Raw genomic sequence first — 57,671 nt, 5'->3', positions numbered from 1 at the left:
GCCGGAGCTCGTGCTGAGCTTGTCCTTGATGACGCTGTGCTTCTTCGCGGCTCGGTTCGGCATTCGGTCGATCGCGATCGTGTCGGGCATCTTGCTTCCCTTCGTCATCGCGTTCGGGGATTTCGTCATGAGCGCGAATCTCCCGCGTAAGGAGTATATTTTTCTGACCCCGATATTGGAGCACGGATGGATCCCCGTTCTCGACGGCAGCGTGTACGTAGGCGGCGGGTTAGCGGAGCTTGTCGTACTCCTATTGCTGCAGCATCAAGCGAAGGCGCAAATTAAATTTTGGAAGATCGCGTTATTGGGCGTCTTCCTGGTAGGGCTCATTTTGGGACCGGCGACCGGAGCGATCGCCGAGTTCGGTCCCTTCGAAGCGGCGAATATGAGGTATCCCGCCTTCGAAGAGTGGAGGCTCGTAACGCTCGGCAGATACATTCAGCATGTAGACTTTCTGTCGATTTATCAGTGGCTGTCCGGCGCGTTCGTCCGGATTTCCGTTTCGGTGTATTTGATGGTGGAGCTCATTACGGACGGGAAGCCGCATGCGAAGCGAAGCCTCGTCTGGCTGTCGGGGATCTGCGTCGCGCTCGTCGTCCTCGCGGAGCTTCCTTTCAGCGATACGCAATATCTCGATTTCATGAAGATCGTCTATTTGCCGTCTTCGCTTGCATTCGGGGCGGTCGTGGCGGGCGTTCTGTTTATTTTGGTTCTTATCCCTAAGCGGACGAAGGTGAGGATGAATGGCTGAGACGAACCGAGATCTGACGCCGGATTCGATCCGCGAGATGTTTCGAGACACCGACGATTTCATGATGAGGCGGTACGAGTTGGGGGAGAGGGAACGCCCCGCGGTCGTCTACCTGTTGTATTGCGACGGCATGATCAAGACGATGCAAATCAATGAGATCGTGCTTCCGCAGTTGGAGCGGTTGCTGCCGGAAACCGAGGGAGGCATGCGGCTGGAAAACAAATGGGACGTGAAACGGCTGCAGAAGGAAGACCTCCTTCGGCAGGTGTTTTCAGGTCAATTGATCATCTACATCGAACGGTACGGCACCCTCTACGGAATGGATCTCGCCGACATTCCGCAGCGGCCGCCGCAAGAGTCGAGCACGGAAATGGCGATTAAGGGTCCGAGGGACGCCTTCGTGGAAGAGTTGGCTACGAACGTCGCTTTGGTTCGGAAGCGGCTCCGCAGCAATTCCTTATGCTGCGAACGGTTCACGATCGGCAAGCGCAGTCAAACCGGCGTTGCGCTGCTCTATATTCCGGATATCGCGAATCCCGAGACGATCGAGGAAGCCCGCAAGCGGCTGCGAGGGATCGACGTCGATATTCTCATGGGCAGCAGCCCTTTGGAGGAAATGATATCGGATCATTCGTACTCCTTGTTTCCCTTGGTCAGCTACACGACCCGTCCGGATTTCGTCGTGGATGCGCTCGTCCGCGGCCGCTTCGCCGTCGTCGCCGACGGAGCGCCGACGGCCGTCATCGCCCCGGGCAATTTGTTTTTCATGCTTCGTTCCGCCGAAGACGCGTATTTTCCGTATTTGGCGTCCAGCTTCGGGCTCATCTTCCGATACTTCGGCCTGCTGATCTCCTTGCTCCTTCCCGGTTTTTATATTGCGGCTACCTCGTATAACGTGGACCAGCTTCCTTACCCGCTGCTGGCTACGATCGGATTGTCCCGCATCGGTCTCCCGTTTCCCGGTCCGTTGGAGGCGTTCCTGATGGTCGGCATGTTCGAGGTGTTCCGGGAAGCCGGGGAGCGGCTGCCGAAGGCGGTCGGCTCGACCGTCGCCGTCGTCGGGGGGATCGTAGTGGGCGAAGCGGCCATTCGCGCGGGTCTCGCCTCGACGACGTTGATCGTCGTCGCGGCGATTACGGGGGTGGCCAGCTTCACCTTGGTCAACCAGACGCTCGTCTTCGCCGTCAGCATCTCCCGCATCTTCATCATGATTTGCTCCTCGTTCCTTGGCATGTATGGCTACATGCTATCGATCATGGGCGTCCTGCTCTATCTTGCATCGTTAAGTTCCTTCGGCTTGCCGTACCTTGCGCCGCTGTCGCCCGTGACATGGAAAGACGTGATATTGGTGTTCAGTCGAGTACCTTGGGTGAAGAAGAACAAGCGTCCGGACATGCTGGACACGGTGGACGGCACGCGCCAGAAGAAGAGGGGGTCCTGATGCTTGGGTTCGCGAAGACGGCGTTGACGTTATGTCTTCTTCCTTTGCTCCTAACAGGCTGCTGGGATATTAAAGACTTGCAGGAGATCAATTATTTAACCGCGATCGGATACGATCTTCAAGACGGCGAATTCGTCGTGTACGGCCAAATGCTGGATTTCGCCTCCGTCGCGAAGTCCGAGTCGGGGAAATCGGGACAGGCGCAGGCTTGGGTAGGCATCGGCCGGGGCCGTACCCTCATCAACGCGATCGAAGATTTGTACCACACCTCGCAGCTCCGGATCTTCTACGGGCATGTTAACGCCGTCGTGATCGGCGAGAAGGTGCTGAAGGACGGCGACGCGATGAAGCAGGTGTACGAGTTTCAAGGCAGGTACTACGAGCTCCGGTATACGCCATGGCTCTTCGGGACCTCGAAGCCCATCGACAAGATCTTCAGCACTTCGTCGATCTTTACCTTTTCGCCGGCCGTATCCGTTCTGCACCAACCGCTGGAAACGTACAAGCAGATGTCCGTCGTCCGGCCGATGAGCATTCGCAGGTTTACGTTGGAGATGCAAGAGCCGGGTCGCACGGTGCTCCTCCCTTCAATCGCTTTATCGGAAAACCGTTGGAAAAAAGGCGATCGGCCTCAGGAAATGCTTATGGTCGACGGCGCGTTCGCCATGAAAGAGCATAAGCTGCTGGGGCGGTATAATCTAGATGACTTACAGGGGCTGTCTTGGATCGAACCGGAGTCGTATCGGGGGCCGCTGATTTTGTATTCGGGGGGAGAGATCCAGTCCGCCGTCGTTCTGGAAAACCCGAAAACGATCGTTCATCCTCGGGTCCGGAACGGAAGGGCGGAGTTCTCCCTCGACGTGAAACTGTCGGGTGCGCTCATTCTGTCGATGGCCCCCAAGACGGAATCGGAGATGGAGAAGGAAGCGGAGGAGAAGGTTCGGAAGCAGATTCGTCGCTTGTACGACGAGGGGCTGAAACGAGACGCGGACTTGCTTCGGCTGGAGCCCGCTATGTATCGGCAGAAAAACCGGGAGTGGAAGAGCCTTCGGAGCCAAGGGGGACTCGAGCTTACGCCGGAGTCGTTGAAGGATATTCGCGTCGAGGTAAAGATCAACCGAACGGGCAATATTAAAAATCGGGCAATGGCGAATTAAGCTTGCGCACGCCCCGGCGATCGCCGGGGCATGCGGGCGACGCAGCGGCTCTAGCCCTCCAACGCTCGCTTGTAGGCTTCGTATTTCGGCTCCCACGCCGTCTTGCGGTCGCCGAAGTCGCGGTCGTCGAGGAGCGCTTCGACGACGTCGAGGCATACGTCCCAGCCCGCGAGATCTCTCGGTGTGTGGGCGTTGACCTCGCCGATGAATTCCTTCAGCGTCAGAGAAGTGCCGCCGTCCGCCGCGGGCGACAGCTCGAACCTCACCCGATCGTTCCCCCAAGTGTATTCGAGCGCCGAGAAGGGCTTCAATTCGAGGATCTTCATTTCCTCGAACGTCCCGTCGCCTAGGTCGAACGAGATCGTGCCTCCCTCGCGAAGGTCCTCGATTCGCAGCTCGGAAAACCAGGTCGACAGTTTTTCGTTGACGGTCAGCATCGCCCATACCCGTTCCGGCGGGTGCTTCAGCGTTCTCTTGAATTCGGCCAGGTGACCGGATTCGGTTTTCGTAATTTTCGCTAACAATCCCTTCACTCCTTGTCCTTGTCGATGGATGCCGGACCGGCGGCTTCTTCGTCCAAGCTTCGCTCGAGTCGATCCAGCTTGGAGGACCAGAAGCGTCGGTACGGCTGCAGCCAATCGTCCAGTTCGCGCAGCGGCTCGGGCCGCAGGCTGTAAAGCTGCTCCCGGCCTGAACGGCGCACGACGACGAGGCCCGCCTCTCGCATCAAGCGCAGATGCTTGGAGACGCCGGGTTGACTAAGGCCGGACGCCGCGACCAACTCGCCGACCGTATGCTCCTTCCGCCGTAACCGTTCGAGAATGGCGCGGCGGTTCGGTTCGGCCAACATTTCGAATAACGTATTGTTCTTCATGCATTATATATTACCATTCAGTTATATAACTATCAAGGAATATAATGGCGAAAAAACAACCCTGCGAGCAGCGAGGCCGCTGAACGCAGGGCGTGTCTTGTACTTTAGATATTACGCCATCAGCTGACGAAGAACCGTCTGCAGGATGCCGCCGTTGCGGTAGTAGTCGACGTCGACCATGGAGTCGAGGCGCACGATCGCATCGAACGCGAAGGAGGAGCCGTCCGCGCGAGTTACGTCCACCGTCACCGTCTGGCCAGGCGTCACGTCGTTGTTCAGGCCGGCGATCTCGAACGTCTCCGTACCGTCGAGGCCGAGCGTCTTCCAGCTTTGCCCTTCGACGAACTGGAGCGGAAGTACGCCCATGCCGACGAGGTTGGAGCGGTGAATCCGCTCGAAGCTCTCCGCGATGACCGCCTTCGCGCCGAGGAGGAACGTGCCCTTCGCCGCCCAGTCGCGGGAGGAGCCGGTGCCGTATTCCTTACCGGCGATAACGACCGTCGGCGTTCCGTCCGCTTGATATTTCATCGCGGCGTCATAGATCGGCATGACTTCGCCCGTTGGCAAGTACTTCGTTACGCCGCCTTCCGTGCCCGGCGCCACTTGGTTCCGGATACGGATGTTCGCGAACGTGCCGCGCATCATGACTTCGTGGTTGCCGCGGCGCGAGCCGTACGAGTTGAAGTCATCCTTCTTCACGCCGTGCTCGATAAGGTATTTGCCCGCAGGCGAATCGACCTTGATGCTGCCGGCCGGGGAAATATGGTCCGTCGTGACGGAGTCGCCCATCAGCGCCAGCGTCTTCGCGCCGCGAATCCCTTGGATGTCGTCCAGCTGCTCGCTGAGGTTCTCGAAGAACGGCGGGTTCTGGATGTACGTCGAGTTGTCGTCCCACTCGTACAATTCGCCTTCGGCGACCGGAATTTCGTTCCAACGCGGATTCGCGCGGAAGACGTCGCTGTACTTCGAGGCATAGATGCCCGGGTTCATGGCGTCGTTGATCGTGTCCATGATTTCCTTCGAGGACGGCCAGATCTCCTTCAGGTAGACCGGTTGGCCGTTCTTGTCGGTGCCGATCGGCTCGGAGCTCAGGTCGATGTCGACCGTGCCCGCGAGCGCGTAAGCGACGACGAGCGGCGGCGACGCCAAGTAGTTCGCTTTGACGGCCGGATGCACGCGGCCTTCGAAGTTCCGGTTGCCGGAGAGGACCGATGCGACCGTCAGGTCGTTATCCGTAATCGCGGCTTGCACTTCGTCCGGCAGCGGGCCGGAGTTGCCGATACACGTCGCGCAGCCGTAGCCTGCAACGTGGAAGCCGAGCGCTTCGAGCGGCTCGACGAGACCCGCGTTCTTCAGGTACTCCGTAACGACGAGGGAACCCGGCGTCAAGGAGCTCTTCACGTAACCCGGCTTCGTGAGGCCGCGCTCGACCGCTTTTTTCGCGAGCAAGCCCGCGCCGACCATAACGCTCGGGTTGGACGTGTTCGTGCAGGACGTGATCGCCGCGATGACGACCGCGCCGTTCTTCATCTTGGAGACGGAGCCGTCCTCGTGCTTCACGTCGACGACTTCGGCCAACTTCTCTTCGCTGAGGCCGTAGCCGCCCTTGTCGACCGGCGTGCGGACGATGTTGTTATACGTTTCCTTCATCGCCGTCAGCTCGATCCGGTCTTGCGGACGCTTCGGGCCCGCGAGCGACGGAACGACGCTGCCGAGGTCGAGTTCGATCGTATCGGTGAACACCGGATCCGGCGTGCTGTCCGTACGGAACATGCCTTGCGCCTTGTAGTAAGCTTCCACGAGAGCGACTTGTTCTTCGGAGCGAGCCGTGCCGCGCAGGTAGTTCAGCGTCTCGGCGTCGACCGGGAAGAAGCCGATCGTCGCGCCGTATTCCGGCGCCATGTTCGCGACCGTCGCGCGGTCCGCGAGCGTGATGGAGCTAAGGCCGGAGCCGTAGAATTCTACGAACTTGCCGACGACGCCTTTCTTCCGGAGCATCTGCGTGACGGTGAGGGCGAGGTCGGTCGCCGTCGCGCCTTCCGCGAGCTTGCCCGTCAGCTTGAAGCCGATGACGTCGGGGGTTACGAAATATAGCGGTTGGCCGAGCATGCCGGCTTCCGCTTCGATGCCGCCGACGCCCCAGCCGACGACGCCGAGACCGTTGATCATCGTCGTGTGGGAATCCGTACCGACCAAGGAGTCCGGGAATACTTCGGTGTCGCCGTCGACCTTCTTGGTCGCCGCGACGGACGCGAGGTACTCGAGGTTAACTTGATGGACGATCCCCGTGCCCGGAGGCACCGCGCGGAAGTTATCGAACGCGGTTTGGGCCCAGCGCAGGAACCGGTACCGTTCTTCGTTGCGCTCGAATTCGACCTTCTGGTTGTATTCGAGGGCTTTCGTCGTGCCGAACGCGTCGACCATGACCGAGTGGTCGATGACGAGGTCGACGGGAACGAGGGGGTTGATCTTCTTCGGATCGCCGCCCTTCTTCTTGACGGTGTCGCGCATCGCCGCGAGGTCGACGACGACGGGCACGCCCGTGAAGTCCTGCAGTACGATCCGGGACGGGATGAACGGAATTTCTTTATTGTCGTCTTTGTTGGAAGCCCAGTTCGCGATTTGCGCGACGTGCTCTTCCGTGATGGCGCGGCCGTCGAATTGGCGGATCGCCGCCTCGAGCAACACCTTGATGGAGAACGGAAGCTTCGAGACGCCCTCGAACTTCGATTCCAAATCGCTCAGCGAGTAGTAGCGGTACTGGTTGCTTCCTACCGCGAGCGTCTTGCGTACCGCGTAATGGTCGCGTTTAGCCATAATTGCGCCCCATCCTCTCTCTCGAATGATGATGCGTTCACGAAACCTTGTGTTTCACAGTATGAAACTCGATTTCATTATTGCAACTACATTTAGTATAGCTTCTAAGACCGCGTTGGTAAAGGGCTAAATTTGCCTCATGCGGGAGCGAGCGGACGCATATACATATCGGTACAGCACGGTGCGTTCGGGTTCCCCATTCATATAATTTTTCTCGGAGGAGGCCCTTTCATGTCTTGGAAGCCCGCATTGTTTGAATATGTCAGCGCCGCCAACGCGAGGGAGACGGAGCCGGTCGCCGACGAGACGCTTCTTCCCGCGGAGCGGGCCCGCCTTCGGCGTCTCGCGGCGTCGTACGCCGATCGGGGGGCGAAGCCGCTCGGATGCGATACGCGATTGATCGTCCGTCGCGAACGGGAGCGGGAGCGCGAGGTCGTCGCCGATCTCGAGCTTCGCCGGACGGTGTACGTTCGGACAAGAGGCGTCGAGCATGCGGAGGAACGCGTCGATCGGGAGCGGGTGACGCTTCAGCGCACCGAAGGCGGCGCTTGGGCGGTGGTGCGGGCGGAGCCGATCGTGCAAGAACGGCACGCCGGCGGCCCCGCGAGCGGATTCGGCGACGCCGGCGCCCCCGGCGCGCGAACCGCGCCGTTCCTGAACGAACGGGTGCTGGTGCGCTCGTATTCGGAAGGATGGGAGCGCGCGAGTCTCTACGATCGGGAGGCGGCCCGCGATTACGCGGAGCGGCATTGGAACGAGCCGAATCCGCAGTTCATCCACTTCGACGTCGATTGCACGAATTACGTGTCTCAGTGTCTGTACGCCGGCGGGGCGCCCATGGCCTACTCCGCCGGCCGGGAATCGGGCTGGTGGTACCGAGGCCGATCCGGCAGCCGCGAGCATTGGAGTTATAGCTGGAGCGTGGCGCACGCGCTGCATTGGTATTTGATGGGGGGCCGCAACGAGGGGCTGGCGGCGGACCGGGTCCCGGCGCCGGAGGATCTTGCGATCGGCGACGTGATTTGCTACGACTTCGACGGCGACGGGCGGTTCGAGCACAGCGCGATCGTCACCGGGGCGGACGGCTCGGGCATGCCGCTCGTGAACGCGCATACGACGAACAGCCGCGCCCGGTACTGGGATTACCGGGATTCCTATGCGTGGACGGATCGGACCGACTACCGGTTTTTCCGGATTCGGGATCGATTCTGAACGCGCGCCAATTCATGCGCGACGGAGGTTTCCATGAAAAAGAAGACTCGAATCGGCATTATATACGGGGGGAAATCGGGGGAACACGACGCGTCGCTGTCGACGGCGAAGGCGGTCATCGGCGAAATCGACTTCGATAAATACGAGGTGTACCCGATTTATATTTCGAAGACCGGCGAATGGCGCATGGGCGCGCAAGTGCTCGCCCCGATCGACGACAACAAGCGGCTGACGTTCGAGCAGGGCGGCGCCGCCGGCGTGAACGCGGAGGCATGGGCGGCGCTGTTCGGTTCGCCGGCATCGGGAGAACCCCCGCCGGCGCCGCCCCTGTCGGGGACGGCGGATTCGTCGGCGTCCGAGCCGAAGCCCGTCGTCGTCTCCGGCGCGCCCGCGGCGGCCGGCGCCGCACCCAAGATGGACGTCGCGTTCCCGCTGCTGCACGGCACGCTCGGGGAAGACGGGGCGGTCCAAGGACTGCTCGAGATGCTGGACGTTCCGTACGTCGGCGCGGGCGTGCTCGCTTCGGCGGTCGGCATGGATAAGGTCGCCATGAAGAAGATGTTCGCGTCCGTGGGGCTGCCGCAATGCGTGTATCGTTATTTCACGCGCAAGCAGTGGGAGCGGGACCGCTCCTTCTATCTCATGGAAATCGAGATGTCTCTCGGCTACCCGTGCTTCGTCAAGCCCGCGAATCTTGGCGCGTGCGTCGGAATGTCCAAGGCGCGGAACCGCGAAGAGCTGATCGAGGCGGTTCGCGAGGCGTTCTTGTACGACAGGAAGGTGATCGTGGAGGAGTTCGTGGACGCCCGCGAGATCGAAGTGAGCGTGCTCGGCAACGAGGCGCCTCGCGCTTCCGTTCCGGGAGAGGTCGTCGCGACGGCCGGCGCCTTGGATTACAAGGCGAAATACGTGGACGGCAAGTCCGTTATGACGATTCCGGCGGACCTGCCGCTCGAGACCGTGCAGGAAGCGCAGGAGTTGGCCGTACGCGCGTTCCAAGCGATCGACGGCTCGGGCTTGTCGCACGTCGACTTCTTCTTGAGGCGCGACGACGGGAAGCTGCTCGTCAACGAAATCAACACGCTGCCGGGGTTGACGCCGTTCTCCATGTATCCGAAGCTGTGGAAGGAGAGCGGTCTCGCGTACCGCGAGCTGCTCGACGAGCTGATCCGGCTCGCGGTCGAACGGCGGGAGGAGCGAAGGAACCCGAAGTACGGTACGGACGAATAGACGCGCGTCGCCTTCAGGCGGCGCTTCTTATTTTCGAGCGCGCGGTTGGTTCGGTCGTCGGCCGGGCACCCTAAGCGAAACTCCGCATAAGCCGCGATACCAAGGAGGCGCCGTTGCCATGATCATCCGTTTCGGCTACGTGGCGATGTCGGTCCACATCAAGAACGCGTCCCCTTCGAAGACGATGACGGCGACGCAGTTCCAGAAGCTCGCCGACCGCGAAGCCGCCGTCCGCAAGCTGGAGCGCATCGCCGCCGAAAATTTGCATAACACGCTTCGGCTCTTGAAACATAACCGCGGCGAGCGGATCAAGCTGTATCGACTCTCCTCCAAGCTCGTACCGCTCCTGACGCACGAGCTGCTGGAGGGCTGGAATCCGCTTGCCGTTCTGGAGCCGGACTTCCGCGCCCTCGGCGACTACGCCAAGGCGAACGGGATGCGGCTCAGCTTCCACCCCGACCACTTCACGGTGCTGAGCACCCCGCGCAAGGACGTGCTCGCGAAGTCGATCCAAGATCTTGAATGGCACGTCGCCATGCTCGAGCGGATGGGGCTCGACGAGCGCTATAAGTGCAACATTCATATCGGCGGGACGTACGGCGACAAGCCCAAAGCGTACGAACGGTTCGTGCGTCAATTCGCCGCCCTTCCGGAACGGCTTCGCCGCCGGATCACGCTCGAGAACGACGACAAGACGTTCACCGCCCGGGAGACGCTGGAGGCTTGCAAGGCCGTAGGCGTGCCGATGGTACTCGACATTCATCACCACGCGGTCAACAACGACGGGGAGACGATCGAATCGTTATGGGGGGACATCCAGGGCACGTGGGCCGCGGAAAAGGAACGCTTCGCCGCATCCCGCGGAGCGGTCTCGGCGTTAGCCGGCTTCGGGGGCGGAGAGCCGGAAGGGAGCGGAGGCGCCGCCGTCGCCGTCGCGGCCGAGGAGGACGAGCTGCTCGTCCCGAAAATCCACGTTTCGAGCCCGAAGAGCGAGAGCGATCCGCGAGGCCACGCCGATTACGTCGACGTCGATGCGTTCCACGCTTTCGCGGCAAGCGTCGCCTCGACGACGCCGCGCCTGGACGTTATGATCGAGGCGAAGAAAAAAGACGACGCCTTGTTCCGCCTCGTTCGGGACATCGCGGCGAAGCCCGGCGTCCGGCGGATCGACGGCGCGTCGGTAGAGCTGTAATTCACGCGGGCGAAGTCGAAAAATTCCGGAGATTCGACACGTTTCATTCTTGCTTTTCCCTAGAACTTGGGTTACGTTGGAAGTCGGGAATAAGCTTGTACACGAAAGGGAGTCGAACCGGAATGGAACCTCTATTGAACGGCAAAAATATTCTCGTCATGGGCGTCGCGAACGACCGAAGCATCGCTTGGGCGATCGCGCAGTCGTTGGCCGGGCAAGGGGCTCGGCTCATCTTTACATATGAGAACGAACGCGTCGAAGAACGCGTCAAGAAGCTCGCGGACACGATTCCGGGATCGACGGTGCTGCCTTGCAACGTGACGGTCGACGAAGAAATCGATACCCTCTCCGCGCTCGTGAAGGAAAGCTGCGGCGTGCTGCACGGTCTCGTGCACAGCATCGCCTTCGCGAAGACGGAGGAGCTGGAGGGGATGTACGTCGACACGTCCCGGGCCGGCTTCGCCCTCGCCCACGATATCAGCGCTTACTCGCTGGTGGCGGTAGCGCAGCGCATGCACCCGCTAATGACGGAGGGCGGCAGCATCATGACGATGACGTATCTCGGCGCGGAACGCGCGATGAAGAACTATAACGTCATGGGCGTCGCGAAGGCGGCGTTGGAGGCGAGCGTCCGATACCTGGCGGCCGACCTCGGCCCGAGCAACATTCGCGTGAACGCGATTTCCGCCGGCCCGATCCGCACGCTCGCGGCCAAGGGCATCAGCGGCTTCAACACGATCCTGAAGCAGGTCGAAGAGAAGGCGCCGCTGCGCCGGACGACCGAGCAAGCGGAAGTGGGCGATACGGCGATGTTCCTGATGAGCCATCTGTCCCGCGGCATTACGGGCGAAGTGATCTACGTCGATAACGGGTACAACATCGTCGGCGTATAATCTTACGAAGCTACATTCTAGGACGGTTCGTCGTCTTTTAGGCGGCGAACCTTTTTCTCGTAGAGGGCGATAGGACGAAACGAATCTACGACTTTCGGCGTATAATAGGGATAAGCATGGTTTTGCGAGGAGAGAGAAGAGGACGAATGAACAATTACGAACGGGAGACCTATACCGTCACCGGGAAATCGTTCACCGCCGTCGCCGTCAACATGGCGTCCAAGGCGGGGGAATATATGAAGAGCAAGCTCGGCCAATCGCTGAACGTACAGGTAAAGACGTCGCTGCACGACTTGGTGACCGAAGTCGATAAGGGGACGGAAATCTTGATCCGCAAGATCATCCGCACGTATTTCCCGACGCACGCCATTCTTGGAGAAGAAGGCGTCGAGCCGGGAGCGGAAGCGTCCCGCTTGGCGCTTGAAGCGATGAAGGACGAAGAGTACGTGTGGATCGTCGACCCGATCGACGGCACGACGAATTTCGTGCACGGCCTGCCGTTCTTCTCGGTTTCGATCGCGCTGGCCCATCGGGGCGAAGTGATCGTCGGCGTCGTCTACGACCCGTCGCGCGACGAGCTGTTCGTCGCCGAGAAGGGCAAGGGCGCGTACGTCCACGGCAAGCGCATGTCCGTCTCGCCGGAGGAGCGGCTCGAGGACAGCTTGGTCGCGACCGGCTTCCCGACCGACCGCGAGCGGGTGCTGCCGCTCGCGCTGAGACAGATCGAGGCGGTCGCGCCGAGGGTGCGCAACGTGCGCTCCGCCGGTTCCGCGGCGCTCCATCTCGCGTACGTCGCGGCCGGGCGGTTGAGCGGCTTCTGGGAAGCCAATCTGAACGCATGGGACATCGCGGCGGGCATGCTGCTCGTGCAAGAAGCCGGCGGACGGATCACGGACATCGACGGCACGCCGTACGGACTGCAAGTTCGAGACGTCGCCGCGACGAACGGACGCATACACGAAGAACTGCTCGACGCGCTGAAGTAGCACCGGTTTCCGGTGCTGCTTTTTTTTATTCCTTGGGAAGGTGGTTAAGATTCCTTCCCCTCTTGATGCTCCTTGAAGCGGATGAAGGACAACACGATGTCCTGCGGATGATCTCCGAATGCCGAGCCGAATAGGTTGATGCCCCTCCGGTTGTCCGCGTCCTCCCGAATCTCGAACCGCAGCCGAATCGGCTGATTGTATTTCAGAGAGAGCCGTTCGAGGGTCGTCGCCGCCGCGCGCGCGCCGTTGACGTAGCTGCCGTCGGCCCTCACGCTCCATTCGGTCAATACGCCGTATTCGGTGCCGCTCGTCCATCGGTCCGGCGTAAGCTTGCCCTTGCGGTCGCCGAAATCGCCGGGACTGGTCCACGTGCCGATCGGCAGATCGTTGACGAAGACGGTAATATCCGACGGATAGTCCATACGGAAGGACGGCGCCTCCGAGCACAGCTCCGCGCGAAGCCGCAATTCGTCGATCGAGACGCCGGGGGGCATCGGATTGGGGAAGCGGTATTCGACGTAACCGGCCCCGGAAAACCAAAGCAGCGCCGCATCGGTCCGCTCCGGCATATAGAACGCCCGAGGATCGTCCGTCGAGCCGATGATCAGCCCGTCCCGATTCGCCATCCCGCAAGGCGGCTGCACGGAGCAGAGCGAGTACATTCCGATCGGCATACGAATTTCCTCGGTCTTGTGAAGACCGTCCCCGGGTCTGGACGGCAATTCCAACAAGATGGAGCGGCAGGAGACCGAGCAAAGCTTCTCGCGATTGGAGCCTTGGGCGGTGACGACCAGTCCCGCTTGTTCTAAGATTTGGATGTTGATCGAGACGGTGGGTTGAGCGACGCCGAGCGCTTCCGCCAACTGGGTGACGCTCAGCTGGGTGTCGCCGAGCGCCTCCAGGATGCGCACGCGCAGATCGCCCGACAGCGCCTTCGCGACATCCGTTATTTTCGACGGGGGAAACCGCATAATGTCTTGTTTGGACTCGCTCATGATCCATATTCCTTCCGAACGCAGTTTTCGTTTCATATAGTGTACAGGGATTCGAGCCTATTGTAAAAATGTACTGCGCCGCCATGAAACGACGGTGCCAAACTTAATATTATAAAATTAATATGTACATTGTAATATCCATATGTCAATGTTAATATCATTCTTGAAGGCGATTACACGGGGAGAAAGGTTGTGCGTCTCTTGACGATTGGAACGGTAAGCAAAGGAAGCAAGCAGCTTCCGCGGCCGGAATATCCGCGTCCCGACTGGCAACGCGACGAATGGTTGAACTTGAACGGCGAATGGGCGTTCCGGTTCGATCCCGAGGATTTAGGGAGAACTAAGCGATGGTTCGGGGAAGCCGCTTCGTCGTTCGAAGCCGCGATCGCGGTTCCCTTCTCATGGGCTAGCCCCTTGTCGGGCATCGGAAGCGACGAGAAGGGCATCGGCTGGTACCGCCGCGACGTGGAGTGGGAGCCGGCGAACGAGAAGGATCGGCTGTTCCTTCGCTTCGGCGCGGTAGACTATACATGCGACGTATGGATCAACGAGATTCATATCGGAACGCATTCCGGCGGCTACGGCGCCTTCGAGTTCGACGTGACGGACGCATGGAAGGCGAACGCGGCGAACCGCATCGTCGTGCGGGCGGAAGACTTCGATCACGATTATCAAGCGAGGGGAAAACAAGGCTACGGGGAAATTCGCGGCATCTGGCAGCCGGTATGGCTGGAAGCGCGTCCGCAATCGTATTTGCTCGGCGCGAAATTCACGACCCGGATGGACGGAAGGATCGACGTAGCGGCGACGATCGTCTCGCATCAAGCGGGCGCTTCGACGCTGTCGTTCGCGTTCGCGGAAGGCGCGGTACGGCATCGGGTCGAGCTCGAGTTGGCGGAAGGAGAGAACGAGGTTCGGACGTCGTTCACGGTCGCGGAGCCGCTGCTATGGTCGCCGGAAACCCCGCATTTGTACTTCGGCGAGCTGCGCCTGGACGGCGCGGGCGGCTGCGACCTCGTACACACCTACTTCGGGATTCGGGAGATCGGCACGGCGCTGTTCGGCGACCGAGGCTATCGGTGGATCACGCTGAACGGGAAGCCGGTGTACCTGAACGGCACGCTGGATCAATCGTACCATCCGACGGGGTATTTTACGTATCCGTCCGACGAGGAGATGCAGGACGAAATATCGTTAATGAAGCGACTAGGTTTGAATTTCGTCCGGATTCATATCAAGCCGGAAGAACCGCGCAAGCTGTATTGGGCCGACAAGCTCGGCATTCTCGTGATGGAGGATATGCCTTGCTTCTGGGGGAACCCGGACGAAGGAGCTCGCGCCGCATACGAGCGCGAAGCCAAGGAAATTATCGACCGGGACTTCAACCACCCTTCGATTTTCTCGTGGGTCATGTTTAACGAAACGTGGGGGCTGAAGACGAACAGCCAGGCGTCGAGCCTCACGAGCGATCAGCTTCATCCGAACCATTATTTGCCCGGAACTCAGGAGTGGGTGCGAACGATATACCGTTGGGCGAAAGGGCTCGACCCGACGCGGATCGTCGAAGACAACTCGCCTTGCAATTGGGATCATGTCGAGACGGATATCAATACTTGGCATTTCTATATTAACGGCTACGAAGAAGTTCGGAAGCACGTCGCCGAAGTCGTCGAGAAGACGTTCCCGGGCTCCGCGTTTAATTATATCGGCGGCAACGCGCAGTCCGACGCGCCGCTCATGAACAGCGAATGCGGCAACGTGTGGGGCATCGACGGCGGCGCGGGCGACAGCGACCTGGCTTGGCATTATCGGTATATGTTGAACGAGTTCCGGCGTCACGACAAGATGTGCGGCTTCGTATTCACCGAATTCCGCGACGTCGTCAACGAGTTCAACGGGTACTACCGTCTGGACGGGCAGGACAAGAAATTCGGTTACGAGTGGTTCGTTCCGGGCATGACGATCGCGGACTTGCATTCGCCGGACTTCATCGTCATCGATGCGCCGCCTTGCGCGACCGCGGAAGCCGGATCGACCGTATCGGTTCCCCTGCTCCGATCGAGCTTCTCGGATCGGTATTTCGGCCAACGCTTATCGCTTGCTTGGGAGCTGTGGTACGACAACCTGGGGGACCGGATCGTCGCGGCGCAGGGCAGCGTCGCGCTGGATTGGAACGGCTACGGCGTATCGCCGCTCGCTCCGCTGCAGGTCGCGCTGCCGAATCAGGATGCGGTCGCGGTGCTCGCGATCCGGCTGCTGGCGCCGAACGGAGAAACGGTGACGCGCAACTTCACGACGTTCGACGTTCGCAGCGGCGCGCCGCACGGCACGTACGACGCGGACGGGGGGATCGTCGGCGTGCCCGTCGCCGGCTTCTCGGAACACAGCTTTCCTTATCAATGGAACGCCATCCAGGGACAGAAGGCGAACGGGGGGGCGTCCGGACGATTCGTCTACGACATCGAGCTTCCCGGCGTCGACGAACAAGCGGCCATCGGCGAGATCGAGATTATGTTCGAAGCCGGAGCCAAGCGTCTGCTGACCCGCAATACCGAAGGCGGGGAGTATAAGCGTCCGGATCTTTCGTTCATGCACGGCGCGAAGTCGGACACGGAGCGCAACCCGAACACGTACTATATGACCGACGCGGAACGGCACGAATCGACGGTCATCGTCCGCATCGACGGCGTCCCGATCGAGACGTTCGTCCTGCCCGACGATCCGGCGGACAGCCGAGGCGTCCTGTCGTGGCATTACCAGCCGGAGTCGAGGAAGCTGGACGAAGCCGGATCTTACGGCTATCTGTGCAAGGCCGTGGTTCCGAGCGCGATCGCGCTGCAACTGAACCGAAGCCGAAAATTCACGTTACAGCTGGAAGCGAAGGACGGCGGTCTCGCGTTATACGGCCGCAATGCGGGACGGTATCCGATCGACATCGCCGTTCGTTATCGGTAACGCTCGGGGAAGAGTGAGAAGGGGGGGGGAAGCCGCCCTTCTCCTTTTCGCGTTGCAGAGATACGCCGCCTCGCAAGAAAGCCGTCCCTGACTGGATCGCAGTCGAGGACGGCTTTTCCTATTATACCAATACCGTAAATTCGTCGATCGGCTCGAGCTGATGGTACGCCGGCAGAATGATCTCGACCGACGTGCCGAGACCGGATTCGCTCGCGAAGCGGAGCGTGCCCTGCAGGTTTTCGATGATTTGGTAACAGATCATGAGGCCGAGGCCGGTGCCCTTCTCCTTCGTCGTATAGAACGGTTCGCCGAGCCGGGCGAGCGTTTCCTTCGGAATGCCGATGCCTTCGTCGATGAACAAGATCCGAATCTTGTGGTCATGGACGTTCTCGGTCTTGATATGCAGCTTGCCGCCCTTGGGCATCGATTCGATGCCGTTCTTCAGCAGGTTAATGAACACTTGCTTGAGCTCGTTCTCGTTGCAGAACACCGGCGGCAGCGAGGCGTCGAATTCGCAGGCGATATCGACGTTGTTCATGATCGCTTGCGTATCGAGCAGCAGCTTCACGTCGGTCAGAATGTCGTTGACCTCGTTCGGCAGGAATTCGTTCGGCTTGTGCTTCGAGAGCATGAGGAGCTCGCTGATGATCTCCTCGATGCGCTCGAGCTCCTTGCTCATGATCTCCAGGTACTTCGCGTTGCTGCGGCCGGCGCCGATCAGCTTCGTGAAACCCTTAAGCGACGTGAGCGGGTTGCGGATTTCGTGCGCGATGCCGGCCGCGAGCTGCCCGACGGCGGACAGCATCTCGGACTTGCGCAGCAGCTCCTCGGACGTCTTCCGGTCCGTGATATCCGAGGCGACCTTGAGCACGTGAATCAGCTCGCCGTCGTCGCCCAGAATCGGAATGAGCGACAGCTCCTCCCAATAGGCCGAGCCGTCCGCCTTGCGGCACTTCAGCTGGCCGGTCCACTTCTGGCCTTGGCACACCTTCCCCCAGACCTCTTTGAACGGTTCGGACGACAGCTCCCACCGGTTCGTAAGCTGCAGCGGCTTGCCGATAATATCCTCCCGGCTCAGCATCGTCTGTTCGAGGAACTTCGGGTTCGCGTATTCGATCGATCCGTTCGGGTCGGCGATGAGCACGATGCTCGGGCTGTGGTCGATCGCGTACGATTTGATCTTCAGCTCGTTGTTCAGCAGCTTCAGATCGGTGATGTCGACGAACGTAATGACGGTGCCCTGCACGAATTGGTCGGCCGTTCGATACGGCAAGATGCGCAGGCTGTACCATCGGCCGGAGCGGCTGCGGACTTCCTTTTCGATCGGGACGAGGGTTTGCAGCACCTTCTCGGCGTCGACGAGGAAGTCGTCGTATTCGAAGTGATGCTTGATATGAGAGATCGGCCGGCCGATGTCGATGTCGAGCAGATGAATTTCTTTCGTGACGGCCGGCGTGAAGCGACGGACGCGCATATCGGTATCCAAGAAGATCGTGCCGATTCTCGTGCTGATCAGGAAGTTGTCCATGTCGTTGTTGAGATCGGTCATCTCTTGGATTTTCATCTGGTATTCCGAGTTGACGGTGAGCAGCTCTTCGTTCACCGACTGCAGCTCTTCGTTGGCGCTCTGCAGCTCCTCGTTCGCGGCCACGAGCTCCTCGTTCGTCGCTTGCAGCTCTTCGTTGGACGTCTCCAGCTCCTCGATCGTAATTTGCAGCGTCTCTTCCGCGCGAAGCAGCTCCTGCTCGAGATCGAGCACCCGTTGGTTCACGCTGCTGGCAAGCTCTACGCCTTCGCTCGGCGTCTCGGCCGGCTCGGTCTGCGGCTTCGCGAAGATGACGATGAGCAGATGCTCGTACGCCTTGTTCGTCGTCGAGAACGGGCGGATCGTCAAGTCGACGGACGGGAAGTCCGGGATCCCCGTCTTGAAGTGGCGATACGCGATCTCCGTACGCTCCTTGCGGACCTTGTGCAGCGCCGTCACGAGCGCCACCGACAGGTGGCTGTGGAACATCTTGTGCACGTTCAGGCTCGGCTTGCCCTTCGTCATCGCGATGAACGGATCGATGCGTCCGGTCATGTGCACGATGTCGAGATGCTCGTCCACGACGATGGAGGGCGGGAAGTGCTCTTCCAGATACGTGGTGTTCAGATCGTCCGTCCGGCGTTGCTGCTTCAGCTGGCGCACCGTGGGACTCGATTCGGCGAGTGGCTTCGCCGCGCCGGTATTTTCGTTGAATTGGTCGGAAATGCCGATGGCGTCATAGGAGTTGCCAACGGGGGCCTCGTTTTGCTGAAATACGTTCCATCGCTTGTCGAACACCTTGAATAGTCCCCCTAGACGGCCGATCGTTTCGCTAGGTCCCAAAAACAAATACGCTCTGGGATTCAGGGCGAAATGAAACAAAGAAATGACGCGTTGTTGCATCTTAGGCTGCAAGTAAATGAGCATGTTGCGGCACGTGATCAAGTCCATGTTAATGAACGGCGGATCTTTAATGATGTTATGCGGAGCGAAAATGATCTTCTTCCGAATGTCTTCGATAATCGTATAGCTGTCATGGCGCTGCACGAAATATTTCCGCAGCAGCTCCGGCGGAACCGTCTGCGCGATCGTATTCGGATATACGCCGTGGCTCGCGAATTCGATCGATTGCTTATCCAGATCCGTAGCGAAAATTTTGACGTTCACCGACGCGCTGACCGCCTGCAGATGCTCTTGGAACAGAATAGCCAAGGAATACGCTTCTTCGCCGGTGGAGCAGCCCGCGACCCAGACGCGGATTTCCGAATCCTCGTTCCGCTTGCGTTCTACGATTTGAGGGATCACCTTGGCGGCGATGACGTCGAACGCCTTCGAATCCCGGAAGAAGTGCGTGACGCCGATCAGCAAATCCTTGTGCAGCAGCGAGATTTCTCTCACGTCTCGCTCCAACAGCCGGATGTACCGGTCGAAATCCGTGATCCGGTTCAGCGCCATCCGCCGTTCGACACGGCGAAGCACGCCGGCGAGCTTATACTCCTTGAAGTCGATCGTCGTCTTGTTTTTCAGCATGTCGAACAGCTCGTCGAGCTGCTCCTCGGTCGGCGCGTCCCCGCCGGTCTGCTCCCAAGCGTCCGGCTGAATCCCGTTCCCGCCCACGAAGTCGGCGATCTTCCGGTGCATCTCGTCCGGCGACGCGACGTTGTCGACGAGCCCCGTCAGCATGGCGCTCTTCGGCATACCGTCGAATTTCGCGGATCGGTCGTCCTGCGCCAGCACGAAGCCGCCGCGTTCTTTAATCGTTGCGATGCCGCGGGAGCCGTCGCTCCCGGTGCCGGACAGAATGACGCCGACGGCGCGAGGCCCCCGTTCGACGGCCAGTGAATGGAAGAAAATGTCGATCGGCAGATGCAGCCCGCCGTGCTTCTCGGACAGCTGGAGCTTGCCGTCTTGCAGGGTCATGCTTTTATTGGGAGGGATCAAATAGACGTTATTAGGTTCCAGCGTCATGTCGTGTACCGCGACATGCACCGGCATCTTCGTATGCGGCTGCAGCAGTTCGGCCATGAAGCTCTTGTAGTTCGGAGACAGGTGTTGGATGATGACGAACGCCGCTCCCGTATCGGGCCGCATATGGTCGAAGAGAAGATGCAACGCTTCGAGGCCGCCCGCCGATGCGCCGATTCCTACGACGAACAGCGCGTCATCTATGGAGTTGTTGTTGTTCGGCATAGGATTAGGAAGCCCCTTAGCTTACGAAGTAAACAGACAAACACAATTTTATCCGAAAAAGGTCCCCCATGAAAGCAAAAAGGGAATATATAGAAATGAAATAAATCGGAGATTTTCGACAACCGCGGTCGAGGATTCGGGGCGCGGCGACCCTCTGCCGTCGGACGCCGTCGAACCGGCGCCTTCGTCCGGCTTCCGGCGGGCGGATGCGGCGCAGGCCTCGTCGGAACCTGTCGAGAAAAATTTTCGTCCGTTCCGGGCAATACCGTTCGAAAGCGTTTCCTGTTATAGTGAAAACAACTACGTTAGTACGAAAGAAGGCGGCGAGCTCATGAACCATGGCGTGTTTATTACGGGAACGGACGCGGGCGTCGGCATGACTCACGTCGCTTCGGTGCTCGCCGCGGCGCTCCAGCGCCGGCTCGACGAGAACGGAGGCGGCCGCGTCGGAGTATGGAAGCCGGTGCAAACCGGCGTGCGCGACGAGGCGCCGCTGCCCGACAGCGCGAAGCTCGTCCTGGGGAGCGGCCTCCCGATCCGCGAATCCGAGACGTTCAGCTACGCGTTCCCCGACCGAGTCGTGCCTTGGATGGCGGCGCAGCGGATCGGGGCGCGCATCTCCATCTCGCAGCTCGCGGAAGAAGGCTTGAGCCGGCTGGCCGCCTGCGACCGCCTGGTCGTCGACGGCGCGGGCGGACTCGCGGCGCCGCTCACCGACCGCCGCGTCGTCGCCGATCTGGCGGCGGCGCTGGCGCTGCCGGTGCTCATCGTCGCCCGGCCCGGCATCGGGACGGTCAATCATACGCTGCTGACCGTCGCCTACGCCCGCGGCGCCGGCCTGCGGCCGATCGGCGTCGTGCTGAACGGGTACCGGGACGGCCAGGCGGACATTATGGAAGAGAACGCGATGATGATCGAGCGCTTCGCCGACGTGCCGGTCATCGGCAAGCTGCCGTGGCTGCCCGGCGCGCCCGCAAGCGGCGACGACTGGTCTACCTGGCGGGAGCGGTGGGCTGATGTGTCCTCCGCGTCGCTCGACCTGGACAAGCTGCCGTAAGGCGGCGGCGGGCCAAGCGGTTACCCTTGCTCGGCGACGGCCTTCTCCTCGGCGGACTTCGGTTCGGGGCCTTTGCCGCCGAACCAGCCCCAAGCGAATATGGCGAGAAGCACCGTCCAGAAGATGCCCTTCCAAACGCCGCTCTTCGCGAACGTCTCCGGCAGCAGCGCGAGGCCCGGATGCGAGGCGGCGTATACCGCAAGCTTCACGCCGACCCAACCGACGATGAGGAACGCCGCCTTCTCGAGGCCGGGCCGCAGCTCAAGCAGCCGGACGAACTTGTTCGCCGCGAAGCGCATCAGCACGAGGCCGATCAAGCCGCCCGCGAGAATGACGAGGAAGTGGCCGCCGTCCATTCCGCCGATGGCGGGCAGGGGCGAGACCGGCAGCGCGACGGCGAGCGCGACGGCCGCGAGAATGGAATCGACCGCGAACGCGATGTCGGCGAGCTCTACCTTGATCACCGTCGACCAAAATCCGCCGCTCTTCGCCGATTTCTTCGTCTCCTGAACGGTTGACGCCGTTACCTTTTTACGCCACAGATGATTCGCGGCGATAAACAGCAAATACAACGCGCCGATCGCCTGCACCTGCCACACGCCGACCAAGAACGAAATCAGGAACAACGACGCGATCCGAAACACGAACGCCCCCGCAAGGCCGTAGAACAACGCCTTCTTCCGCCGTTCCTCCGGCAAGTGCTTCACCATGACCGCCATGACCAGCGCGTTGTCCGCCGCGAGGATGCCTTCGAGAGCGATCAACACCAACAACGTCCAACCGTATTCCGCGAGCATTCCGAATTCCATGCGTCTTCCTCTCCCTTTTCCCGAAAATGATAAACAAACAGCCTCCGCCGATGGAACGCGTCCGACGAAGGCTGCCGAAAAAAGGGCAAATTAAAAAGACCTTCGCCTGACGTAGGCAAAGGTCTTGCTGACAACGAAAGATCGTTGCCGACAACGCCGGGACCGAGGCGAATCTCGATCCGAAGTGACGACGCTGCCGCGAGAGCTACTCCCCTTTGGGGCGGTGCATATGCGGTTTGTTCTTGTTTTCTATCCTACGCGAAGGAGGGGAGGCGCGTCAATGGCGGGCCTGCGAAACATTTTCCGTGAAACGTACTCCCCTCGCAAGCAGTATACATAGATAACGAACGCAATCGGATAAGGGGGATTTGGATCATGAAGAGAAAACTCGCATTCATCGTCTTGCTTGCGGCGGCGCTGCTCGCGACGGGCTGTTCGATGCTGGAGCAAGTCAATACGACGCTCAATTACGCCACGGAGGCGACCGACTTCGTGAACGACGCGAACCGCTTCGCCGAGCAGGTGCCGGTGCTGGCGGAGCAGGCGTTGACGAATCCGGCGACGATCGATCGGCTGCAGACCGAGTTCCAGTCCATGAAGGAAGAGATCGCGGCGTTCAACGCGCTGCAGGCGCCGGCTTTCGCGGAGGACGTGCACGCGCAGCTCGTGGAGTACAACGATACGATCCGACAGCAGATCGACGGGTACTTGCAGCAGATCGATCAGAACGTCATCGATCTCGAGCAGCTCGCGAACGCGCCGATGCTCGAGACGATCCGCAATATGGCGGGGCTGCTCCAGCAAATCGAGCAGCTCGGGCAGTAGAGCGGCGGAGGGGGGCGCGCTTATAGGCGGAGTTATCCGCCTACGTCGGCGCTCGAGGCGCGCATTCGCGCCTATAGGCGGAGATATCCGCCTACGTCGGCGCTCCAAGCGCGTTTTCGCGCTTATAGGCGGAGATATCCGCCCAAGTCGGCGCTCTAAGCGCGTTTTCGCGCTTATGGGCGGAGATATCCGCCCAAGTCGGCGCTCTAAGCGCGCATTCGCGCTTATAGGCGGAGATATCCGCCCAAGTCGGCGCTCTAAGCGCGCATTCGCGCTTATAGGCGGAGATATCCGCCCAAGTCGGCGCTCTAAGCGCGCATTCGCGCTTATAGGCGTCCGCCCAAGTCGGCGCTCTAAGCGCGCATTCGCGCTTATAGGCGGAGATATCCGCCCAAGTCGGCGCTCTAAGCGCGCATTCGCGCTTATAGGCGGAGATATCCGCCCAAGTCGGCGCTCCAAGCGCGTTTTCGCGCTTATAGGCGGAGATATCCGCCTACGTTGCCCGCGTCTCCCGCATGAGCCGGCCGAGCCGCGCGAGGCTGAACGCGAGCGAGTCCTCCGGCATGTAGGAGAAGCAAAGGCGGACGTATCGATGCGAGGCGTCGGCCGCGTAGCAGACCGATCCGGGCAGGACGGCGATGTCTTCCCGCTGCGCCGCGAGCGTCAGCTCCCGATCGTCGCAGCCGTCGGGCAGCGCGACCCAGAGATGCAGACCGCCCTGCGGCGACGTCCACCTCGCGCCCTTCGGGGCGTGCCGCCGCAGCAGCGACTCCGCGAGCGCGCACCGCTCCGCCAGCGTCGCTCGGATCGACCGCGCGTACGCGGCGAACCGGTCGGACGCAAGGTAGGCGTAGATCGCCTTCTGCGTCAGCAGCGGGCTGCCTAGATCGGCGGCGGTCTTCGCCGCGACGAGCCGGCTGAGCACGGTGCCGGACGCGGCGACGGCGGCGATGCGGCAGCCGGGCGACAGCAGCTTGCTGTAGCTTTTGATGTAAACGATGTGGCCGGTGCGGTCGAACGACTTGATCGCGGGGGGCGGCGGCCGATCGAAGTACATATCGCTGTATGGATCGTCCTCGACGACGAGGCAGTCGATCGCCGCCGCGAGCTCGTACAGCCGCTTTCGCCGCGCCGCGCTCATCGTCGTGCCGGTCGGGTTATGATACGTCGGCACCGTGTAGACGAGCTTCGGCCGCGCGCGGTCGCAGACGCGGGCGAGCCGATCGACGTCCATGCCGTCTCCGTCCATGGGCACCGAGACGATGCGCGCGCCGCGGCTCGCGAACACGTCGATCGCGCCGTTATACGTCGGCGCTTCGACGACGACGACGTCGCCGGGGCCGACGAACGTGCGCGCGACGAGGTCGATGCCTTGCTGCGCGCCGCTCGTGACGAGCAGGTCCGCGGCGGATGTCCGGACGCCGGCCTTGCCGAGCAAGCGGGCGATCGCGCCGCGCAGGTCGTCGTCGCCCTGGAAGGAGCCGTACGCCGTCAACAGCGCGTGATCCTCCGACATGAGGCTCTGGATTTGCTTCATGATGTCCCGGGACGGCAGCAGCTCCCGCTGGATGGCGGACAGATGCAGCTGATGCGTCGCGGGGACGTTCTGGTAATGGTGCCACAGCTGCGCCCGCGGCAAGTAGTCGGGCACGGCGTGCTGCCAGGCGTACGGATCCGCGGCCGCATGCGCGGCGGCGTCTTCGCCATCGAGGCTAGCCGTCGCCGCCTTGGCCGCCGCCGTCTTCGTCCGGGACACGAAGCACCCCTTGCCTTGGACGCAGCGGATCGCGCCGCTCGCCTCGAGCGCGGCGTACCCCTTGCTTGCGGTGACGAGGCTCACCCCGAGCAGGCGGGCGAGGGCGCGGACGGACGGGAGCTTCTCGCCGGGCGACAGCAAGCCGGACGCGATGCGGGCCTCGAAGGCGCGGGCGATCTGCTCCGCGAGCGGGACGCCGGCCCGGCGATTCAATTCGATATGCATGGCTCCATCGTCCTCCCCAGCACTCCAGAGCGACATTGCGCGCACTGTTATAGTATTATCTTTACTGTTATACATCTCGTGCCGTAATTTAATAAGAATATTATAACAGTCGAGAGCGGGGAACGAGCAATGGAAAGAAGGTTTTCGAAGACGATCGAGCGGGCGCAGACGTCCGCGGTGCGCGACATTCTGAAGCTGACGCAAAGCTCGAAGGTGGTGTCGTTCGCGGGCGGACTTCCGGCGGAGGATTCGTTCCCGACGGAGGCGATTCGGGACGCGTACGAGCGGGTATTCGCCCGCGGCAAGGGCGCGATGCAATACGGCGTGACGGAGGGCGTGCCCGCGCTGCGGGAATGGCTGACGGGATTTCTGGCCGATAAGGGTATCGGTACGTCGGTCGATCGGCTGCTGCTGACGACGGGCTCGCAGCAAGCGATCGACTTAGCGTTCCGCGTCTTGATCGATCCGGGCGACGTCCTGCTGGTGGAGCGTCCGACGTATCTGGCCGCGCTGCAGTCGCTGTCGCTGGCGGACGGACGGGCCGTGGAGGTCGACTCCGACGACGAAGGCATGCTGCCGGACGATCTGGAAGCGAAGCTGCGGACGCATCGGCCGAAAGCCGTGTACGTCATTCCGACGTTCTCGAATCCGGTCGGCAAGACGTGGTCGTCGGAGCGTCGCCGAGCGCTCGCGGAGCTGGCGCGGAAATACGGCGCGCTCGTCATCGAAGACGATCCGTACGGGGACATCCGATTCGACGCGGCGAACCGCATCCAGACGCTCTACGAACACGACGCCGCGCTCGGGGCCGCTTCCGGCGACGACGGCAACGCGCTGTACCTCGGCTCGTTCTCGAAGACGGTGGCCCCGGCGCTGCGCACCGGCTTCGCCGCCGGACCGGCCGACGTCCTCCGTATGATGGCGAAGGCGAAGCAGGCGTCGGATCTGCACTCGAGCGCGGCGGATCAGCTGGCGCTGCTCGAGCTCGTGACCGGCTGGGATCTGGCCGGGCACATCGGCTTCATCCGCGATATGTACCGGGAGCGGATGGAAGGGTTCGTCGCCGCCTTGAAGGGCGGGCCGCTGGATCGGCTGCGCTGGAACCGCCCGGCGGGCGGCATGTTCCTCTGGGCGTCGCTGCCGGAGACGTACGTCGCCGCCGATCTGCTGAAGCTGGCGGTGGAGGAAGGCGTCGCCTTCGTGCCGGGCGAACCGTTCTACGCCGGCGTACCGGCACGCAATACGCTGCGCCTGAACTTTACGCATACGCCGCCGGCGCTCGTACCGGAGGCGCTCGCCCGGCTCTCTCGCGCGATCGAACGATACTCCGTAGAAGTTTATTCATAGATTCGTATAAACCTCCGCTAGAAAGGCAAGAATGATAGAAAACAATGGCGGAGGCGGTATGGAGTGACGGCGGAGGAGAAGCTGAAGCTGCTAGATTACGGGGGGATTTTGCTGGGGATCGGACTCGCGGGCGCGTTCGACGGGATCGTCTTTCATCAGCTGCTGCAATGGCACAGCGTCTATATGCATACGCATCGGCACGGACAAATCGTAAGCGACGGGGTGTTCCACGCATTCACCGTCGTCGCGTTGGCCGTATCCGCGGTCATGTTATGGCGCGCCGGACACCCGGGCGGACTCGCGAGAGGGAGGCGTCTGCTGGTTAGCGGAGCGCTGCTCGGCGCCGGCGGCTTCAACGTCGTCGAAGGCATCGTAAATCACCATGTGCTTCAGCTGCACCACGTTAAACAAGGCGATCCGTACGAGCTGCTGTACGATCTCGCCTATCTCGCCGTAAGCGCGCTGATTTTCGCGTACGGGCTCTATCTTCGGCAGGGCGGTCGCGCCGAAGGGCGTTCGTCCGACATGGCGCGGTAACGGTAGTCTATATACGAAGAAGAAACGCTCTCCTGACCAAGGAGGGCGTTTTTTTTTGAAATATCAGTAATTGTAAAAGTTTGAAGCATTCCATGAGGAGGAAGGTGCTTGTTCCCGCGTTCCTTCTCCTGGATTGACCTTCGCTCAGCTGAACGATTGCGGCTTGTTTTGCTCATGCTGCGCGAACTCAACGCCATACCGCCTGCCTTTCGCGCCTCGCCTTCGGTTCATCCGTCTTAGTGGCAGCTACCGTTAAGGATTTTTACCGTTGGCAGCCCGACAGCACATTTTCTTTTCGGTTCGTATGCCTGCCACACATCCCATTGGGTTCGGTCCGCGCCCGGTCTCCTGCCTTTCGCGCCGTGCCTTCGGTTCATCCGTCTTAGTGGCAGCTATCGTTAAGGATTTTTACCGTTGGCAGACCGACAGCACATTTTCTTTACGGTTCGTATGCCTGCCACACATCGGTGTCGTCGTACGACACTTAGAAAGCTGGGGTATTAGAGATCCGGAGATGCCTCTGCAATTTTCGTGCGAAGCACAAGATTAGTGACGCGTTGCGCTAAAGCGGAGCAAACGGAGCGTATGCCCCACGCTTTCCATGCACAATTGATGCATAAGCCAAGGTTGGGAGCCGACGGCTTACGATTCCGAGGATAACGACGATTTATTCTTCGACGAGCGGCTTCCCAAAGACGAAAATGATGTTGACGTTAAGTATACGGATGGCCCGTTTCAGCCGGATAGAGAACATCGATGTTCCCTATTCGGCTGAAAGAAGCCCCACCCGCCTGTTATGGGCCGTGCGGGTCCCTATCTTTCGGTTTCGCGGGCGAGCGGCGTGAAGGCGATGACCGCCGCGCCGAGCGCTTGCATGGCGGTCTTCACGAGAATTTGGCCGGCGATCGCGAACCCGACGGCATCCCACGGCAGGAAGCCCGCGCCGATCGGCGACAGGCCGATGACGACGAACAGCGCGCTGTCGACGAAGCCGCCGACGAGGCCGCTGAAGAAGACGCGCGAGGCCATCGGCAGCTTGAGGCGCGTGTACGTCTCCGTATCGAGCGTCTCGGAGACGAGGAACGTGACGGCGGACGCGAAGACGATGAGAAGCGTGTCGCCGAGCGCGTACGACGTCGCGGCGGACAACGCCAGCGCGGCCAGAATCGCGGCGTACGTCCGGCGGCGGCCGAACGCGCGCTGCACGAAGTCGCGCAGAATGAAGGTGGCGCCGATCAGGAACGACCCGGCCGGGACGAGCAGGGCGCCGATCGGGATCGGAGCGAACGATGCCGTGACGACGTTCGCGGCGACGATGGCGGCGAGGTAGGCGAGCAGGATGAACGGCTTCATCGGTTGTCGACCTTTTCCGGATACATGTCATGGTTCAGCATTCGCTGCTCGGCCATCGCCTCGTACTTCGTGCCGGGGCGGCCGTAGTTGCAGTACGGGTCGATCGAGATGCCGCCGCGCGGCGTAAACTTGCCCCATACCTCGATGTAGCGGGGGTTCATAGCCTCGATCAGGTCGTTCATAATAATGTTCACGCAATCCTCGTGGAAGTCGCCGTGATTCCGGAAGCTGAACAAGTACAGCTTGAGCGATTTGCTCTCGACCATCTTGACGTCGGGGATGTAGCTGATGTACATCGTCGCGAAGTCCGGCTGACCGGTCATCGGGCACAAGCTCGTGAATTCGGGACAGTTGAATTTGACGAACGTGTCTCGATACGGGTGCTTGTTGTCGAACGTCTCGAGCAGCTTCGGATCGTACTCGAACACGTATTTCACGCCTTGGTTGCCGAGCAGCGTGATGTCTTGCAATTCCTCGTTCGTTCTGCCTGCGGGCATAAAAAAATCTCCTCTCTTTTCTCCTCGGGGGTCCGGGACGGAAAAGAAGACGAGATTCAGGGAACAGCACTCTACTTTCGGAAAAAACGAAGCAGGGCGCAGCTCATCGGCGTCTGCACCTATCTTAGTTTTTTATAGAGGGAGTTCGCGAACCTCTCCCGGCGCCGTGGCGTCGGATTTTCTTCTTCGGTGATAAGTCCAGTTCGACTATAGCAGGTTGTAGGGCAAATCTCAATTCCGATATACTGAATTTTATCGTCGGGGAGGGGACATTTTGTTGGCGTTTATGGAAAATTGCAGTGGATTTATTCGCGGATGGGGAAAACGAGCGGCGATGGCCGCGCTGGCGGCCGCGCTGCTTCCGCTCGGGGCGGCGGCCGAAGCCGGGACGAAGGACGCCGGGACGGACGGTTATACCCGGATATGGTCTTACTCGTCGGGAAACAGGGAGTTCGACCCGACCCTCTCGGTCGTCGAAGCGGGCGGCGACGGAACGGCGCTGTACGCCAAGCGTAATTTGTACGACGGCGGCGTGCTGGAGTTCGGGAAGATCGGTCCGACGGGCAAGACGATCTGGAAGCGGGACGATCTAGCGATCTACGAATTCAGTCTGACGGACGGTTGGATCGTAGCCTCCATTCATACCGCCGGCGCGGATTACCGGAAGGAGACGATCGTTCGCATCGATAAGAAGGACGGCGGCGTAAAAAGCAAGTTTTTGCTGGAGTCGATCGGAATCGAACGGATGGAGAAGTTTACCGCGGATCGAGATCGGATATATATCGCCGGCGGAAATCGGTTGGTCGCGGTAACGTACGATGGGAAGGTCGTATGGGAGAAAACGTGGGACGATTACCCGGGAGCGGACATCCCGATGACGTACGAGACTCCCGTGCTCGCGAGCGGCGATATGCTGCTGGCTTGGACGACATGCAGTATGTCGCAAGTCTGCGGGTTTTTGGAAGAGACCGATTATCGCTTGTCGGCGTTATCGCCTTCGACGGGCGAGACGCTCTGGAGCGCCGCCCAACAGGTAAGCTCCTCGCGAATCGAGCCGCCGGCGCCGGACGCGAAGCAAATCGTGCTCGAGAACGGATTCGAGGGGAAGATGTTCGCTTACCGTCTAGCCGACGGGAAGAAGCTATGGGAGTACGCGGTCGACGACGAAGTCGCTTGGGCTTCGCTCGACCCCGGCATCGTCGATCCGGACGGACGCAGTTACGTGAACGTGATCGGGAGCGGGGAGGACGGGTACGCCACGGAACGGATCGTGGCGCTGAACGCGGATGGAACGGTCGCATGGGATATTCCCTGGAACAACGGGTCGATCATGAACCTGATCGGCATCCGTCCCGACGGAAGCGCTCTGTATTGGGAGAGCAGCGAAGAGGCGATCCCGAGCGTGTATACGGTGGATCGACGAACGGGGAAGACGCTCGCCGTCGAATCGTATCGCCGGCCGGGCGGCGCGGCGCGGCCGCTCGCCGATGCGAACGACGGCTTGTTCGCGTACCCGACGGCAGCCGGCTCCGTGACGAAGGACCAGTGGTTCGCGAGCGGCGAGGAGCGGTACTTCGCGGATTGGCGGCACAAGGCCGCATTGGCGACCCGCAACGGCGCGATCGTCGGCCGTCTGACCTATCGAGGGGACGTGAACCTCGAGGTCGGACCGGACCAGACGGCGTATTTGTCTGACGCGCGCACGATCGCCGCGTACGCGTCGACGCGGGAGACGGCGTCCGTCGCGGTGAACGGCCGCTACCCGCCGCTGCCCCGACCGGCGACCGTCCGAGGCGGGTACACGTACGTGCCGGTGCGAGGCGTTCTGGAACAGGCGGGCGCTTCGGTCGCGTGGGACGGCGTCGAACGGAAGGTGACCATCGCGAAGCCGGGCAAGACGGTCGAGCTGCGCATCGACGGGGCGCAAGCGATCGTGAACGGCGCGCCGGCGCCCTTGGAAGCGCCCGCGATCATGGACGGCGGTTCCGCGATGCTTCCGCTGCGCTTCTTGGTCGAGACGCTCGACGGAACGGTGACGTGGGACGCCGAGACGCGCACCGCTTGGATCGAGACGCCGTAACTCGTTCGCGGCCCGACGCCGAATATTCGGCGTCGGGCTTTTTCGTTCGACAAATTCGATTGTTGCAAGTATAATTGGTATAGCAACTAAATTGGAGGACAAGCCATGCTCGATGAATCGATCGGGTTTCAGCTGAGCCGGACGACGCGGAAAATCAGCCAGCTGCTTACGAGTCGCCTCGAGTCGTACGGCATTACGCCCGAACAGTTTTCGGTGCTGCAGCGTCTTGCGGAGCGGGACGGCGTCACGCAGAAGGAGCTCGCGTCCCGGGCGGAGAAGGACCAGACGAACGTGACGAGAATTTTGGACCAGCTGGAGCGCAAGGGCTTGGTCGTTCGCAAGCCGAACGAAGACGACCGGCGGTCGTTCCTCGTGTACGGCACGCAGAAGGGCGACCGCCTCGCCGCGGAGCTCGCGCCGGTGGAGCGGGAGACGATCGACGCGCTGCTCGACGGGCTGCCTGCCGATCGCGTCGCCGCCCTCCGCGAAGCGCTGGCTCATCTATGGCATCGCGCCTGCGAACAGGTACAATCGGAGAGGACTTGATACGAAAGTATGCAGCATGAAAACGAACCGATTCGAACGCCGCTGTGGACCCGCAACTTCGTTGCGGTATGCCTCAGCAATTTTTTTCTGTTTATGACGTTTTATATTTACGCCGTCACGCTGCCGTTGTTCGTGACGCAGCGACTAGGCGCCGCCGAGACGCAGGTCGGGCTCGTGATGACCGCGTTCATCTTGACGACGGTATTGTTTCGTCCGTTGGCCGGGAAGTGGATGGACCGGTACGACCGGAAGAAGCTGTTCGCGGGCTCGCTGCTGCTGTTCGCGGTCTGCGCGCTGCTGTATCCGGCGATGCATCACTTCGGGGCGCTGATCGGGCTGCGGCTCGCGCACGGCGTCGGCTTCGGCCTCGCCGCGACCGCGGGCGGCGCCGTCGCGGCCGAGCTCGTTCCCGACCGCCGCAAGGGCGAAGGCATCGGCTACTTCAGCTTGTTCATGAGCCTCGCGATGGTCGTCGGGCCGTTCGTCGGTCTTACGATCGCGGATCGGTTCAGCCTGAACGCGATGTTCCTGATCTGTATCGCATTTTCGGCGCTGTCGCTGCTGTGCGGGCTGACGCTTCGTCTGCCGCAGCGGCCGTCGCCTCCCGCGACGGAGAAGCCGGCGGCCGCCTCGAGCTGGCGCGGCTACATCGAGCCGGCGGCGCTGCCGGTGGCCGTCGCCAGCGCCTTCCTGGCGTTCGCGTACGGTTCGCTGTCGACGTTCTTATCCGTATACGCGGTCGAACTTCATCTAGGCTCCTACGCGAGCTATTTCTTCGCGGTGTTCGCGGCGATGATCGTGCTGACGCGGCCGATGACGGGCCGGTGGTTCGACCGGTTCGGAGCGAACGCGCTCGTGTATCCGGGCATCTTCCTCTTCGCGGCGGGGATGATCGCCTTAAGCTTCGCGCGGACGCCGACCGCCTTCCTCGGCTCGGGCGCCGTCATCGGCCTCGGCTTCGGCGCGCTGCTGCCGAGCCTGCAGACGCTCGCGATTCAATCGGCGCCTCGCCATCGCGCGGGTCTCGCGACCGGCACGTTCTTCTTGCTGTTCGACGCCGGGTACGGCGCGGGCTCGTTCGCGCTCGGGGTCGTCGCCGCGCGCGCCGGCTACGACGGGGCGTATTTGGTCGGCGGCCTTGTTTCCTTGGTCATGGCCGGGCTATATTACTTATTAGTGAACCGGCCGAGCGGCGGCGGCGTGTCGCCGCGGACGGCGGAATAGGAGGATGCGGGAGATGGAAGGACGAAGCATCGGAAGACGCGGCATTCGCTCGGTATGGGACGCCGCGCCCGAGCCGCGCGGCGGCTCGCACGTGAAGGCGGCCGCCGTGTTGGAGCCGGGGCGGTGGAGAGAGTTCGACCCGTTCCTGCTCATGATGGAGGACTGGTTCCAGGCGGGAACGTTCGACTTCCATCCGCATCGCGGGTTCGAGACGGTTACGTACGTCATCGAAGGCCGGTTGAAGCACGAGGACAGCTACGGCGGTTACGGCATCCTGGAGCCCGGGGACGTACAGTGGATGACCGCGGGACGCGGCATCATTCATTCCGAGGATCCGCTGCCGGGCGAGACGGTGCACAGCTTGCAGCTGTGGCTCAACTTGCCGAAGTCGGAGAAAATGACCGCGCCGCGCTACCAAGACTTGAAGGCGGCGAACATGCCGGTGCGGCGGGAAGACGGGGCGACGGTCCGCGTGTTCTCCGGCGCGTCCGGGGACGTCGCGGCCGAGACGAAGAACGTCGTGCCCGTGACGTTCCTCGACATCGCGATGGAGCCGGGGGCGACGCTGACGCAGCGTCTGCCCGCGGACTATAACGGATTTCTTTACGTTCTGGAAGGGAGCGGGCGCTTCGGCGTCGAGGAGACGCAGGGCGCCGCGAATCAGGTGCTGTGGCTCGGCGCGTCGGACGATGCGGACGCCGAAGACAGCGAGTTCGTCCTTCGCGCCGACGCGCCGCTTCGGGCGGTGCTCGCCGCGGGCCGGCCGATCGGCGAGCCCGTCGTGCAGCAAGGGCCGTTCGTCATGACGACGGTCGGCGACATCAAGCTCGCGATCCAGGATTTCTACGAGGGCAAGTTCGGCAAGCCGAGGAAAGCATAAGCGATTAGGAATGAGGCGTCGGCTTGTCCGGCGTCTCTATTTTTTTAAGGTGCCTCCGCGATTTTCGCGCGAAGCATGCGGAGGAGCGAATATATCGGAGAATTACAAGGGAGTGCATGGCTGCAAGTACAGGATTAGCGATGCGTTGCGCTAAGGCGGAAAAGGCGTGGGGCATACCGGAGCGTATGACCCACGCCCTCCCTGCACGCACATGATGCATACGCTCGAACTCTAAGGACTCGTCGCCAGGCGAGGTTTTCTTAATATCAATAAACGTACAAAATTATAAATTTCCGCCTTCGCCTTGACGATCCGGCGGGGAGGCGGGTACACTCTGACAGAATCGCAGCGCGCGTACCGGCTTGTCCGAGTAACGGAACGAGAGAGGTTCGGGAAAATGAACATGCTGAGCGGCGTCACGAACCGGAAATATTTGCAGCGGATATTATTTTATTTCAACCTATCGATGGTGGGACTGCTGCTGTTTACGTCCATCTCGTTTTACGCATATTCGAAGGAGATCGTCCTGCAGACGCAGAGGGAAGCGGACCGGAAGGTGCTGTCCCAAATCAAACACAATCTTAGCTATATCGAGGAGCTCGTGCAGAACGTCGCCATTATGGTGAATCTGGATCCGGGCATCGTCTACCTGATGAACGCGGACGCGCCCGAGCCGGTGATGAAATTTCAGACGCTACGCAAGCTGGATATGGTGACGGAGGCGACGACGTTCGTCGATTCGATCGTCGTGGCGGGCGGCGGTAGTCTCCACATGTATTTCGGCGGCTCCGGGTTATGGACGAGAACGCATATGCCCGAGCTTCAGGAGAGCTTGCGGAAGCGTCTCGAGTCGATTCGTCCGGAGGAGATCGGCAGGCTCGTGCCGGTTCGCATCGACGAGGAGGGGACGGGCGTCGACGTCTTCTCCTTCATCCTGGTCGGGAATCGTCCGGCCGACGGCGCGGTGCCGAGCGCCGTCGTCGTGAACGTCAGGCCGCAATGGATTTTCGAAAACGTGTCCAACGTCAATACGTTGTCGGAAGCGAGCAACATGATTCTCGTGGATCGGAACGGAACGATTCTGCATTCCGGCGAGGAGCCGTCCCGTTCGGATCGGGACATCGAATCGTACGTCAGCCGAACCGTTCGGGAGGGCGGCATGGAGGCGGCGGAAGATTTCTCCGTGCAGCGCATCGGCGACCGTTCCTACGTCATCTCCCAAATGAGCGTCGGGGTCGGCGAGTGGCGGGTCATGAACTTCTTGCCGTACGACGAAGTGATGAGCCGCGTGCAGAAGCTGAGAGATCTTACGATGTTAGTCACGTCCGCTTTCCTGGTCGTAAGCTTCGCCCTGTCGCTGTTCGTCGCGAACCGGCTGTACCGGCCGATTCGTAAGCTGCTCGAGCTGTTTCGGAACGAGGACGGGAAGCCGTCCGCCAAGGCGCCTCATGACGAGCGCGACGAGATGGCCTTCCTCACCGACGCGTATCGGCATACGCTGGATCGGCTGGAGCAGGTCGACCGGGAAGACGTCAAAACGAAACGGATCGTAGAAGATTACTACCTGCGAAGCTGGATCGCGGACAGCGCGGCGCGGTCCGAAGAGGAGTTCCGGCTTTGCGCGGAGACGAATCCGAGCCTGTTCGAAGGCGGGGACGACGGCGTCTGGCGATTGGTCGTCTTGACGATGGACCAGTCGCCCTCGGCGCTGGAGGCGTCCGACGGCTTCCGAGAGAAGCTGTTTCGGTTCGCGGTCTGCAACATTTTGGAGGAGCTGTTGTCCCGTTCGTACGCGGCCCGCGTGATCGATATGAACAACGAATTTATCGTCGCGCTCCTCCGTTCGACTGCCGATGCCGTCGACGTGGACGTCGTCTCGAAGCATGTGAGGGACGCGCAAGAGACGTTCCGCCAATATTACCGCCGGACGTTCTCGGCCGCCGTCGGCGAGGGGATCGCCCGGAGAACGGCTTTGACCGAAGCGTACGATGCGACGGTGCACCAGTTGATGTACCGATTGGCTTTCGGGCCCGGCGCCCTCATTACGCCGGAGCTCGCCTTGGGGAACCGCAGCCGCGACGACGCGACGCTGCCGAGAGCGCTCGAGAAGTCGCTCGTCGAGGGCTTAAGGTCGAAGGACGAAGCGGGCGTCCGGGACGCCTTGCGGCGCGCGTTCGAATGGATCGCCGGCTTGCATTACGATTATATGACGTTCGCTGCGCAACAGCTCGTGTTGGCGGTCAAGCCGGTGCTGCGCGAGCCCGCCTTCGCGGCGCATGCGAACGCGGCCGAATCGCAGAAGCTCAATCGCAAGGTGCTGCAAGCCGATTCCCTCGCCGCCATGCGGGAGGAGCTCGAGACGTTCTTGACGTCGCTGTGCAAGACGGACGCCGATTCGCCGAAGGAAGAGCGCGGTCAATTGATCGTGGATGCGGTCAAGGAAATTATCGAGAAAAACCTTACCGACATTACGCTAAGTCTTCAGTCGATCGCGACGTCGCTGAAGATGTCTCCGGCGTACGTCGGACGCGTCTTCAGGCAATACGAGAATATGTCGGTCGGCGACTACTTGACCGGATATCGCTTGGAGAAGGCGCGCGAGCTGCTCTCGAACAGCGACTACACCGTGAAGGAGATCGCCGATTATTTGGGCTTCAGCAACGCCAGCTATTTCATTACGCTGTTCAAGAAGAAATACGGGACGACGCCTAAAGATTTCCGAGTCAACGCCGCGCTCGGCAAGTGAGCCTTGGACGGCGGTCCGGTCGCCTTTTCAATACGATCTGCAAAAACCAACATCCGAAACGGCATAATCTGCCGTTTTTTTCATTCCCTCGGGAAGTTCCGTAGACCACAATGAAGCTGCGGTCGAACGACCGACGCTACGGATCGAGAGGGTGAAGTTGATGTTCAGAAGAAGTTTATTGGCAGGACTTGTCGTCTGCATGCTCGCCGCGATGTGGCCGCCGGCGAGCGCGCAGGCGGAAGAGGGCGGGGCGACGATTTACGTGTCCCCGGATGGAAGCGATTCCAACTCGGGCGCGGAAAACGATCCGCTTCGGACGCTCGAGGGCGCGAGGGACGCGATCCGCGCGCTCAAGAGCGACGGCGGGCTGCCTGCGGGCGGCGTCACGGTGTTATTAAGGGAAGGGACGTACGAACGGCTCGATACGTTCGAACTGACGGCGGAAGATTCCGGAACCGCGGAGGCGCCGATCGTCTATCGCTCCTACCCGGGAGAGACCGTCCGGTTGTCGGGCGGGGCGGCGCTGAGCCGCGACAGCTTCGTGCCGGTCGACGATTCCGAAGTACTGCGCCGCATCGTCGACGAAGGGGCGAGGGGCCGCGTGCTGCAGGTCGACCTTCGGTCGCTCGGGATCGAGGATTACGGCGAGATGAGCCGGCACGGATATTGGAAGGCGAACGACGTCAGTCTCGTTCCTCCGATGGAGCTGTACGTCGGCGGGCAGGGGATGACGCTTGCGCGCTGGCCGAACGACGCCACGGTGCAGATGGGGGACATCTTGGATCCGGGGCCGACGGTGAACGATCCGGATCTGCAAGAGCGCGGCGGGACGTTCCGGTATGCGTACGACCGCCCGAAATATTGGACGGAAGCCGAGGATATTTGGCTGGACGGCATTTTCGGATATAGCTGGGAATGGTCGTACAACAAGGTCGCGTCGATCGATACCGCGAACAAGACGATCACGCTGCAGTACGGAGAAATGTCCGGGCTGCTCAAGAACTGGTATCCGGACTTCCACTTCGCGCAAAACTTGCTCGAGGAAATCGACGCGCCGGGCGAATATTACATCGATCGGAACGCAGGCATCCTGTATTTCCTTCCGAACGCGGCGTTCGCGAGCGGCCATGGCGAGGTCGTCGTGACGATGCTGAAGAAGCCGATGATTCGTACCGTGAACGCCTCGTACATCCGGTTCGAAGCGCTGGCGCTCGAGTACGGTCGGGACACGGCCGCGGTCATCCTCGGCGGCGAGAACGTCGTGATCGCGAATAGCGACATCAGCAATTTCACGAACGGGGGCGTGCTGATCAATTCGCCGGGAAGATATGTGTACGACGGCGTGGAAGGCGATCTGTTCGGACGCGAGCATGCGGTCGTGTCGACGCATCTGCACCACATCGGCGGCACGGCGGTCACGCTGAACGGCGGCGACCGAACGACGCTCGAGCCCGGAAACAATCGGGTGGAAAACTCGCATATTCACGATTTCGCGTATTACCATAAGGCGTACAACCCAGGCGTGTTGTTTTTCGGAGTGGGCCATCGGGCGTCCGGCAACGAAATTCACGACGCGCCGCATCCGGGCATTATCGTGTACGGCAACGATCATGTGATCGAATATAACGAAATCTACGACATCTGCAAAGACTTCCAGGACCTGGGCGCGATCTATATGAACGCCGGTATGGTGCCGCACGAGCGCGGCAACGTGGTGTATCGCAACTACTTCCACCATATCGGCGAGGATAAACACGGCGTCGAGGGTGTGTACCCCGACAATATGACGATGGGGATGCGGATCGAGGAAAACATCTTCTACCGCATGGGCAACGACGCGATCAAGAGCGGTACCGGTTCTTATATTACCGCAACGAACAATATGTTCATCGACACGTATGTGCCTTACGACAACTACGAGATGTTCATGAGCCGGGAGCCGGGCAACCGCGTCGATCGGGATTATATGCCGGCATGGCAGGCGCTGTTCGAGCAATATAACGACTTCGTCGGCACGCCGTACCTCGAGAAATATCCCGAGCTCGCTACGTTCTTCGAGGAGGATCGGTACTTCCCGACGACGAATCGATTCGCGAACAACGTCATATACAATCCGACGCTGGCTCGATCCGCGCAGACGAACGAGCACGGCGCAAGGGACATCCATAATCTTCTGCAGTACGAAAACAATTGGGTCGCAAGCGCCGACCCGGGCTTCGTCGACGCGGCGGCGGGCGACTTCCGGCTCGTCGAGGGAGCGGAGGTGTTCGAGCGGGTGCCGGGCTTCCGGGAAATTCCGTTCGAGCAGATCGGAACGCAGGGCAAGGTCGGTATCCCTCATGCCCCGGACGCGATCGGCGTCGCCGGCGTATATCTCGGCGAGGAGCTCGTCGTCGAGGTAGGGAAGACGGCGGCCGCGGGGGCCGAAGTCGTGCCGTGGAACGCGACGAACCGCTCCGTTCGGTATACGGTGGACGATCCTACCGTGGCCGAGGTGGACGCGGACGGGAACGTGACGGGCGTATCGCCGGGCGTAACCGTACTGACGGCGGCGTCGGCCGAGGATCCGTCGATCGCGGATACCGCCGTCGTGACCGTGATCGAAGGCGACGGGGTGTTATCTTTCACGGACTTCGAATCCGGAGGGGGCGGCTGGCTCGTCGACGCGAACCATAGCATCGAGGAGGACGAGACAGGAAATCATTGGTACCGGATCGTAGACGGGGCGAACTCGCAAACCTCCAAGCTGTTCTCGAATTACGCGCTCGAATACAAGCTGAGGACGCCGGAGACGTTCGAGCCGGGCGCTTCCTTCCTGATGTATGAACGAAACGGGGCAAACGGCAGCGGCTACGTGCAGTATAAGGACACGGCGGACGGCTCCGTCTGGACGCTCTTCGATTCGCAGTGGCGCACGTTGAAGGCGGTATCTTCGTCCGAGAAGGATTTGCTGCCCGGCTCGGTCCACGACGTCAAGATGATCGTACGCGGCGCGGACGTCAGCGTGTTCGTGGACGGGCGGCTTCGGCTGCAGGGCGAACACCCGAGTCATAGTCAATCCGGAAAAGTAGGCTTCTACGTCGAAGGCTTTACGCATTTGCAGTTCGACGACATTCGCATTTCGTTGCCGACGCAGAACGTAGAGGCGGTCGTCGTCGAGCCCGACGTCGTCCGCTTGCCGGAAGGCGGCCAGACGCTGCTGCGGGCGAGCGTACTCCCCGAGAACGCTTCGAACCGCGCCGTGACATGGACGACGAGCGACGCCGATGTAGCTAGCGTGGACGAGGACGGCTTCGTGACGGCCGTCGGCCGGGGCGAGGCGGTCGTCACCGCGCGGTCGGCGGCGAATCCGGACGTCTTCGCGACGGCGACGGTGGTCGTGTCAGACGTTCTGCACGTTACCGATTTCGAAAACGGCGGAGGCGGCTGGCTCGTCGACGCCAACCATGATATCGTCGCGGACGGGGACGGCAATCGATGGTACCGGATCGCGAACGGCGCGAACGCTAAATCGCCGATCGAGCTGTCCGACTACGTGCTGACGTATCGGCTGAAGACGCCCGATTCGATTCCGGACGGCGCTCGGCTCGTCATGTACGAGCGGGACGGCGCGAACGGCAGCGGGTACGTGATCTATAAAAATACGGCGGAGGGCTCGTCGTGGTCGATCGCCGACGCGGAGTGGCGAACGTTGGCGGAGGCCGCGCTCGCCGGCGACGACCTCGCGCCGGGGACGACGTACGAGGTCAAGCTCGTCGGGAACGGGTCGAACATTCGTCTGTACGTGAACGGGGAGCTGCGTCTCGAAGGCGAGCATCCTGCGCACAGCGCTGCAGGGAAGGTCGGGTTTTACGTGGAAGGCTTCCCCGACTTGCAGTTCGACGATATCGCGTTCTCGATCGTGCGCGTTTCGGTGACGGGGATCGAGCTCGATCGGTCCGCGGTGACGATGGAGGAGGGCGAGAGCGCCAAGCTGACGGCGACCGTCGCGCCGCATGACGCGACGACGAAGCGCGTGGGGTGGAGCAGCAGCGACCCGGGCGTCGTCTCCGTCGCGGACGACGGCACGTTGAAGGCGCATGGGGCCGGAACGGCGACCGTTACGGTCGTCTCGAAGGAAAACGCGGATATTCGCGCGGAAGCGGTCGTCACGGTCGTCGAACCGTCCTACCCGTGGGTGCGCTTGGACGATGCGCTGAACGACGGGGAGCATTGGACGGTGTCGGATGCGGTGTACGCCGCGGACGGGACCGTGACGATGACCGGCAACGGCGTCTACGGCTATGGCGGAGCGGCGTTCGGCAGCGAGCTGCTCCGATTCAAAGCCGACTTCGATGCGTTCGACGGCGGTTGGTACGGGTTCGCGGTGAGGTCCGACCGCGTCGGCGATCCGACATGGGTGAACGGGAACAAGGGGTACCTCATCGTCATTAAGGAGCAGCAGATCGAGCTGCAAAGCTGGAAGCCGGGACAGACGATGATTTCGATCATCCCGAACGAGCATGTTTTCGCCGGCGCGGAGCATGACATCGAAATCGGGGCGGTCGCGACCGACTCGGGCGTTCGCTACTTGTTCCGGGTGGACGGCGATACGGTGTTTAATTTCCTGGATACTGACGCCGCCAACCCGATCGGGTCGACGGGATATTTGAACGTATACCATTACGCCGGGGCGAATAACGCCATCGTGTTGAAGCCTACCCGAACGATCGCGTCGATTCGCACCGATGCGGAGCGATACGAGCTCGCCGAAGGCGAGTCGAAGCCGGCGGCCGTCGAGGTCGTCTATTCGGACGGAACGGTCGAACCGGCGACGGCGGCGGACGGCGTCGTCTTCGCGACGGAGCATCCGGACGTCGCCGCGGTGGACGCTGCGGGCGTCTTGACGGGCGTATCCCGCGGCGAAACCCGACTGTTCGTCTCGTACCGCGGGGCGACGGCGGAGGCGGCGGTCATCGTCGAGAAAGGGAAGGGCAAGCCGGATAAGCCAGAGAAGCCGGATAAGCCCGGCAAGCCGGAAAAGCCCGGGAAACCTGACCGCTGACCTTACGACCGAACGACCTAGCAAAAATGGAGCCGATTCCGGAAGCGCGAAGCTGCCGGAGTCGGCTTCTTTCCATCTATGCGTCAGCAACGGTAAAGAAAATTACCCGTTCACCGCTCGACAGCACATTTTCTTTACGGTTCAAAGCAAACCGGAGCGGCGACTTTTGTATGTGCAAACGGCGGGGGCCGCGGTGCACCAAGTGCACCGCGATGGTGCAAAAATTGCACCTCCGTGGTGCAGAAAGTGCTGCACGGCGGTGCAGTCGGCAGGCAAAGCGTGCACGGCAGGGGGCCACGGCGGATCAAGTGCACCGCGATGGTGCAAAATTGCACCGCCGTGGTGCAGAAAGTGCTGCACGGCGGTGCAGTCGGCAGGCAAAGCGTGCACGGCAGGGGGCCGTGGCGCACCAAGTGCATCGCGATGGTGCAAAAATTGCACCGCCGTGGTGCAGAAAGTGCTGCACGGCGGTGCAGTCGGCAGTCAAAGCGTGCGCGCGGGGGGGCCGCGGCGCACCATGTGCACCGCGATGGTGCAAAAATTGCACCGCCGTGGTGCAGAAAGTGCTGCACGGCGGTGCAGTTGGCAGGCAAAGCGTGCGCGGCGGGGCAGCAACAGCCGATTTTCGTCACGATCCGCTCGTTTCGATATCGAAACTCGCATTTTGTACCGTTTTTAAGATGTCCTTCGAACCCGCGTCATGCCATGATGAATGGCAGAACCGAGAACGAAGGAGAGAAGAACGCTTTGAACATCGCCAATGAAGCCGTACCGGAACGGAAAGCCGCCAAGAAGCGAGCCCCCCGGATTCGCAAAGGGGATCGGGAGTTAAGCCTGCTCGCGCTTCCTTCCGTCCTTTACATTTTCGTATTCAGTTACTTAACCATGTTCGGCGTCGCGATCGCATTCAAGAACTATCGGTACGACATGGGGATCTTGGGCAGCGAGTGGGTCGGGTTCGCCAATTTCAAATTTTTCTTCATATCGGAGAAAGCGTTCATCGTCACGCGAAACACGGTGCTGTACAGCCTCTGGTTTTGGGTCGTGACCACCTTGTGCGCGCTGCTCGTCGCGATTCTGCTGAACGAGGTGTCGCGAAGATGGAGCAAATATTACCAAACCGTCATGTTCTTGCCGACGTTCGTCTCTTGGGTCGTCGTCATGTTTCTGACGCAGATGTTCCTGCACCATGACTTCGGCTTCGTGAATCGGGCGCTGCAGGACCTCGGACTGGAACGCGTGCGATGGTACTTGGAGCTGTCCCATTGGCCGGCGATCTTGACCCTCGCGCATCTATGGAAGTCGATCGGCTTCTCGGCGCTCGTGTACTACGCGGGAATCGTCGCGATCGACCCGTCGTACTACGAGGCCGCGCGCATCGACGGAGCGACGCGGTTCCAAATGGCGCGGAAAATTACGCTCCCGATGCTGACGCCGCTCATCGTCATTCTCATGATTATGGCGATCGGCAGCATGTTCCGGGGCGACTTCGGCCTGCATTTCTTCGTCCCGAACAATTCGCCGCTGCTGTTCAACGTCACCGACATTATCGACACGTTCGTGTACCGCGCGCTCGCCGTCAGCGGCGATGTGGCGATGGCCGCGGCAGTAGGCTTGTATCAATCCGTCGTCGGGTTCGTGCTCGTCGTCGCCGCCAACTATACGATTCGGAAAATCAGCGAAGAAAATTCGCTATGGTAATCAAGGAGGGAACGCTAACGCTATGGAAGTATACGCCGCCAAACTTGGCAGGGGCGGGCAGATCGTCGTCAACGGCTTCTTCCTGCTGTTGTCCGCCTGCATCGTCGCGCCGTTCGTCTTGATCGTGTCCGTCTCCTTGACGACGGAAGAAAAGCTGTACGAATTGGGCTACTCGTTCTTCCCGAGAGGGTTCAGCACGCTCGCGTACGAATATTTGTTTCAATCGCCCGGCGTCATCCTACGCGCTTACGGCAACACGGTCTTCGTGACGCTCGTCGGCACGCTGCTCGGACTGCTGCTCACCGCGTTGATCGGATATGTCATCTCGCGCAGGGATTACCGCTTCCGCTCCCCGCTCACCGTGTTCGTGTTCATTCCGATGATGTTTTCCGGCGGGCTAGTCCCGTTCTATATTTTGATGACGCAATATTTGCACTTGAAAGATTCCCTCTGGGCGATCGTCTTGCCCGGTCTGCTGTCGCCGTTCTATGTACTCATTATGAAAGGGTTCATGGGGAAAATCCCGTACGAGCTCGTCGAATCGGCGAAGATGGACGGAGCGGGAGAATGGCGCATTTTCTTCCGTCTCGTCGTACCGCTGTCCACGCCCGCGCTCGCCACGCTCGGCTTGTTCATGGCGTTCAATTATTGGAACGAATGGTTCAACGCGCTGCTGTTCATCAACGACGATACGAAGGTCCCGCTGCAATTGCTGCTGGTCCGCATTATGAATACGCTTGATTTTCTGCGCAACAACAGCGAGTATATTCAAAGTCTCGGCATCAATATGAGCCAGTTCCCGAACGAATCCGTCCGCATGGCGCTCGTCGTGCTCGTGGCCGGACCGATGATGTTCGTCTTCCCTTTCTTCCAGAAATATTTCGTGCAAGGCCTTACGGTCGGTTCGCTTAAGGGGTAACCGCGCTCGACCGGCAGGGAGGGAAGGGAGGGACGCGCGAACGCAAGCTTCCACGGTCGGGTCGTTATTGATAATTCATACAGGAGGGGTTCATGTTGAAAAGGAAATTTTCGATTCTATGGTCTATCGTCGCTTGTACGGCGCTGCTCACCGCTTGCAGCGGAGGAGGAACGCCGCCGGCGGACAACGCCGGGGAAGGAACGGCGCCCGTCGCCGAAACCGAGGAGGAGGGCCTGGCGCCGGTCGAACTGATTTGGTACTACGGGATTTCCCAAGTGCCGCCGGATCAACAGCTGATCGAAGACGAAGTGAACAAGATCGTGAAAGAAAGAATCAACGCGACGGTGAAGCTGCAGCCGATCGACTTCGGCAGCTACACGACGAAGCTGAACACGGCCTCCGCCGCGGGAGAGAAATTCGATCTCGTCTGGACGGCCAACTGGGCGTTCAACTACGACGAGAACGTCAAGAAGGGCGCCTTCCTGGCGCTGAACGAGCTGCTGGATACGTACGCGCCGAAGACGAAGGAAGCGATTCCGTCCTTCACGTGGGACGCGACGAAATATCAGGGCGAAATTTATGCGGTGCCGAACTATCAGACGGTAACCTCGCGGTACGGCATCAGCCTGTTGAAGTCGCTGGTGGACAAGTACGGCTTCGACACGGCTTCCGTGAAGACGTTGGCGGACCTGGAACCTTTTCTGAAGCAAGTCAAGGACAACGAACCGGGCATGATCCCGCTCATGCTGACCGGTCCGGGAACGAAGTTCGAGCCGTTCATGTACGGGTACGACGACAGCGGCGTCAAGCTCGACGACAAGACGTTCAAGACGAATCTCCTCGAAAGCACGCCGGAGTATAAGCAGCACCTCGAGCTCATTCGCGATTGGTTCGAGAAGGGGTACATCAACGAGGACGCATCCACGGTGAAGCAGATCGATTCCTTGTACAACGGGAAATACGCGGCGTCGCTCGAATCCGCCATGAAGCCGGGGTACGAGGCCGAGAAGAAGCTGAACAACGGGGGATACGACGTCGTCGGCATTCCGCTGACCGTGGCTACGACGCGCCGCACGTCGAACATTACGACGATGACGGCGATCAGCCGCACGTCCGAAAACCCCGAGCGGGCGATGATGCTGATCGAGCTCGTGAACAACGACCCCGAGCTTTACAACCTGTTAAGCTTCGGAATGGAAGGCAAGCATTATACGAAGCTGGACGACAAGACCGTCAAGGTCGACCCGAACGGCGGGTACACGGCGCAAAACTGGGTGTTCGGCAATGTGTTCAACGGGTATCTGGTGGAAGGGCAGGCGGCGAATACGTGGGAAGAGACGAAGAAGCTGAACGAGAGCGCCTATGTGCAGCCGACGTTCGGATTCCAGCTCGACGATTCGGCCGTGAAAGCGGAATACGCCAACATCGCCGCGGTCAAGGCGGAATACGAGCCGCTGCTGATGACCGGCACGGTCGATCCGGCTAAATATTTGCCGGAGTATTTGGAGAAATTGAAGAACGCCGGCGCCGACAAGGTTATCGCGGAGCTCCAGAAGCAGTTGGACGCTTGGGCGGCGGAAAACGGGAAAAAGTAGAAAGCGAAGGGTCGCCGGAATACGGCGACCCTTGCTCATTTTCATCGATCAAAACACCCACTGCACGACTTCCTCGACGCACCGCCTCGTCTTCTCGCGAGGCTCCCGGACCCGATAGCCGAAGGCGACCATGCAGCTGAGCCCGAATTCGTTGCCGGTCAGCATGCCGGCGTCGCGGAGGAGCGCCTCGACGTTCGCCTTCCGGAAGCCTTCGATCGGGCACGAATCGATGCCGATCATCGCCGCGGCCGTCATCATGTTGCCGAGCGCGATGTACGTCTGGCGGCTTGCCCATTCGAACATGGCGCGTTCATTGTCGAGCAGCTCGAAATCTTCCTCGAGGAATGTGCGGTACCGCGCGCGGATGCCGACGAGCGCCTCCGCCGGCACCTTGCGAACGTCGTTCATAATATGCGCGATATACTCGGATTCCGGCAGGAAGCTGTCTTTCGTTCGCGAGAGCAGCAGCACGAGATGGCTGGCTGTCGGGATGCTCTTTTGCCCGCCCCATGCGACGGGGAGCAGCTTTTCGCGCAGCTCGGCGTTCTGCAGGACGACGAACTTCCACGGCTCGAAGCCGAAGGAGCTCGGGGACAGGCGGCCGGTCTCCAGAATATAGGCGAAGTCCTCGTCGGACACGCGGCGCTCCGGATCGAATTCCTTGCAGGCGTGACGGAACCGGAACGCGTCCAATACGTCTTGTTTGTTCATTTTGATCTCTTCCTCCATCCGATAAGGGTACATTTTCCATTATAGCGGTTCTGGATGCCATTTTCCGATGCATGAATTTCGGCGGGTTTTATGATAGGATACGGTCGTTACATATATAGAAAACGGGTAGGAGAGTCGATGACATCATGACGGGAACGGCGGAGGCTCCGGCGGGGAGACCGGGGCGGTCGAAGGACCTGAACTTATTTTGGCTGACATGGCCGATCTTTCTTGAAATTTCGTTGTTCATGATGATGGGGAGCGCGGATACGCTCATGCTGAGCGCCGTGTCCGACGACGCGGTGTCGGCGGTCGGCGTGGCGAATCAGTTCGTCTTTATCGCGATTCTCATTATGGAGGTCGTCGCGAACGGAGCGGCGATCGTCGTCGCGCAATATCTCGGCGCCCGTAGGCCGGAGGAGGCCGCGAAGATCGCCGGCCTTGCGATTACGCTCAATCTAGGGCTTGGGCTCGCGGTCAGCGCGGCGTTCCTCGGGTTCGGCGATTCGCTGCTGCGGGCGGCGAATTTGCACGGCGCCGTGCTCGCGGACGCGCAGACGTATCTCGGCATCGTCGGCGGATGGCTCGTGCTGCAGGCGCTCATCAATACGATGGCGGGGCTCGTCCGCACGTACGGCTTCACGCGGGAGTCGATGTTCGTCACGCTCGGCATGAATGTGCTGCACGTCGCCTTGAACTACGCCCTCATCTTCGGGCATTGGGGCGCCCCGGAGCTCGGCGTGGCCGGCGCGGCGATCTCGACGGTCATCAGCCGCGGCGCGGCCGTGCTCGTGTTTTTCTGGCTGCTGTACCGGGTCATGGAGGTGCGGATTCGCCTCCGCGACTACGTCACGATGTCGAAAGCGTATCTCTCGAGCATCCTGAAGCTCGGCGTGCCGTCCGGCTTGGAGCAGGTGACGTATCACGCCTGCCAGTCGGTCTTCCTGTACTACGTGACGTTCCTCGGCGCGGCGGAGCTGGCGTCCCGGCAGTACGCGACGAACATTACGGCGTACATCTTCCTATTTTGCGCGGCGCTCGGCATGGGCACGGCGATCGTCGTCGGTCGGCTCGTCGGGGCGGGGCGCCAGGAGGACGCTTACGGACGCGTGTGGCGGAGCTTGAAGTGGGGCTTGGCCGTGACGATGCTCGTGTGCGCGGTCGTCGTGGCGTTCCGCGGATCGATCGCGGGGCTGTTCACGGACGACGCCGCGATCGTCGCCCTCGTCTCGCAAGTCATCCTCGTCAGCCTGCTCCTCGAGCCGGGGCGCTGCTTCAATCTGATCCTGATCAATGCGCTGCGGGCGGCGGGGGACGCGAAAATCACGGTATACATGGGCTTCGTGTCGATGGTCGGCATCAGCCTGCCGCTCGGTTACTACTTGACGTTCGAGGCGGGCTTGGGACTCGTCGGCGTGTTCCTCGCGATCGCGGCGGACGAATGGATCCGCGGCATCGCGATGTGGTTCCGCTGGCGCAGCCGGGCGTGGGAAGGCAAGGCGCTGGTCGCGCCGCCCGTCCCGGAGGCGGGGCAAGCCGCGACGGTCTGACGCGTCTCGGCGTGTGACCCGAAACGGGTCAGGAGCGCGAGCGAGGTGCCGCGTGGTGACCCGGAACGGGTCAGGGGAGCGGCGCGGCAAGGCGTGTGACCCGAAGCGGGTCAGGGCAGCGTCACGGCAAGGCGTGTGACCCGAAACGGGTCAGGAGCGCGAGCGGGGTGCCGCGTGGTGACCCGGAACGGGTCAGGGGAGCGGCGAGGTGCCGCGTGGTGACCCGTTTCGGGTCAGGGCTACGTCGCGGCACGGCGCGTGACCCGAAGCGGGTCAGGAGCGCGAGAGTGGTGCCGCGTGGTGACCCGAAACGGGTCAGGGCAGCGGCGAGGCACGGCGTGTGACCCGAAGCGGGTCAGGAGCGCGAGCGAGGCGCCGCGTGGTGACCCGGAACGGGTCAGGGCAGCGGCGAGGCGCGGCGTGTGACCCGAAGCGGGTCAGGAGCGCGAGCGTGGTGCCGCGTGGTGACCCGGAACGGGTCAGGGCAGCGGCGAGGCACGGCGTGCAACCCGAAACGGGTCAGGAGCGCGAGCGAGGTGCCGCGTGGTGACCCGGAACGGGTCAGGGGAGCGTCGAGGCGCGGCGCGTGACCCGAAACGGGTCAGGAGCGCGAGCGAGGTGCCGCGTGGTGACCCGGAACGGGTCAAAGCCGCGAGCGCGCGATACACGATACGAGCGTACAAAGGATCGCGGGCGGAGAGCCTGGCGGTCCTTTTTGTTTTCGTCCATGAAAATTATTATGACACAAACCTGACATAAGGATTGAACTCCAATAGGATTTATATAATTATGGTAATAGATCGAAAGTCATAGAGAGAGAAAATCGGATCGGACTTCGGCAAGGAGGGGAATCGGACATGTTTGATTGGCTGGGCTTTAAGACGGGGTTGCCGCTGTGGTGGTCGTACCGATTGAACCGGCATCTGAAGCGCGACGTGGAGGAAATCTTCGAGGGCATCGCCCAAACGCGCATGCAGCTGCTGAAGACGTGGGTCGAGGAGTATTGGTCGCATCTGGACAAGCTGCAGGACGCTCTGCGGACGGACGGCCGATCCGTTGCGTCGGCGTTCGCCGGCGGCGGGGACGCGGAGCGGCCGTTCGCGGCGGCGCGCAAGCGGGCGCCGGACTTCTCGGAGCTGTTCCTGCTCGACGCGTCGGGTGTGGTGAAGGCTTCTACGTACGCCGCGCACGTCGGAACCGTCTATCGCGACGACTCGGCGATCGGCCTCGGTCTCGGGCAAGCGAAGGCCGGCCGCAAATGCTTGTTCGGTCCCTACACGGACCCGCTGACGCTGCAGATCGGTCCCAGCACGTCGTCCTTCCATGACGAAGTCACGCTGTTATACATATCTCCGCTCGTCGAGAATGGAGTCTACCTCGGCGCGCTGTGCGGACGGGTGCCGAACGACGTGCTCGGCGACCTCATCCAACGCGAATCCGGGCACGTCTATCCGGATTCGGGGGATAATTACATTTTCATGGCCAAGCCGGTGTTGAATCAGCATATCGCGCCCGGCACGGCGCTGTCCCGCAGCCGCTTCGAGGATCTGACGTTCACGCACGGCGATAATCTGAAGGACGGCGTCCGCACGGACTACGGCATCGTCAGCGTCAAGCGCCATACGGAGCTGGAGCTGCGCTTCACGGATCCGGCGACGAACGAGCTGCATCCCGGGGTGGCGAACACGATCGCGAAGGGCCACAACCTGATGGTGGAATTCCCGGCGTATTCCGATTACCGGCATATCCCCGTCATCGGCAAAGGGGTGACGTTCCAGCTGCCGCATTGTCCCGACGTCTGGGGCATGATGTGCGAGGGCGATCTCGAAGAGGTGTATCGCATCCGGGGATTGAGCTGGAACGTGAAGCGGATGCAGCTTTGGTTCGTTTTCGGACTGATGCTATTAAATTACGGGTTGTTCTGGCTGCTGCGATTCGTCCCGTGGCTGCCCGGCGAGCTGTACGCGGCGGCGAACCTGCTCTACGGCTGGATCGGCCTGTCGGCCGTGAAGCGGAAGGGCACCGATCCGGCGATCGCGCATCTGCGCAAGATCAACCGGTTCATCCGGATGAACGCCGAAGGGGGAGGCGACCTGACGCAGCGGCTGAACATCGGCGAATTCGCGAACGACGAGATGAAGGAGCTCGCGAAGTGGCTCAACAACATGATCGACTCGCTCGAGGGCATTATGATTCGCGTGAAGCGGGCGGCGGGCGAGGTGAAGGAGAGCCAGGTGCGGTTAGACGAGTCGACCGTTTCGTCGGAGCGTTCGACGCTCCGCGTGAGCGAGAAGATCGACGCGATGATCCAGGGCATTCGGCTGCAGCTGAAGGATCTCGACATGGCGAAGGACGTGTCGCGCCACATGAGCGGCACGCTGCGGGAGCTCGAGGAGAAGGCGTCCGAGCAAATCGCGGTGGCGCACAGCGAGGTGGAGCGCATCGGAGACAAGATGTTGAGCATCCAGCATAAGGTGGAGGAGTCGAACCGGACGATTCGTTCGTTCCTCGGTACGACGGAGGAGATCGGAGCGCTGCTGCAGACGATCGAGGAAATTTCGGCGCAGACGAATCTGCTCGCGCTGAACGCCTCCATCGAGGCGGCCCGCGTCGGCGAGCACGGCCGCGGCTTCGCGGTCGTCGCGGGGGAGATTCGCAAGCTGGCGGATTTGACCAAGCAGTCGACCGTGAAAATTAACGAGACGCTGCAGCAGATCGGGCGGAAGGCGAAGGAAGCGAACGAGTCGATGGAGGAAGGGACGCGGGTCGTCATCGAAGGCGCGACGATGGTCGCGACCGCCTCGGAGCTGCTCGGCAGCGCGAACGCGAACGACTCGCTGAAGACGCAGGTGGTGGACGAGGTGGTCGAGCTGATGGAGAAAATTTCGGCCGTCAGCATCGAGAATCGGAAAATTTCCACCGAGGTCGAGCGCACCGTGCAAGATTTGAAGTTGGATATGACGCATGTGCGCGGCACGTCGGAGAGCGTCGATTCGATTACGCGGTCGCTGCTGAGCGTCGTGGAGCAGTTCAAGCTGACGGAGCAGCGGGGACGATAATTGATTGTGGGGAAAAGGAAGCCGCCGGGGCGCATTCGCACCGGCGGCTTCGTCGCGCACTGGGGCCTGTCGGCCCCGTGGAGGCGGAATAGTCGGAGTTCCTCCGACTACAGCGGTTCGCGGGCGCCGTGGAGGCGGAATAGTCGGAGGAACTCCGACTACAGCGGTTCGCGGGCGCCGCGGAGGCGGAATAGTCGGAGGAACTCCGACTACAGCGGTTCGCGGTCGCCGCGGGGGCGGAATAGTCGGAGGAACTCCGACTACAGCGGTTCGCGGGCGCCGCGGAGGCGGAACAGTCGGAGGAACTCCGACTACTCCGCCGCCAGCCCTGCGAAAATGTCGCGCAGCGGCGCCTCGAGCCGGCGGAGTCGCTCCAGCGCGCGGGCCGAGCCGGCGGCGACGCGGCGCAGCGGCTCGGGGCCTTCGATACGATCGCGCCAGCGGCCGAGGAAGTGCAGCACGACGTCGATCCGCCGCAGCCGCAGCAGCAGCGGAAGCGCGTCCGCTTCCTCGGGCGACAGCCGAGCGGCGGACGCGTAGCCGGCCGCGAAGGCGGACATGCGCCCGAGGACGTCCTCGTCGCTCTCCGCGTCCGACAGGTCGGACAAGCAGACCGCCGGCTCCATCGCCCGCAGGTCGACCGTGACGAACTCGAAGTCGAGCAAGGCGGCGATGTCGTCGCCGCCCGGGACGGCGAGCGCGTTCGACGCGTTCAGATCGCCGTGCACGAGCTGATGCGGCAGCGCGCGCAAGGCAGGGAGCGCTAAGCGCGCGTCGGCGAGCTCCCGGCCGACGACGCGAAGCTCGCCGGCCAAGTCGGCGAACGCGTCGGGCGGCGCCTCGAAGAAGCGGGCGGCGTCCGCCGGCGCGATGCTCGGATGCGCGGCGTCGAGCTCGTAATACGGCCGGTACGCCGGAGCCGCCGCGACGCGGACGTTCGCCAGCGCGCCGCTCAAGGCGCCGGCCGCGCGGCCGAACGCGCGTAGGGCGGCCGGCCGGTCGAGCGAAGGGCGCTCGCCCTCGATGTAGCCGAACAGGGCGGCGAGTCGGCCGTCGGCCAGGCGAACGACCGTCCCGTCGCCGTCGTCCGGCGTCCGTTCCGGGCGAGGCACGGCGAACGGGAGCGTCGACGACTCGTTCAGCGCCAGCAGCACGGCGTGTTCGTACAGCACCTTGTCGACGTCTTGGTGCGTCTCGTATATGCGCAGCACATAGCGGCGTCCGTCCAGCTCCGCGAACCGCGTCATGTTGTTCATGCCGCTCGCGCCCGACCGGACGAATGGCGCCGCCCCGGGGAAAAATCGCGCCAGCGCCTCGGAAACCGCGCGTTCCGTCTCCCCGCTCATTCGGCGCCCGCCGGGCCTTTCGTCGCATGCACGGCGTACACCGCGCTCTTCGAGCTGACGACGAACGGCGGTTTCCCCCGCTCGCGCTCGCGTCGATGCCCTTCGAGATGCGGCTCGCTGACCTCCCATGCCTTCCAATGGGCCTCCGACGACCACCGAATCATCACGATTACTTCCTGTTCGCCCTTCGACGGACGTTTCGCCATGACGGACAAATCGAGGAACCCTTCGGCCTTCTCTACCTCCGCAGGTGCCGTAAAGCGCGCGGCGACTTGTTCGGCGAATCCTTCCTGCACGACGATCGTTAACATTTCGATATACATAAGCGCCTCCGCACGATGAGATGATGAAAGCTGTCCTCATTTTATTGATAATCATTCTCAATGTCAAACCGTTTTCATAGAGTATGATATATTGGTTGGAAAAGGGAACCGGAAGGAGCCAGACCGTGTCGAAGGCGGACAAAATGTTATCGATTCTATGGCAGCTTCGCGCGCGGCAGCGCGTGACGGCGAAGCAGCTGGCGGAGTCGCTCGAAATCCATGTGAGATCGGTCTATCGGTATATCGACGCGTTGTGCGCGAGCGGCGTGCCGATCGTCGCCGAGGCGGGGCCGAACGGCGGGTACACGCTGCTGCCGACGTTCCGCGAGTCGCCGCTGTTCTTCGACCTCGAGGAGCAGAAGGCGCTCGTGCACGCGGCCGCATTCGCGAGGGAGAACGGATATCCGTTCGGGGAGGCGCTGGATAAGGCCATCGGCAAGCTGAAGCGATATGCGAACGAAGAGCAGCAGGAAACGCTCGCGCGGCATGCGGCGGGGCTCGACGTCATCGCAGGCGCCGGCGGAGAGGACGTCGTCGAGACGTTGCAGCGAATCGAGGCGGCCGTCGCCGACTCGCGGACGATTCGGATCGTATACGTCAAGGGGTACGCCGGCCCGGCGGAAACGCGCGACATCGATCCGTACGGCTTGGTCGTCTGGCGGAGCCGATGGTACGTCGTCGGGTATTGCCGGCTGCGGCAAGCGGTTCGGAGCTTCCGCACCGACCGCATCCTGTCATGCGAGACGACGGAGGACGGGTTCGTTCGTCCGGCGGACTTTTCCGCAAGGGAATTCTTCATGAAGTTTCTGCTGCCGGAGGGGGGCGGGCCCGAAGACGAGTCGTTCGTGACGATCCGGCTGCGCGGGACGGCTCGCGCGATCGACGACGTGTGCTTGCACTGGCTGTTCTCGCAGTCGCTCTCGGAACGGACGGAGCAGGAAGCCGTCTTCCGGATGGATGCTCTATGGGTCCGGAACTACGTTCCTTACACGCTGATCGCGTACGGAACGTCGATCTCGGTGCTGGAGCCGCTCTCGCTCGTGGAAGGCGTGTTTTCGGTATTGGATCGGCTGCGCCCCCACTACGAAAAAATGCGCGACGACCTCGCCGGTCGCTGACCGAAACTGTCAGTGATCCTCCGGTATGATGGAGGAAATACGACAGGAGGCAATACAACGATGCAACTGAAGCAATTTCGATTGTTGACGGAGGATTTCACCCGGAGCGCAGCATTCTACAAGGAGATCATGCAGTTCCCGGTCGTATGGCTCGAGGAAGGGGAAGGCTACGCGTTGTTCGACACGGGGGACGTCAGACTCGAGCTCGCCAGCCGGGCGGCGATGGCGGACGCAGTAGGAGCGGACAATGTGCCGGCGGGCGGAGCGCTGCTCAATATCGAGGTCGCCGACGCGGACGCGGCGTATGCGCTGCTCATCGAACGAGGGCTCGAGCCGCTGCGGGCGCCGGCGGACCGTCCGACGTGGGGGGCGCGCGTCGCGTATTTCCGCGATCCGGACGGCAACTTGATCGAACTGTTTACCAAATTAGGCGAAGGAGCGTGAACGAGATGACGACGAATCGAACGGAAAATGAAGCGGTACAGCGACTTCTCGAGCTGTACGAATACCACCCATGGGCGAACGAGCGGCTGTTCCGCCATCTGGAGACGCTGCCGGCAGACGTCTGGACGCGGCATGCGGACAGCGGGTATCCGTCGGCGCGGGCGACGCTCGCGCATATGTACGCCATGGATCGAACGTGGCGGCACGCGATCGCGCAGGATTTGGCGTTCGAGGAGATCGCGGCGCGCATTCCGACGTGGGACGCCGAAGCCGGCGGGGCTGCCCCTCGGGAGATGGAGGCGTTGTTCGCGGCGGCGGCCGAAGACTTTCGCTCGATGCTGCGCGGCCTCGGGGAGCCGTCGGTAATGCGGGAATTACAGCATCCGTATCTCGGCACGCTGCGTGCCACCGCCTTCGAGTTGGTGACGCATGTCGTCAACCACGGCACGTATCACCGGGGCAATGCGACCGCGATGCTGCGCCAGATGGGCTTCGCGGGTCCCTCTACGGATTATATCTACTATTTGTTCAGCTTGAATCGATAGACTTGAATGGAAAAACCGAGGCGCAACGCGCTTCGGTTTTATTTTTCTTTATATTTATGTATAGGAAAGCGAATTCCCATTTGATATACTTGGTGGAAAGCAAAGGGAAAATTTGGTTGGCAGGGGGCTTCCAATGTACGAACCGTTGCAGCCGTTGTTGTTGAATTCGTTCTTTCTGATCGCCCCTCTGTTTTTCATTCAGCAGATCGATGACCGTCCCTTGGTCAAGTATAAGAACGCGATCGCTTTTCTGTCCTCCGTCTGCATCGTTATGGCCTGCATGTCCTACCCGATTCGCATCTCCCCCGATTTTCTCATTGATTTGCGCTGGGTTCCGCTGCTGCTGACCCACATGTACGCCGGATATGTCGTCAGCATCCCGTTGGCCGCGGCGACGTTGGCGTACCGGCTGTTCGGGATCGGCGGCGACGGCGCGTTCATGGCGTTCGTCGTTTTATCGGTGTTTCTGCTCCCGCCGAAGCTGTTCGCGCGCGCGCGCTGGAGCGTGCTGCGGAAGGCGATGGCGGGGGGAGCCTTTTCCGCGGGATATGGGTTGTGCTGCGCTGTTGTGCTGTACGGGACCGGATCCTATTACACGGTAAAGTCGGAGTGGGTCGTGCCGCTGTTCTTGATTCAGCTGCTCGTCACGGCGACGATGACCGCCCTGATCGAGAATTGGATTCGGAAGGACGCGGAGAAGCGGGAGCAGCGACGGATCTTGACCGAGAAGCTCGACCAATACGACATTGTCAGCCAACTCGCGGCGAGCGTCTCGCACGAGGTGCGCAATCCGCTGACCGTCACGAGAGGATTTCTGCAGCTGCTGCGATCGGGCGTGCCCACCGAACGCGAGCGGCAGCATTATATTTCGCTTGCGCTCGACGAGCTCGACCGCGCGCAGGACATGATTACGGATTATTTATCGTTCGCGAAGCAAGATCCGTCGAACGACCACAAGACCGACTTCGACGTCGGCGCGGAGCTGGAGCATATTACGAACGTGATTCGGCCGTACGCGCTTATTCACTCCGTTCTCGTCGAGACGCGGCTGGCTTCGGCTTGCCGCGTGCATGGGCATCCGGGGAAGTTCCGCCAATGCGTTATTAACCTGTGCAAGAACGCGATCGAAGCCATGCCCCAAGGCGGCGCCTTGCGCGTCTCGATGGAGCGGGACGATCGTTCGAACGAGCTGCTGCTGACGATACAGGACGAAGGCGTCGGGATGGACGGGCGGCAGCTGGAGCGGATCGGCACCGCTTACGCGACGACGAAGGAGAAGGGGACCGGGCTCGGCTTGTCGGTCGCCTGTCGGGCCGTCGAGGAGATGGGCGGGCGCATTCGGTTCCGCAGCGCCGTCGGAGAAGGAACGACCGTCTTCTTGCACTTGCCGCTGCATGGGGAACGAGCGCGGAAGGAAGAGGCGAGAGCGCCGGCCGTCGTCTTGGAAGCGGCCGCCGGCGCGGAACGGTAATCGTTACGCTTTAGGTTTGCGGGAGGGGGACGTCGCGCGTTCGAGCTCGGCGAGGAAGGAGAACGCTTCCTCGTTGGTCGATCCGCACATGTCTTCCGACGCCTGGAGGCCGCCGCACACGGCGGGACGCTCGGGCTTCCCGAACAGAGCGCAGCGTCGATCCGCGGTCAGCTGCACGCAAGGGACGCCTGCGGGCTTACCGAGGGGCATGCCCGGAATCGGGGAAGAGATCGAGACGACGATACAGCAAGCTGCGCAGCCGATGCGGCATTCCATGGCGCGTGGCCCCTTTCGTTTTCGAAAATCGTTGCGTTGTACCATGATACCATATGCGCCGCGCGTCTTGTGCCGGAAGTTGATTATCGACTATGCTGTACGAAGAAGATTTTGCATTGGATTTCGGAGGGAACCGGGAATGATCAAGTGGGACGGACATACGCATTCGCAGTTTTGCAAACACGGCAGCGCCGAGCCGCTGCGGGACTACGCGGCTCGCGCCGCCGCGCTCGGCTTCGAGCGATATACGGTGACCGAGCATCCGCCGCTGCCGGACCGGTGGATCGACGACCCGGTCTTGACGGCGGAGCTGGCGATGGATCGGTCGGAGCTTCCCGCCTACCTCGCCGAGGCGTCCGCGGTGAAGCGGGAGTTCGAAGGGCGGCTGGACGTGGCGGTCGGCCTCGAGATGGATTACTTGTTCGAGAGCGAGTCGTTCACGGAAGACGTGTTGGCGGAGGCGGCGGAGGCGCTCGAGGACGTCATCGTATCGGTGCATTATTTGCCGGGGCGGGGCGGCATGCGGTGCATCGATTATAAGCCGGAAGACTTCCAAGCGAACCTGCTGTCATATTACGGTACGATGGAGAAGGTGGTCGACGCTTATTACGACCATATCGAGCTGGCCGTCGCCGGCGCGGCGGGGTGGCGTTGGCGCAAGCGGCTCGGCCATGTGAACTTGATCGAGAAGTTTCGGACGGCGTTGCCGCCGATCGACGACGCGCACATTCGCGCGCGGCTCGAGCGGCTGCTGCCGCGGCTGGCCGCGTGCGGCGTCGGCATCGACGTGAACACGGCGGGCTTCCGCAAGCCGACGTGCGGCAAGGCGTACGTGCCGGAATGGTTTATGGCGGAGTGCGCGGCCCGGGGCGTCGAGCTCGTATTCGGCTCGGACGCGCATCGGCCGGACGAGGTCGGCAGCGGATGGGATTGGTACGCCGCGGCGATGCGGAGCTTCGGATAAGGAAACGGGACAGGGCGACGGTGGGGGCCTTGTCCCGCTTTTTTTTTGCGGTCGGTTGCGCGGCCGGCGGGATAAGCGCGGATACGCGCTTAGAGTAGGCGTCCAGCGCCCGACCCGGCGAAATAAGCGCGAATTCGCGCTTAGTGTAGGCGTCCAGCGCCTGATCCGGCGATCTAAGCGCGGATACGCGCTTAGAGTAGGCGTCCAGCGCCTGATCCGGCGAAATAAGCGCGAATTCGCGCTTAGAGTGGGGGTCCACCGCCCGACCCGGCGATATAAGCGCGAATTCGCGCTTAGAGTAGGCGTCCAGCGCCTGATCCGGCGATATAAGCGCGAATTCGCGCTTAGAGAGGGCGTCCACCGCCCGACCCGGCGAAATAAGCGCGAATTCGCGCTTAGAGTAGGCGTCCTGCAATTAGACTAGAAGGTGGACACGCCGTAAGTGAAGACCTGTTACAATAAAAACAATTAATCAGGTCGAGGTGTGCCATGGGAGAAATCCGAC

General features: G+C 61.5%; 42 protein-coding genes and 1 riboswitch (1 of these 43 running past the window's edge). Of the genes, 29 read left to right on the top strand and 13 right to left on the bottom strand.

Annotated features, from left to right (window positions below):
* The 3 genes in view from FE782_RS27925 to FE782_RS27915 are tightly spaced (each overlapping or abutting the next) and all read left to right on the top strand, a layout consistent with a single transcriptional unit that may run on beyond the window.
* Positions 1-751 carry the 3' portion of a GerAB/ArcD/ProY family transporter gene (locus FE782_RS27925; RefSeq protein ID WP_138197644.1) on the top strand. It extends 353 nt beyond the left edge of the window, so 751 of the gene's 1,104 nt are visible here — the last part of the coding sequence; its start codon lies beyond the left edge, outside the window; its stop codon occupies positions 749-751.
* Entirely contained in the window at positions 744-2,192 is a 1,449-nt protein-coding gene (locus tag FE782_RS27920) for a spore germination protein (RefSeq protein WP_238392689.1), read from the top strand. The genes FE782_RS27925 and FE782_RS27920 overlap by 8 nt, the downstream gene beginning before the upstream one ends.
* Positions 2,192-3,349 (top strand): Ger(x)C family spore germination protein, encoded by a 1,158-nt coding sequence (locus tag FE782_RS27915; protein ID WP_158299592.1) that lies wholly within the window; start codon positions 2,192-2,194, stop codon positions 3,347-3,349. The genes FE782_RS27920 and FE782_RS27915 overlap by 1 nt, the downstream gene beginning before the upstream one ends.
* 50 nt (positions 3,350-3,399) lie before the next feature.
* On the opposite strand, the gene FE782_RS27910 is transcribed toward FE782_RS27915, so the two are convergent.
* The 3 genes from FE782_RS27910 to acnA all read right to left on the bottom strand — a co-directional run bounded on the left by FE782_RS27910 (position 3,400) and on the right by acnA (position 7,040).
* Complete coding sequence (locus FE782_RS27910; protein ID WP_138197642.1) at positions 3,400-3,873, bottom strand: SRPBCC family protein; 474 nt, start codon at positions 3,871-3,873, stop codon at positions 3,400-3,402.
* A gap of 5 nt (positions 3,874-3,878) precedes the next feature.
* Positions 3,879-4,223 carry an ArsR/SmtB family transcription factor gene (locus tag FE782_RS27905; protein ID WP_138197641.1) on the bottom strand — a complete coding sequence of 115 codons (345 nt, stop codon included), beginning with the start codon at positions 4,221-4,223 and terminating at the stop codon, positions 3,879-3,881.
* 111 nt (positions 4,224-4,334) lie between these two features.
* Positions 4,335-7,040: an aconitate hydratase AcnA gene (acnA, locus tag FE782_RS27900; protein WP_138197640.1), complete on the bottom strand. Its 2,706-nt coding sequence runs from the start codon at positions 7,038-7,040 to the stop codon at positions 4,335-4,337.
* A gap of 231 nt (positions 7,041-7,271) precedes the next feature.
* Here acnA and FE782_RS27895 point away from each other — a divergent pair, with 231 nt between their 5' ends.
* The 5 genes from FE782_RS27895 (at position 7,272) to FE782_RS27875 (ending at position 12,553) form a co-directional block, all read left to right on the top strand.
* Entirely contained in the window at positions 7,272-8,252 is a 981-nt protein-coding gene (locus tag FE782_RS27895) for an amidase domain-containing protein (RefSeq protein ID WP_138197639.1), read from the top strand.
* Positions 8,253-8,285: 33 nt separating this feature from the next.
* A complete protein-coding gene (locus tag FE782_RS27890; protein ID WP_138197638.1) occupies positions 8,286-9,482 on the top strand; it encodes a D-alanine--D-alanine ligase family protein in 1,197 nt (398 codons plus the stop codon).
* A gap of 118 nt (positions 9,483-9,600) precedes the next feature.
* The gene (gene uvsE, locus FE782_RS27885; RefSeq protein WP_138197637.1) at positions 9,601-10,674 is read left to right on the top strand and encodes a UV DNA damage repair endonuclease UvsE; all 1,074 of its coding nucleotides are present in this window, start codon (positions 9,601-9,603) and stop codon (positions 10,672-10,674) included.
* A gap of 122 nt (positions 10,675-10,796) precedes the next feature.
* A complete protein-coding gene (fabI, locus tag FE782_RS27880) occupies positions 10,797-11,567 on the top strand; it encodes an enoyl-ACP reductase FabI (protein ID WP_138197636.1) in 771 nt (256 codons plus the stop codon).
* Between the two features lie 146 nt (positions 11,568-11,713).
* Positions 11,714-12,553 carry an inositol monophosphatase family protein gene (locus FE782_RS27875; protein ID WP_138197635.1) on the top strand — a complete coding sequence of 280 codons (840 nt, stop codon included), beginning with the start codon at positions 11,714-11,716 and terminating at the stop codon, positions 12,551-12,553.
* A 44-nt stretch (positions 12,554-12,597) separates the two neighbouring features.
* On the opposite strand, the gene FE782_RS27870 is transcribed toward FE782_RS27875, so the two are convergent.
* A complete protein-coding gene (locus FE782_RS27870) occupies positions 12,598-13,548 on the bottom strand; it encodes an ArsR/SmtB family transcription factor (protein ID WP_138197634.1) in 951 nt (316 codons plus the stop codon).
* Between the two features lie 201 nt (positions 13,549-13,749).
* Here FE782_RS27870 and FE782_RS27865 point away from each other — a divergent pair, with 201 nt between their 5' ends.
* Entirely contained in the window at positions 13,750-16,503 is a 2,754-nt protein-coding gene (locus tag FE782_RS27865) for a glycoside hydrolase family 2 protein (RefSeq protein WP_138197633.1), read from the top strand.
* 121 nt (positions 16,504-16,624) lie between these two features.
* Here FE782_RS27865 and FE782_RS27860 read toward each other — a convergent pair whose 3' ends face one another.
* The gene (locus FE782_RS27860) at positions 16,625-20,218 is read right to left on the bottom strand and encodes a chemotaxis protein CheB (protein WP_138197632.1); all 3,594 of its coding nucleotides are present in this window, start codon (positions 20,216-20,218) and stop codon (positions 16,625-16,627) included.
* A 331-nt stretch (positions 20,219-20,549) separates the two neighbouring features.
* Here FE782_RS27860 and bioD point away from each other — a divergent pair, with 331 nt between their 5' ends.
* Positions 20,550-21,275: a dethiobiotin synthase gene (gene bioD, locus FE782_RS32450; RefSeq protein WP_158299591.1), complete on the top strand. Its 726-nt coding sequence runs from the start codon at positions 20,550-20,552 to the stop codon at positions 21,273-21,275.
* A 20-nt stretch (positions 21,276-21,295) separates the two neighbouring features.
* Here the strand turns inward: bioD and FE782_RS27850 are convergent, their stop codons facing one another.
* Positions 21,296-22,084 carry a TerC family protein gene (locus tag FE782_RS27850; RefSeq protein WP_138197630.1) on the bottom strand — a complete coding sequence of 263 codons (789 nt, stop codon included), beginning with the start codon at positions 22,082-22,084 and terminating at the stop codon, positions 21,296-21,298.
* 375 nt (positions 22,085-22,459) lie between these two features.
* On the opposite strand from FE782_RS27850, the gene FE782_RS27845 reads away from it, so the two are divergent.
* Entirely contained in the window at positions 22,460-22,909 is a 450-nt protein-coding gene (locus FE782_RS27845; RefSeq protein WP_138197629.1) for a DUF6376 family protein, read from the top strand.
* Positions 22,910-23,402: 493 nt separating this feature from the next.
* Here FE782_RS27845 and pdxR read toward each other — a convergent pair whose 3' ends face one another.
* Positions 23,403-24,890 (bottom strand): MocR-like pyridoxine biosynthesis transcription factor PdxR, encoded by a 1,488-nt coding sequence (gene pdxR, locus FE782_RS27840; protein ID WP_138197628.1) that lies wholly within the window; start codon positions 24,888-24,890, stop codon positions 23,403-23,405.
* 129 nt (positions 24,891-25,019) lie between these two features.
* Here pdxR and FE782_RS27835 point away from each other — a divergent pair, with 129 nt between their 5' ends.
* Together FE782_RS27835 and FE782_RS27830 are read left to right on the top strand one after the other, a co-directional pair.
* Positions 25,020-26,237, top strand: a complete 1,218-nt coding sequence (locus FE782_RS27835) for an aminotransferase-like domain-containing protein (protein ID WP_138197627.1) — start codon at positions 25,020-25,022, stop codon at positions 26,235-26,237.
* Positions 26,238-26,300: 63 nt separating this feature from the next.
* Complete coding sequence (locus FE782_RS27830; protein ID WP_138197626.1) at positions 26,301-26,774, top strand: DUF2243 domain-containing protein; 474 nt, start codon at positions 26,301-26,303, stop codon at positions 26,772-26,774.
* Positions 26,775-27,587: 813 nt separating this feature from the next.
* On the opposite strand, the gene FE782_RS27825 is transcribed toward FE782_RS27830, so the two are convergent.
* Together FE782_RS27825 and queF are read right to left on the bottom strand one after the other, a co-directional pair.
* Positions 27,588-28,127, bottom strand: coding sequence for a VUT family protein (locus FE782_RS27825; protein ID WP_138197625.1), 540 nt, complete (start codon positions 28,125-28,127; stop codon positions 27,588-27,590).
* Positions 28,124-28,624, bottom strand: a complete 501-nt coding sequence (gene queF, locus FE782_RS27820) for a preQ(1) synthase (RefSeq protein WP_138197624.1) — start codon at positions 28,622-28,624, stop codon at positions 28,124-28,126. The genes FE782_RS27825 and queF overlap by 4 nt, the downstream gene beginning before the upstream one ends.
* Positions 28,625-28,742: 118 nt before the next feature.
* A riboswitch (PreQ1 riboswitch) is annotated at positions 28,743-28,786 on the bottom strand.
* 124 nt (positions 28,787-28,910) lie between these two features.
* Here queF and FE782_RS27815 point away from each other — a divergent pair.
* From FE782_RS27815 to FE782_RS27775, 9 genes are all read left to right on the top strand, one after another.
* Positions 28,911-30,704: a stalk domain-containing protein gene (locus tag FE782_RS27815; protein WP_238392691.1), complete on the top strand. Its 1,794-nt coding sequence runs from the start codon at positions 28,911-28,913 to the stop codon at positions 30,702-30,704.
* A 105-nt stretch (positions 30,705-30,809) separates the two neighbouring features.
* On the top strand, positions 30,810-31,250 hold the full coding sequence (locus tag FE782_RS27810; protein WP_138197622.1) for a MarR family winged helix-turn-helix transcriptional regulator: 441 nt from the start codon (positions 30,810-30,812) through the stop codon (positions 31,248-31,250).
* A gap of 9 nt (positions 31,251-31,259) precedes the next feature.
* Entirely contained in the window at positions 31,260-32,474 is a 1,215-nt protein-coding gene (locus FE782_RS27805) for an MFS transporter (protein WP_138197621.1), read from the top strand.
* Between the two features lie 13 nt (positions 32,475-32,487).
* Positions 32,488-33,354 (top strand): pirin family protein, encoded by an 867-nt coding sequence (locus tag FE782_RS27800; RefSeq protein WP_138197620.1) that lies wholly within the window; start codon positions 32,488-32,490, stop codon positions 33,352-33,354.
* 397 nt (positions 33,355-33,751) lie between these two features.
* Complete coding sequence (locus FE782_RS27795; protein ID WP_138197619.1) at positions 33,752-36,100, top strand: helix-turn-helix domain-containing protein; 2,349 nt, start codon at positions 33,752-33,754, stop codon at positions 36,098-36,100.
* A gap of 160 nt (positions 36,101-36,260) precedes the next feature.
* Positions 36,261-41,144, top strand: a complete 4,884-nt coding sequence (locus FE782_RS27790; protein ID WP_138197618.1) for an Ig-like domain-containing protein — start codon at positions 36,261-36,263, stop codon at positions 41,142-41,144.
* A gap of 747 nt (positions 41,145-41,891) precedes the next feature.
* Positions 41,892-42,845: an ABC transporter permease gene (locus FE782_RS27785; protein WP_238392688.1), complete on the top strand. Its 954-nt coding sequence runs from the start codon at positions 41,892-41,894 to the stop codon at positions 42,843-42,845.
* A gap of 22 nt (positions 42,846-42,867) precedes the next feature.
* Positions 42,868-43,764 carry a carbohydrate ABC transporter permease gene (locus FE782_RS27780; RefSeq protein WP_138197616.1) on the top strand — a complete coding sequence of 299 codons (897 nt, stop codon included), beginning with the start codon at positions 42,868-42,870 and terminating at the stop codon, positions 43,762-43,764.
* A gap of 92 nt (positions 43,765-43,856) precedes the next feature.
* Positions 43,857-45,359: an ABC transporter substrate-binding protein gene (locus FE782_RS27775; RefSeq protein WP_138197615.1), complete on the top strand. Its 1,503-nt coding sequence runs from the start codon at positions 43,857-43,859 to the stop codon at positions 45,357-45,359.
* Between the two features lie 48 nt (positions 45,360-45,407).
* On the opposite strand, the gene FE782_RS27770 is transcribed toward FE782_RS27775, so the two are convergent.
* On the bottom strand, positions 45,408-46,070 hold the full coding sequence (locus FE782_RS27770) for an NAD(P)H-dependent oxidoreductase (RefSeq protein WP_138197614.1): 663 nt from the start codon (positions 46,068-46,070) through the stop codon (positions 45,408-45,410).
* 146 nt (positions 46,071-46,216) lie between these two features.
* Between FE782_RS27770 and FE782_RS27765 the strand changes: the two genes are divergently transcribed.
* Positions 46,217-47,620 (top strand): MATE family efflux transporter, encoded by a 1,404-nt coding sequence (locus FE782_RS27765; protein ID WP_138197613.1) that lies wholly within the window; start codon positions 46,217-46,219, stop codon positions 47,618-47,620.
* Between the two features lie 857 nt (positions 47,621-48,477).
* On the top strand, positions 48,478-50,679 hold the full coding sequence (locus tag FE782_RS27760; RefSeq protein WP_138197612.1) for a methyl-accepting chemotaxis protein: 2,202 nt from the start codon (positions 48,478-48,480) through the stop codon (positions 50,677-50,679).
* Between the two features lie 311 nt (positions 50,680-50,990).
* On the opposite strand, the gene FE782_RS27755 is transcribed toward FE782_RS27760, so the two are convergent.
* Positions 50,991-52,025, bottom strand: a complete 1,035-nt coding sequence (locus FE782_RS27755; RefSeq protein WP_158299590.1) for a phosphotransferase — start codon at positions 52,023-52,025, stop codon at positions 50,991-50,993.
* Positions 52,022-52,348 carry an antibiotic biosynthesis monooxygenase family protein gene (locus FE782_RS27750; RefSeq protein WP_138197610.1) on the bottom strand — a complete coding sequence of 109 codons (327 nt, stop codon included), beginning with the start codon at positions 52,346-52,348 and terminating at the stop codon, positions 52,022-52,024. The genes FE782_RS27755 and FE782_RS27750 overlap by 4 nt, the downstream gene beginning before the upstream one ends.
* Positions 52,349-52,473: 125 nt before the next feature.
* Between FE782_RS27750 and FE782_RS27745 the strand changes: the two genes are divergently transcribed.
* From FE782_RS27745 to FE782_RS27730, 4 genes are all read left to right on the top strand, one after another.
* Entirely contained in the window at positions 52,474-53,466 is a 993-nt protein-coding gene (locus tag FE782_RS27745) for a helix-turn-helix transcriptional regulator (RefSeq protein ID WP_138197609.1), read from the top strand.
* A 60-nt stretch (positions 53,467-53,526) separates the two neighbouring features.
* Positions 53,527-53,910 (top strand): VOC family protein, encoded by a 384-nt coding sequence (locus FE782_RS27740; RefSeq protein ID WP_138197608.1) that lies wholly within the window; start codon positions 53,527-53,529, stop codon positions 53,908-53,910.
* A 5-nt stretch (positions 53,911-53,915) separates the two neighbouring features.
* Positions 53,916-54,455, top strand: a complete 540-nt coding sequence (locus FE782_RS27735) for a DinB family protein (protein WP_138197607.1) — start codon at positions 53,916-53,918, stop codon at positions 54,453-54,455.
* Between the two features lie 133 nt (positions 54,456-54,588).
* Positions 54,589-55,926: an ATP-binding protein gene (locus FE782_RS27730; protein WP_138197606.1), complete on the top strand. Its 1,338-nt coding sequence runs from the start codon at positions 54,589-54,591 to the stop codon at positions 55,924-55,926.
* Positions 55,927-55,929: 3 nt separating this feature from the next.
* Here FE782_RS27730 and FE782_RS27725 read toward each other — a convergent pair whose 3' ends face one another.
* Entirely contained in the window at positions 55,930-56,202 is a 273-nt protein-coding gene (locus FE782_RS27725) for a YkgJ family cysteine cluster protein (RefSeq protein ID WP_138197605.1), read from the bottom strand.
* Between the two features lie 139 nt (positions 56,203-56,341).
* On the opposite strand from FE782_RS27725, the gene hisJ reads away from it, so the two are divergent.
* Complete coding sequence (gene hisJ / locus FE782_RS27720) at positions 56,342-57,166, top strand: histidinol-phosphatase HisJ (RefSeq protein ID WP_138197604.1); 825 nt, start codon at positions 56,342-56,344, stop codon at positions 57,164-57,166.
* The last annotated feature ends 505 nt before the right edge of the window (positions 57,167-57,671 follow it).

This window comes from Paenibacillus antri (genome assembly GCF_005765165.1).
GTDB classification, from domain to species: Bacteria; Bacillota; Bacilli; order Paenibacillales; family YIM-B00363; genus Paenibacillus_AE; species Paenibacillus_AE antri.
Note: the sequence above shows the minus strand (reverse complement) of the source record. Positions and strands in the feature narration are given on the sequence as shown.

Coding starts and splice junctions, on each gene's coding strand:
- FE782_RS27920 (WP_238392689.1), top strand. CDS start 744: ATGGCTGAGACGAACCGAGATCTGACGCCGGATTCGATCCGCGAGATG.
- FE782_RS27915 (WP_158299592.1), top strand. CDS start 2,192: ATGCTTGGGTTCGCGAAGACGGCGTTGACGTTATGTCTTCTTCCTTTG.
- FE782_RS27905 (WP_138197641.1), bottom strand. CDS start 4,223: ATGAAGAACAATACGTTATTCGAAATGTTGGCCGAACCGAACCGCCGC.
- acnA (WP_138197640.1), bottom strand. CDS start 7,040: ATGGCTAAACGCGACCATTACGCGGTACGCAAGACGCTCGCGGTAGGA.
- FE782_RS27895 (WP_138197639.1), top strand. CDS start 7,272: ATGTCTTGGAAGCCCGCATTGTTTGAATATGTCAGCGCCGCCAACGCG.
- FE782_RS27890 (WP_138197638.1), top strand. CDS start 8,286: ATGAAAAAGAAGACTCGAATCGGCATTATATACGGGGGGAAATCGGGG.
- uvsE (WP_138197637.1), top strand. CDS start 9,601: ATGATCATCCGTTTCGGCTACGTGGCGATGTCGGTCCACATCAAGAAC.
- fabI (WP_138197636.1), top strand. CDS start 10,797: ATGGAACCTCTATTGAACGGCAAAAATATTCTCGTCATGGGCGTCGCG.
- FE782_RS27875 (WP_138197635.1), top strand. CDS start 11,714: ATGAACAATTACGAACGGGAGACCTATACCGTCACCGGGAAATCGTTC.
- FE782_RS27870 (WP_138197634.1), bottom strand. CDS start 13,548: ATGAGCGAGTCCAAACAAGACATTATGCGGTTTCCCCCGTCGAAAATA.
- FE782_RS27860 (WP_138197632.1), bottom strand. CDS start 20,218: ATGCCGAACAACAACAACTCCATAGATGACGCGCTGTTCGTCGTAGGA.
- bioD (WP_158299591.1), top strand. CDS start 20,550: ATGAACCATGGCGTGTTTATTACGGGAACGGACGCGGGCGTCGGCATG.
- FE782_RS27850 (WP_138197630.1), bottom strand. CDS start 22,084: ATGGAATTCGGAATGCTCGCGGAATACGGTTGGACGTTGTTGGTGTTG.
- FE782_RS27845 (WP_138197629.1), top strand. CDS start 22,460: ATGAAGAGAAAACTCGCATTCATCGTCTTGCTTGCGGCGGCGCTGCTC.
- pdxR (WP_138197628.1), bottom strand. CDS start 24,890: ATGCATATCGAATTGAATCGCCGGGCCGGCGTCCCGCTCGCGGAGCAG.
- FE782_RS27835 (WP_138197627.1), top strand. CDS start 25,020: ATGGAAAGAAGGTTTTCGAAGACGATCGAGCGGGCGCAGACGTCCGCG.
- FE782_RS27825 (WP_138197625.1), bottom strand. CDS start 28,127: ATGAAGCCGTTCATCCTGCTCGCCTACCTCGCCGCCATCGTCGCCGCG.
- queF (WP_138197624.1), bottom strand. CDS start 28,624: ATGCCCGCAGGCAGAACGAACGAGGAATTGCAAGACATCACGCTGCTC.
- FE782_RS27815 (WP_238392691.1), top strand. CDS start 28,911: ATGGAAAATTGCAGTGGATTTATTCGCGGATGGGGAAAACGAGCGGCG.
- FE782_RS27810 (WP_138197622.1), top strand. CDS start 30,810: ATGCTCGATGAATCGATCGGGTTTCAGCTGAGCCGGACGACGCGGAAA.
- FE782_RS27805 (WP_138197621.1), top strand. CDS start 31,260: ATGCAGCATGAAAACGAACCGATTCGAACGCCGCTGTGGACCCGCAAC.
- FE782_RS27800 (WP_138197620.1), top strand. CDS start 32,488: ATGGAAGGACGAAGCATCGGAAGACGCGGCATTCGCTCGGTATGGGAC.
- FE782_RS27795 (WP_138197619.1), top strand. CDS start 33,752: ATGAACATGCTGAGCGGCGTCACGAACCGGAAATATTTGCAGCGGATA.
- FE782_RS27790 (WP_138197618.1), top strand. CDS start 36,261: ATGTTCAGAAGAAGTTTATTGGCAGGACTTGTCGTCTGCATGCTCGCC.
- FE782_RS27780 (WP_138197616.1), top strand. CDS start 42,868: ATGGAAGTATACGCCGCCAAACTTGGCAGGGGCGGGCAGATCGTCGTC.
- FE782_RS27775 (WP_138197615.1), top strand. CDS start 43,857: ATGTTGAAAAGGAAATTTTCGATTCTATGGTCTATCGTCGCTTGTACG.
- FE782_RS27770 (WP_138197614.1), bottom strand. CDS start 46,070: ATGAACAAACAAGACGTATTGGACGCGTTCCGGTTCCGTCACGCCTGC.
- FE782_RS27765 (WP_138197613.1), top strand. CDS start 46,217: ATGACGGGAACGGCGGAGGCTCCGGCGGGGAGACCGGGGCGGTCGAAG.
- FE782_RS27760 (WP_138197612.1), top strand. CDS start 48,478: ATGTTTGATTGGCTGGGCTTTAAGACGGGGTTGCCGCTGTGGTGGTCG.
- FE782_RS27755 (WP_158299590.1), bottom strand. CDS start 52,025: ATGAGCGGGGAGACGGAACGCGCGGTTTCCGAGGCGCTGGCGCGATTT.
- FE782_RS27750 (WP_138197610.1), bottom strand. CDS start 52,348: ATGTATATCGAAATGTTAACGATCGTCGTGCAGGAAGGATTCGCCGAA.
- FE782_RS27740 (WP_138197608.1), top strand. CDS start 53,527: ATGCAACTGAAGCAATTTCGATTGTTGACGGAGGATTTCACCCGGAGC.
- FE782_RS27735 (WP_138197607.1), top strand. CDS start 53,916: ATGACGACGAATCGAACGGAAAATGAAGCGGTACAGCGACTTCTCGAG.
- FE782_RS27730 (WP_138197606.1), top strand. CDS start 54,589: ATGTACGAACCGTTGCAGCCGTTGTTGTTGAATTCGTTCTTTCTGATC.
- FE782_RS27725 (WP_138197605.1), bottom strand. CDS start 56,202: ATGGAATGCCGCATCGGCTGCGCAGCTTGCTGTATCGTCGTCTCGATC.
- hisJ (WP_138197604.1), top strand. CDS start 56,342: ATGATCAAGTGGGACGGACATACGCATTCGCAGTTTTGCAAACACGGC.